Origin of the sequence: Clostridium sp. SM-530-WT-3G, from assembly GCF_012843905.1 — a bacterium.
GTDB lineage: Bacteria > Bacillota > Clostridia > Clostridiales > Clostridiaceae > Clostridium.
The window spans coordinates 1-57,671 of the sequence record NZ_JABAGC010000014.1 but is presented as its reverse complement, the minus strand read 5'-3'; the positions used below and the strand labels follow the sequence as shown (position 1 = coordinate 57,671).

Annotated in this window: 45 protein-coding genes, 2 pseudogenes and 1 other annotated feature; of the genes and pseudogenes, 33 read left to right on the top strand and 14 right to left on the bottom strand. The window is 29.2% G+C overall.

Features of this window, described 5'->3' with window-relative positions; translation table 11 throughout:
• Positions 1–163 precede the first annotated feature (163 nt).
• The 12 genes from xylB to HF850_RS07370 all read left to right on the top strand — a co-directional run bounded on the left by xylB (position 164) and on the right by HF850_RS07370 (position 16,631).
• Positions 164–1,669: a xylulokinase gene (gene xylB / locus HF850_RS07425; protein WP_169104831.1), complete on the top strand. Its 1,506-nt coding sequence runs from the start codon at positions 164–166 to the stop codon at positions 1,667–1,669.
• A gap of 75 nt (positions 1,670–1,744) precedes the next feature.
• Positions 1,745–2,899 (top strand): ROK family transcriptional regulator, encoded by a 1,155-nt coding sequence (locus HF850_RS07420; protein WP_169104830.1) that lies wholly within the window; start codon positions 1,745–1,747, stop codon positions 2,897–2,899.
• 113 nt (positions 2,900–3,012) lie between these two features.
• Positions 3,013–3,663: a fructose-6-phosphate aldolase gene (fsa, locus tag HF850_RS07415; protein ID WP_169104829.1), complete on the top strand. Its 651-nt coding sequence runs from the start codon at positions 3,013–3,015 to the stop codon at positions 3,661–3,663.
• A 20-nt stretch (positions 3,664–3,683) separates the two neighbouring features.
• A complete protein-coding gene (locus HF850_RS07410; protein ID WP_169104828.1) occupies positions 3,684–4,313 on the top strand; it encodes a DUF4867 family protein in 630 nt (209 codons plus the stop codon).
• A 64-nt stretch (positions 4,314–4,377) separates the two neighbouring features.
• Positions 4,378–5,856 carry an L-fucose/L-arabinose isomerase family protein gene (locus HF850_RS07405; RefSeq protein WP_169104827.1) on the top strand — a complete coding sequence of 493 codons (1,479 nt, stop codon included), beginning with the start codon at positions 4,378–4,380 and terminating at the stop codon, positions 5,854–5,856.
• Between the two features lie 86 nt (positions 5,857–5,942).
• Complete coding sequence (locus HF850_RS07400; RefSeq protein ID WP_169104826.1) at positions 5,943–6,740, top strand: polysaccharide deacetylase family protein; 798 nt, start codon at positions 5,943–5,945, stop codon at positions 6,738–6,740.
• Positions 6,741–7,015: 275 nt separating this feature from the next.
• Positions 7,016–8,710, top strand: a complete 1,695-nt coding sequence (locus HF850_RS07395; RefSeq protein WP_169104825.1) for an extracellular solute-binding protein — start codon at positions 7,016–7,018, stop codon at positions 8,708–8,710.
• Positions 8,711–9,182: 472 nt separating this feature from the next.
• Positions 9,183–10,046 (top strand): ABC transporter permease subunit, encoded by an 864-nt coding sequence (locus HF850_RS07390; protein WP_243159435.1) that lies wholly within the window; start codon positions 9,183–9,185, stop codon positions 10,044–10,046.
• Positions 10,047–10,061: 15 nt separating this feature from the next.
• Positions 10,062–10,964, top strand: coding sequence for a carbohydrate ABC transporter permease (locus tag HF850_RS07385; protein WP_169104823.1), 903 nt, complete (start codon positions 10,062–10,064; stop codon positions 10,962–10,964).
• A gap of 43 nt (positions 10,965–11,007) precedes the next feature.
• Positions 11,008–12,135: a glycosyl hydrolase family 8 gene (locus tag HF850_RS07380; RefSeq protein ID WP_169104822.1), complete on the top strand. Its 1,128-nt coding sequence runs from the start codon at positions 11,008–11,010 to the stop codon at positions 12,133–12,135.
• A gap of 19 nt (positions 12,136–12,154) precedes the next feature.
• Positions 12,155–13,699 carry a glycoside hydrolase family 43 protein gene (locus tag HF850_RS07375; protein ID WP_169104839.1) on the top strand — a complete coding sequence of 515 codons (1,545 nt, stop codon included), beginning with the start codon at positions 12,155–12,157 and terminating at the stop codon, positions 13,697–13,699.
• A 154-nt stretch (positions 13,700–13,853) separates the two neighbouring features.
• Complete coding sequence (locus HF850_RS07370; RefSeq protein ID WP_169104821.1) at positions 13,854–16,631, top strand: endo-1,4-beta-xylanase; 2,778 nt, start codon at positions 13,854–13,856, stop codon at positions 16,629–16,631.
• Positions 16,632–16,700: 69 nt separating this feature from the next.
• Here HF850_RS07370 and HF850_RS07365 read toward each other — a convergent pair whose 3' ends face one another.
• Positions 16,701–17,372: a DUF2225 domain-containing protein gene (locus HF850_RS07365; RefSeq protein WP_169104820.1), complete on the bottom strand. Its 672-nt coding sequence runs from the start codon at positions 17,370–17,372 to the stop codon at positions 16,701–16,703.
• Positions 17,373–17,517: 145 nt separating this feature from the next.
• On the opposite strand from HF850_RS07365, the gene HF850_RS07360 reads away from it, so the two are divergent.
• Both HF850_RS07360 and HF850_RS07355 read left to right on the top strand, forming a co-directional pair.
• Positions 17,518–18,309 (top strand): GTP pyrophosphokinase family protein, encoded by a 792-nt coding sequence (locus HF850_RS07360; RefSeq protein WP_169104819.1) that lies wholly within the window; start codon positions 17,518–17,520, stop codon positions 18,307–18,309.
• A 196-nt stretch (positions 18,310–18,505) separates the two neighbouring features.
• Entirely contained in the window at positions 18,506–19,168 is a 663-nt protein-coding gene (locus HF850_RS07355) for a hypothetical protein (RefSeq protein ID WP_169104818.1), read from the top strand.
• Positions 19,169–19,252: 84 nt separating this feature from the next.
• On the opposite strand, the gene HF850_RS07350 is transcribed toward HF850_RS07355, so the two are convergent.
• Positions 19,253–19,582 (bottom strand): HesB-like protein, encoded by a 330-nt coding sequence (locus HF850_RS07350; protein ID WP_169104817.1) that lies wholly within the window; start codon positions 19,580–19,582, stop codon positions 19,253–19,255.
• Between the two features lie 242 nt (positions 19,583–19,824).
• Here HF850_RS07350 and HF850_RS07345 point away from each other — a divergent pair, with 242 nt between their 5' ends.
• From HF850_RS07345 to HF850_RS07335, 3 genes and pseudogenes are all read left to right on the top strand, one after another.
• The gene (locus tag HF850_RS07345; protein ID WP_169104816.1) at positions 19,825–20,571 is read left to right on the top strand and encodes an rRNA adenine N-6-methyltransferase family protein; all 747 of its coding nucleotides are present in this window, start codon (positions 19,825–19,827) and stop codon (positions 20,569–20,571) included.
• A 525-nt stretch (positions 20,572–21,096) separates the two neighbouring features.
• Positions 21,097–21,915 carry an ABC-2 family transporter protein gene (locus HF850_RS07340; RefSeq protein WP_347564414.1) on the top strand — a complete coding sequence of 273 codons (819 nt, stop codon included), beginning with the start codon at positions 21,097–21,099 and terminating at the stop codon, positions 21,913–21,915.
• A 4-nt stretch (positions 21,916–21,919) separates the two neighbouring features.
• Positions 21,920–22,499, top strand: a pseudogene (locus HF850_RS07335) (ABC-2 family transporter protein).
• A gap of 89 nt (positions 22,500–22,588) precedes the next feature.
• On the opposite strand, the gene HF850_RS07330 reads toward HF850_RS07335, so the two are convergent.
• Together HF850_RS07330 and leuS are read right to left on the bottom strand one after the other, a co-directional pair.
• Positions 22,589–23,410, bottom strand: a complete 822-nt coding sequence (locus HF850_RS07330; RefSeq protein ID WP_169104815.1) for a nitroreductase family protein — start codon at positions 23,408–23,410, stop codon at positions 22,589–22,591.
• Positions 23,411–23,563: 153 nt separating this feature from the next.
• Positions 23,564–26,014 (bottom strand): leucine--tRNA ligase, encoded by a 2,451-nt coding sequence (gene leuS, locus HF850_RS07325; protein ID WP_169104814.1) that lies wholly within the window; start codon positions 26,012–26,014, stop codon positions 23,564–23,566.
• Positions 26,015–26,198: 184 nt separating this feature from the next.
• Positions 26,199–26,410, bottom strand: a binding site (T-box leader).
• A gap of 235 nt (positions 26,411–26,645) precedes the next feature.
• Here leuS and cls point away from each other — a divergent pair.
• From cls to manA, 14 genes and pseudogenes are all read left to right on the top strand, one after another.
• On the top strand, positions 26,646–28,082 hold the full coding sequence (cls, locus tag HF850_RS07320) for a cardiolipin synthase (RefSeq protein WP_169104813.1): 1,437 nt from the start codon (positions 26,646–26,648) through the stop codon (positions 28,080–28,082).
• A gap of 583 nt (positions 28,083–28,665) precedes the next feature.
• Entirely contained in the window at positions 28,666–29,679 is a 1,014-nt protein-coding gene (gene aroF / locus HF850_RS07315) for a 3-deoxy-7-phosphoheptulonate synthase (RefSeq protein WP_169104812.1), read from the top strand.
• Positions 29,680–29,726: 47 nt separating this feature from the next.
• Positions 29,727–30,779, top strand: coding sequence for a 3-dehydroquinate synthase (gene aroB / locus HF850_RS07310; RefSeq protein ID WP_169104811.1), 1,053 nt, complete (start codon positions 29,727–29,729; stop codon positions 30,777–30,779).
• An 18-nt stretch (positions 30,780–30,797) separates the two neighbouring features.
• Positions 30,798–32,105 carry a 3-phosphoshikimate 1-carboxyvinyltransferase gene (gene aroA, locus HF850_RS07305; protein ID WP_169104810.1) on the top strand — a complete coding sequence of 436 codons (1,308 nt, stop codon included), beginning with the start codon at positions 30,798–30,800 and terminating at the stop codon, positions 32,103–32,105.
• The gene (gene aroC, locus HF850_RS07300) at positions 32,083–33,156 is read left to right on the top strand and encodes a chorismate synthase (protein WP_169104809.1); all 1,074 of its coding nucleotides are present in this window, start codon (positions 32,083–32,085) and stop codon (positions 33,154–33,156) included. Before aroA ends, aroC begins: the two co-directional genes overlap by 23 nt.
• An 89-nt stretch (positions 33,157–33,245) precedes the next feature.
• Positions 33,246–34,397, top strand: coding sequence for a prephenate dehydratase (gene pheA / locus HF850_RS07295; protein WP_169104808.1), 1,152 nt, complete (start codon positions 33,246–33,248; stop codon positions 34,395–34,397).
• Positions 34,398–34,417: 20 nt separating this feature from the next.
• Positions 34,418–35,230 (top strand): shikimate dehydrogenase, encoded by an 813-nt coding sequence (gene aroE, locus HF850_RS07290; RefSeq protein ID WP_169104807.1) that lies wholly within the window; start codon positions 34,418–34,420, stop codon positions 35,228–35,230.
• 33 nt (positions 35,231–35,263) lie between these two features.
• Positions 35,264–35,788 carry a shikimate kinase gene (locus tag HF850_RS07285; RefSeq protein WP_169104806.1) on the top strand — a complete coding sequence of 175 codons (525 nt, stop codon included), beginning with the start codon at positions 35,264–35,266 and terminating at the stop codon, positions 35,786–35,788.
• Positions 35,773–36,540 (top strand): type I 3-dehydroquinate dehydratase, encoded by a 768-nt coding sequence (gene aroD / locus HF850_RS07280; RefSeq protein ID WP_169104805.1) that lies wholly within the window; start codon positions 35,773–35,775, stop codon positions 36,538–36,540. The genes HF850_RS07285 and aroD overlap by 16 nt, the downstream gene beginning before the upstream one ends.
• A 162-nt stretch (positions 36,541–36,702) precedes the next feature.
• Positions 36,703–37,716 carry a 3-deoxy-7-phosphoheptulonate synthase gene (gene aroF, locus HF850_RS07275; RefSeq protein ID WP_169104804.1) on the top strand — a complete coding sequence of 338 codons (1,014 nt, stop codon included), beginning with the start codon at positions 36,703–36,705 and terminating at the stop codon, positions 37,714–37,716.
• Positions 37,717–37,748: 32 nt separating this feature from the next.
• Entirely contained in the window at positions 37,749–38,582 is an 834-nt protein-coding gene (locus HF850_RS07270) for a prephenate dehydrogenase (RefSeq protein WP_169104803.1), read from the top strand.
• A 251-nt stretch (positions 38,583–38,833) separates the two neighbouring features.
• Entirely contained in the window at positions 38,834–41,032 is a 2,199-nt protein-coding gene (locus HF850_RS07265; protein WP_169104802.1) for an alpha-galactosidase, read from the top strand.
• A gap of 94 nt (positions 41,033–41,126) precedes the next feature.
• Positions 41,127–42,525: pseudogene (locus HF850_RS07260) on the top strand (glycoside hydrolase family 1 protein).
• A 167-nt stretch (positions 42,526–42,692) separates the two neighbouring features.
• Entirely contained in the window at positions 42,693–43,673 is a 981-nt protein-coding gene (gene manA, locus HF850_RS07255; RefSeq protein WP_169104801.1) for a mannose-6-phosphate isomerase, class I, read from the top strand.
• Between the two features lie 234 nt (positions 43,674–43,907).
• Here manA and HF850_RS07250 read toward each other — a convergent pair whose 3' ends face one another.
• Entirely contained in the window at positions 43,908–44,468 is a 561-nt protein-coding gene (locus HF850_RS07250) for a CYTH domain-containing protein (protein ID WP_169104800.1), read from the bottom strand.
• A 209-nt stretch (positions 44,469–44,677) separates the two neighbouring features.
• Between HF850_RS07250 and HF850_RS07245 the strand changes: the two genes are divergently transcribed.
• A complete protein-coding gene (locus HF850_RS07245; protein WP_169104837.1) occupies positions 44,678–45,715 on the top strand; it encodes a nucleoid-associated protein in 1,038 nt (345 codons plus the stop codon).
• A 71-nt stretch (positions 45,716–45,786) separates the two neighbouring features.
• On the opposite strand, the gene argF is transcribed toward HF850_RS07245, so the two are convergent.
• The 9 genes from argF to HF850_RS07200 form a co-directional block, all read right to left on the bottom strand.
• Positions 45,787–46,707: an ornithine carbamoyltransferase gene (argF, locus tag HF850_RS07240; RefSeq protein ID WP_169104799.1), complete on the bottom strand. Its 921-nt coding sequence runs from the start codon at positions 46,705–46,707 to the stop codon at positions 45,787–45,789.
• Between the two features lie 108 nt (positions 46,708–46,815).
• Positions 46,816–48,003, bottom strand: a complete 1,188-nt coding sequence (locus HF850_RS07235; RefSeq protein WP_169104798.1) for an aspartate aminotransferase family protein — start codon at positions 48,001–48,003, stop codon at positions 46,816–46,818.
• Positions 48,004–48,057: 54 nt separating this feature from the next.
• Positions 48,058–48,915, bottom strand: coding sequence for an acetylglutamate kinase (argB, locus tag HF850_RS07230; protein ID WP_347564415.1), 858 nt, complete (start codon positions 48,913–48,915; stop codon positions 48,058–48,060).
• Between the two features lie 158 nt (positions 48,916–49,073).
• Complete coding sequence (argJ, locus tag HF850_RS07225; RefSeq protein WP_169104796.1) at positions 49,074–50,297, bottom strand: bifunctional glutamate N-acetyltransferase/amino-acid acetyltransferase ArgJ; 1,224 nt, start codon at positions 50,295–50,297, stop codon at positions 49,074–49,076.
• Between the two features lie 37 nt (positions 50,298–50,334).
• Complete coding sequence (argC, locus tag HF850_RS07220; RefSeq protein ID WP_169104795.1) at positions 50,335–51,369, bottom strand: N-acetyl-gamma-glutamyl-phosphate reductase; 1,035 nt, start codon at positions 51,367–51,369, stop codon at positions 50,335–50,337.
• A gap of 261 nt (positions 51,370–51,630) precedes the next feature.
• Positions 51,631–53,013, bottom strand: coding sequence for an argininosuccinate lyase (argH, locus tag HF850_RS07215; RefSeq protein WP_169104794.1), 1,383 nt, complete (start codon positions 53,011–53,013; stop codon positions 51,631–51,633).
• 2 nt (positions 53,014–53,015) lie between these two features.
• A complete protein-coding gene (locus HF850_RS07210; RefSeq protein ID WP_169104793.1) occupies positions 53,016–54,239 on the bottom strand; it encodes an argininosuccinate synthase in 1,224 nt (407 codons plus the stop codon).
• 307 nt (positions 54,240–54,546) lie between these two features.
• Positions 54,547–54,954: a DUF4363 family protein gene (locus HF850_RS07205; protein ID WP_169104792.1), complete on the bottom strand. Its 408-nt coding sequence runs from the start codon at positions 54,952–54,954 to the stop codon at positions 54,547–54,549.
• Positions 54,951–55,655, bottom strand: a complete 705-nt coding sequence (locus HF850_RS07200) for a DUF421 domain-containing protein (protein ID WP_169104791.1) — start codon at positions 55,653–55,655, stop codon at positions 54,951–54,953. Before HF850_RS07200 ends, HF850_RS07205 begins: the two co-directional genes overlap by 4 nt.
• A 228-nt stretch (positions 55,656–55,883) precedes the next feature.
• Between HF850_RS07200 and HF850_RS07195 the strand changes: the two genes are divergently transcribed.
• Positions 55,884–57,533 (top strand): nucleoside kinase, encoded by a 1,650-nt coding sequence (locus HF850_RS07195; protein ID WP_169104790.1) that lies wholly within the window; start codon positions 55,884–55,886, stop codon positions 57,531–57,533.
• Positions 57,534–57,671: the final 138 nt, after the last annotated feature.

Sequence of the window (57,671 nt, the reverse complement as noted above, 5' to 3'; positions counted from 1 at the left end):
TGGAGATTTAAAATTTAATTTTGTATATATTCACAATTAAAAATAAATTTGAAAAAGTTTACAAAATAATATTGACTTATTCCATAAAAAGGAATAATATTAGCTTATGAAATAACTTTTAAAAAGTTTATTTAAAAGACATTTTAATAAGAGGAGTGGAATTATGAGATACTTATTAGGTTTAGATATAGGCACTTCGGGTACAAAGACAGCATTATTTGATGAAGATGGTAAAACTATTGCGACTGCAACATTTGGATATGATTTATTTCAACCTAAGGTAGGATATGCTGAACAAAATCCAGATGACTGGTGGGAGGCATGTGTTAAAGGAATAAGAGCAGTAATAGATAAAAGTAATGTACAAGCTATTGATATTAAAGGAATCGGCTTAAGTGGTCAAATGCATGGATTGGTGTTATTAGATAAAGATAATAAAGTAATTAGAAAATCTATAATATGGTGTGACCAAAGAACTGAAAAAGAGTGTGAGTATATTACAGAAAAGATAGGTAAGGAAAGATTAATTAAAATAACAGGTAATCCAGCAATGACAGGATTTACTCTTTCTAAATTACTATGGGTTAGAAATAATGAACCTGAAAATTATAAAAAGATCAATAAAATTCTATTGCCTAAAGATTATATAAGATTTAAATTAACAAATGTATTTGCTACAGAAGTTTCTGATGCAAGTGGAATGCAGATGATTGATATAAATACGAGAAGTTGGAGTGATGAACTTCTTAATGATTTAGAGATAGATAAGAATATACTAGCTGATGTATATGAATCAGTTGTTGTAAGTGGAAAAGTAAGCAGTGAAGCAGCTCAATTAACTAATTTATCAGAGGGAACACCAGTAGTTGGAGGAGCAGGAGATCAGGCCGCAGGGGCTATTGGAAGTGGAATAGTAAAAGAAGGCGTTATATCTACAGTAATAGGAACTTCAGGAGTTGTATTTGCCTCAACTGATACGCCTAAGTTTGATAAAGATGGACGAGTTCATACACTATGTCATGCAATTCCAGGAAAGTGGCATGTAATGGGAGTAACTCAAGGTGCTGGACTTTCATTGAACTGGTTTAAGAAAACATTCTGTGCAAAAGAAATTGAAGATAGTAAAAAGCAGAATGTTGATGTATATGACTTACTGACACAAGAAGCTGCACAATCAAAACCAGGATCAAATGGAGTTACTTATTTACCATATTTAATGGGTGAAAGAACACCACATCTTGATCCAAATGTAAAGGGTGGATTTTTTGGAGTTTCATTGATAAATAATCATAATGATTTTGTAAGAAGTGTGCTTGAAGGAGTAAGTTTCAGCTTAAAAAATTGCTTAGATATTATAGAAGATATGAATGTAAAAGTTGAAGACGTCAGAGTAAGTGGTGGTGGAGCAGAGAGTGATGTATGGAGGCAGATTTTAGCTGACATATTCCAATATCCATTAAATACAGTAAAGGCTTCAGAAGGCGGAGCTTTAGGAGTTGCAATACTTGCTGGAGTTGGAGCAGGAATATATCCATCAGTGGAAGAAGCATGTGAAAGGATTATAGAAAAAGCAGATAATAAAGTAACACCTAATACTGAGTTAAAGGAAACATATGAAAAGGTATATGCTGTCTATAACTCACTTTACGAAAGAATAAAGGATATTTAACTAGGAACATAATAATGATATTATATTACTAAATATAATATTACTGTTAAGGCCTAGAGAGGAGTAATTTTTAAATTGATAGAAGTTAATCACAGCAAAATAAAAGAGACTAATAGGAATAAGATAATCAAATTATTATTAGAAAAGAATGAAATAACTAAATTAGACATATCAAGAAGCTTAGATATAAGCATAACTACAGTATCTACTAATATTGCAGAATTGAAAAAATTAGGAATAGTAGAAGATGTAAGGTCTTTAGAATCTACAGGTGGAAGAAAAGCAATGGCAATAAAATTGAATGAAAATTGTAAATATTCAATAGGGGTTGCATTAACACCTAAACACATAAAAATATCTCTTATAAATCTAAAAAGCCAGGAAATTGGTAGATTAAAAGTTAAGCATGAGAATAAAAATATAAGTGAAATAATTGAAATAGTTAAAGATAGTATTGTAGAAATTCTTAATAGTAATAATATTGATTATAAAACTCAGCTTTTAGGAGTAGGAATTTCGATTCCAGGAACTGTAGATTCAGAAGCTGGAATAATTAAAAATTGTTATCTGTTAAATATTAAAGAAGAACTTAATTTAAAAAATGAATTTGAACATTTAGGTGTTCCTATTTATGTTGATAATGAAGCAAATTTATCCGCATATTATGAATATTTAAATAAAAAGGATATGATAAGCAATTTATTATATGTTTCTATAACAGATGGTTTCGGGGCAGGAATAATCATTAATGGTGAAATATATAGAGGTAGCAATAATTCAGCTGGTGAAATAGGCCATACTAAAATAAATATAGGTGGGAAGAAGTGTAAATGTGGTGGGGATGGATGCCTTGAAGCATATGCATCTACAGATGCATTAATAAAACAGTATAATTCGAAATATTCTAAAGATATTAATGATATAGAAGAATTCGAAGAATTATGTGAAAAGAAAGATGGTCAAGCATTAGAAGTATTAAATGAATACTTATTCATATTAGGAACAGGAATTTCGAATCTTATGCTTATACTTGATCCTAATACTATTGTTATTGGAGGAGATATTAAAAGTCTATTAGATGAAAATATAGAATCATTAAGAGAAAATATATATAACAATAATTTATTTGCAGACAGGAAAAAATGTAAGATTGAAATAACTAAATTTAAAGAATCTTATCTACTTGGAGCAGCTAGAATGGTCATAGAAGAGTTTCTTACAATAAAGTAAACAATAATCTGTAATATCTAAATTAATTTAGATATTACAGTGGAATATAACAACTTAATAAAATAGTTTTTAAAAGTATATTAATATATATAAAATGAAAAGGGGAATATAAAATGAGATTTTTTTTAGATACAGCAAATGTTGAATATATCAGGGAAGCAAACGAAATGGGAGTTATTTCAGGGGTAACAACTAACCCATCTCTAGTAGCTAAAGAAGGCAGAGATTTTAATGAAGTAATTAAGGAAATTACAGAAATAGTAGATGGACCAATAAGTGGAGAAGTAGTAAGTGAAAAAGCTGAAGGAATGATAGAAGAAGGAAGAAAAATTTCTAAAATTCATCCTAATATGATAGTAAAAATTCCTATGACAGTAGAAGGGTTAAAAGCAGTAAAAGTTCTTTCAAAAGAAGGCATAAAAACAAATGTAACTTTAATATTCTCAGCAAATCAAGCATTACTTGCAGCCAATGCAGGGGCAACATATGTAAGCCCATTCTTAGGAAGAGTTGATGATATATCAATGATAGGAATGGATTTAGTAAGGGATATAGCAGAAATCTTTAGTGTACATGGTATAGAAACAGAAATTATAGCTGCAAGCGTAAGAAATCCAATACACGTAATTGAAGCAGCCAAAGCAGGAGCAGATATAGCAACAGTACCATATAACTTAGTAATGCAGATGGTTAAACATCCATTAACAGATGCTGGACTTGAAAAATTTAAAGCAGACTGGGAAGCTGCATTTGGCAATAAGTAATATTTTGAAGAGGTGATATTATGCAAGTAAAAAACGTTTGCAATCCGGATTTTAAGAAGTATGGAAGAGTATTAAAAAATTATGATTGTAAAGAAATAATTGAAAAGATGGGAGATACACCACTTCCAAGTGATGTTGTTTATGAACCATCAGTAAAAATGCTTGAAGCTTTAGATATTTTTAATGAATTACAAAATAGAGAATTTGGAGGTCTTCCTATTGAAATAGGATACTGTAATGGAAATAATAATTTACTTAATGCAGTTGAATATCATAGAACTTCAGAAATAAATATAGCAGCTACAGATTTGATTTTATTATTAGGATCTCTTCAGGATGTAGAAGATGATTTTTCATATGATACATCAAAAATTGAAGCATTCTTAGTTCCAAAGGGAACAGCAATTGAAGTATATGCTACAACACTTCATTATGCACCATGTAATGCAGATGACAATGGGTTTAGATGTGTAGTAGTTTTACCAAAGAATACAAATCTACCATTAGAAAAGGATATCAACAAATCAGATGAAGACGTATTATTATTTGCAAAAAATAAATGGCTTATTGGTCATAAAGATACAGACTTAGGTGAACAAGGAGCATTTATTGGATTAAAGGGAGAAAATATTTATCTTAAGAATTATTAATTTATATAAAAAATGATTTATAGAGAATAAAAAATTGAGTTTTGATTAGTTTGGAGGAATTAATATGAAAAATATACCAGAAATTAAATTAGGAATAGTTGCAGTAAGTAGAGATTGCTTCCCTATGGAATTATCAGAAAGACGTAGAGCAGCAGTTGTAGAAGCTTATGAAGGAGATATCTTTGAATGTAAGACTACTATAGAAAATGAAAAAGATATGAGACAAGCCTTGAAAGAAGTTAATGAAGCAGGTGTAAATGCATTAGTTATTTATCTTGGAAACTTTGGACCAGAAACTGCTGAAACATTACTTGCAAAAGAATTTGATGGACCAGTTATGTTTGTAGCAGCAGCAGAAGAAACACAAAATAATCTTCAAGATGGAAGAGGAGATGCTTACTGTGGAATGCTTAATGCAAGTTATAATTTAGCATTAAGAAATATTAAAGCATATATTCCTGAATATCCAGTAGGAACTGCAAGCGATATAGCAGGAATGATTAAAGAATTCATTCCAGTAGCAAAAGCTGTAATTGGGCTTAACAAATTAAAGATTATTTCATTTGGTCCAAGACCACAAGATTTTTTAGCATGTAATGCACCAATCAAGCAATTATATAATTTAGGTGTTGAAATTGAAGAAAATTCAGAATTAGATTTATTTGCATCATTTAATGAACATAAAGAAGACCCAAGAATTCCTGAAGTTGTTGCCGATATGGAACAAGAATTAGGTGAAGGAAATAAGATGGCAGGTATTTTACCTAGACTTGCTCAATATGAACTTACTTTATTAGATTGGATGGAAGCTCATAAAGGTTCTAGAGAATATGTTATTTTTGCAAATAAGTGCTGGCCTGCATTCCAAACACAATTTGGACTAGTTCCATGCTATGTAAACAGTAGATTAACTGCAAGAGGAATTCCAGTATCATGTGAAGTTGATATTTATGGAGCATTAAGTGAATATATAGGAACTTGTATAAGTGAAGATGTTGTTACATTACTTGATATCAACAACTCAGTTCCAGCTGATATGTATGATGCTGAAATTAAAGGTAAACATGGTGACTATACATTAAAAGACACATTTATGGGGTTCCACTGTGGTAATACAGCTACTTGTAAATTACAAAATCCAACTATGAAATATCAAAAAATTATGCATAGATCTCTTGAACCAAATAAGGAACCAGATATAACAAGAGGAACAATTGAAGGAGATATAATACCAGGAGATATCACATTCTTCAGATTACAAAGTACTGCAGATGCTAAACTTAGAGCATATGTAGCAGAAGGTGAAGTATTGCCAGTTGCAACACGTTCATTTGGATCAATTGGAGTATTTGCTATTCCTGAAATGGGAAGATTCTATAGACACGTATTAGTTGAAAAGAATTATCCACATCACGGTGCTGTTGCATTTGGACATTTTGGAAAGAGTTTATTCAACTTATTTAGATATTTAGGTGTAGAAGATATTGGGTTCAATCAACCAAAAGGAATGTTATATAAGACTGAAAATCCATTTGAAAAATAATTTTATTATAAGGACTCCCATATCATAATGGGAGTTTTTGTATGATAAAATATTCTTGCAATGTAAATTGGAAAGGAAGGAAATATATGAGCTATAGGTTTACGTTTCCAGAAGGAAAGGATAAAGCACTTACATTTAGTTATGATGATGGGAATATAGCGGATAAAAGATTAGTTAGTATTTTCAATAATTATGGATTAAAGGCTACTTTTCATTTAAATTCAGGAATGCTTGATGGAAAAGGATTTATTAAAAAGAAAGAAATAAAGGACTTATATAAGGGACATGAAATAGCTGGACATGGAGTGCATCATGAATTTATGAATGATCTTCATAATGAGGCTGTAGTACGCGAAATAATTGAAGATAGGAGAGTGTTAGAAAATTATAATGATAGTATAGTTGTAGGATATTCTTATCCATATGGACAATACAATAAATCATTAATTGATAAGCTAAAAGTTTTAGGAATTCAATATTCAAGAACTGTAAATTCAACAAGAAATTTCTTTATTCCAGGAGATTTTATGCAATGGAATCCAACATGTCATCATAATGATGTAACTGATGAAATGATTGAGGATTTCTTTAATCCACCATCATATAGGGAGTTATCTTTATTTTATATATGGGGGCATAGTTTTGAATTTGATAGGGAGAATACATGGGATAGATTTGAGCAGATATGTGATAAGCTTCATGGAAAAAATGATGTTTGGTATACTACAAACTTTGAATTTAAAGAATATTTTTCTGCAATTAGAAGTGTAGTAACTAATGTTGATGATAATAAAGTTTATAACCCAACAGGCCAGGTTATTTGGTTGATTAATAATAATAAACTTATGAGATTATTACCAGGTCAGATTATGTTAGTAAAATAAAATATAATATTTAATTTTTAAAGAGGATTTATAAGGATCAAGTATTGTTCAATTAAAACAATTGATACTTTAAATTCTCTTTTTTGATGAGCGTAGCCCTAAATGAAACTATATAAATGTAAACTTATACATAATATATAATTTGTGGTATTTTTTATATAATTTATATGGTTGTTAGAAGATATAAAAATGATAAAATTATTATTGTAAACAAAAATTAACAAAAAAACAAAATATAACTTTTGTAAACGAAAACATTTGTAGGGGGAGTTTTTATGAATAAAAGAAAGTTACTATCATTATTTCTTTCTGGAATGTTAGCAACAACTTGCTTAGTTGGATGTGGAAGTACTGCAGGAAGTGGTGGAAGTTCAGCATCAAGTGGATCAAAAGATTCTGATGGGTACAAGCATTTTACAGCATTTTTTGCAACTGCTGGTAAGGAAATACCTGATAATAACAGGGTAAAGAATTTAATTGCTGAAAAAACAGGAGTTAAAGTTGATGAAACATGGCTTACAGGACAAACTCCAAAAGAAAGAATAGGTGTAATGGTAGCTGGTGGTGAATATCCAGATTTCATTGATGGTGGAGATGGTACTCAATCACTTGTTGATGCAGGAGCTCTTATACCATTAGATGAGTATATAGAAAGTGGAAAATATCCTAATATAACAAATTATCTTACTAAAGGAGAATGGAATCGTTGTAGACAAGCAGATGGAAAGATTTATTACATTCCTCAATTTAGTAAAGTTCAAGGAAAAGTAACTGATACAACTCAAGGTGGAGAAGCATTCTGGATACAAAAAGCTGTACTTGAATGGGCTAACTATCCTAAGATTACAACATTAGACGAATACTTTGATTTAATTGAAAGATATAAAGAAGCACATCCAACAATCGATGGAAAACCAACAATTGGTTTCGAAATATTAAGTTACGATACTAAATATTTCTGTTTAGAAAATCCACCTCAATTCTTAGCTGGATATCCTAACGACGGTAAAGCTGTAATTGATAAAACTACTCATGAAGCAAAACTTTATGAAACATTACCAGAAGCAAAACAATATTATAAGAAACTTGGAGAAGAATACAAAAAAGGTATAATCGATCCAGAAACATTTACAGCAAACTACGACCAATATATTTCTAAGTTATCAACTGGAGCTGTGCTTGGTATGGTAGACCAAAAATGGCAATTTGATAATGCTACTAATGCATTATTACAAGAAGGCAAAGATGAAAGAACTTGGGTTCCACTACCAATTGTTTTAGATGCAAATGTTAAACCTCATTATAGAACTAAGCCAGATTTTAATGGTGGTGCTGGACTTGCTATAACTACAAGCTGTAAAGATGTAGAAGGTGCATTACAGTTCATAAATGATTTATTAAGTCCAGAAGTAGTTGCTTTAAGAGCATGGGGAGAAAAAGATGTAGACTATAAAGTAGATGAAAATGGTTTATTTTATAGAACAGAAGAACAAAGAAATAATGCTAAAGACCAAGAATGGGCTCGACAAAATCTATGTGCATATTCATATTTCCCTAATTTTAAAGGAATGCAGGCAGATGGTAAGAATGCTATATCACCAGCAGAACAACCAGGAGAATTCCGTGCAACATTAACTGATACAGATAAGAAAATTTTAGATGCTTATGGATATCAGACATTTGCAGATTTTATGAATGATCCTTCAGATGAAGAAAATGAACCATGGTATCCAATCTGGTCATATGTTAACAACTTAAATGCAGATTCACCTGCTAAAATAGCATATACAAAGATGGATGATATCAAGAAACAATGGCTTCCAAAAGTTATAATGACAGATCCATCAAATTTTGAAGAAACTTGGGACGAATATACAAAAACATTAACTACTCAAGCAGATACTGGAGCATACTTAGATGCTCTAACAAAAGAAGTTGAAAGAAGAATTAAAGAATTTTCAGATAAGTAATTAATAATATATTAATAAAAGAATTAAAAAACTGGCTTTACTATATATGAGAGCCAGTTTTTTGTATATTATGCCTTTATATATTAGCTGTATAGAAGACGAATACATCATGATGAAATGAGTATTGAAATGATAATATAATTTATGGTATTTTTTATATAATTTGTATGGTTGTTGACAAAAAATCATGATGATAAAATTATATTGTAAGGGGGACATTGGGAATTATGCATTGATTATATACATAATCACCCATTAAATGTAAACGAAAACAGTACGAGGGGGTTAAATTAAATATTAAAAATTTAATGTATTTATTGGGTTTTAAAATATAATATAAGAATTTAAAATTAGAAAGGGAGTTATTAGTATGGAGGGAAACTTACAAACAAAAGTAACAAATTTAAATGTAAATGTAAATCAAAAGAAAAGTTTTCTTGAAAGAGCCAAAAAACAAAAGAGTCTAATATTTATGTCTATCCCATTTGTAATTTATGTAATAGTATTTTGCTACACTCCATTAGTTGGATGGTTAATGGCATTTCAAAAATTTAATCCAGCTAAGAGCTTGTTTGATCAAACATGGGTTGGATTATATCAATTCAAATTTTTATTTTCTGATGACAACTTTTTAAAAATCTTAAGAAATACATTATGTATGAGTATAATTAATTTAACTTTAAGTTTTGTGTGTTCAATATTATTTGCGTTATTATTAAATGAAGTTAAAAATGTATTATTTAAAAAATTTACTCAAACAGTATCGTATTTACCACATTTTCTTTCTTGGATTATTGTAACTGGAATAGTTTCAGAAGTTCTTTCACCTTCAACAGGTATTATTAATGAATTATTACTTAAGTTTCATTTTATAAGCCAGCCAATTAATTTCTTTGCTCAACCTAAGTATTTCTGGGGAATTGTAGGTCTTACAAATGTATGGAAAGAAGTAGGATGGGGAAGTATTATATACCTAGCTTCTATAACAGCAATAAATCCAGATTTATATGAAGCAGCAGAAATTGATGGTGCAGGAAGAATTCAAAAAATACTTCATGTAACATTACCAGGAATCAAATCTACAATATGCATTTTATTAATTATGAATGTAGGTAATATATTAAATGCTGGATTTGAAATTCAATATTTATTAGGAAATGGATTAGTACAAGAGGTATCTCAAACAATTGATATTTTTGTATTGAAATATGGTATAGGATTAAATAACTATTCATTAGCAACAGCAGCAGGTATATTTAAGAGTATAGTAAGTGTAGCGCTTATATTTATAGCTAATAAGATAGCAAAAGCTGCAGGTGAAGAAAGATTATTCTAGGGGAGGGAATATTGTATGAGTAATAAGAAGTTTTTAAAGAGAACAAGGGAAGATATTATAGTAGATACATGTATAACAATATTTATGATACTATTCTTAATAGTTACTATGTATCCAATTTTAAATACAATTGCAGTTTCATTTAATGATGGTATGGACTCAGTAAAAGGTGGAATCCATTTATGGCCAAGATCCTTTACAATGAAGAATTATATGACTGTTTTCCAAAACCAAAATTTAAAACAAGCTGCTATAGTTTCTGTAGGTAGAACAGTAATAGCAACATTTTTACAATTATTTTTAACAGCAATGCTTTCTTATGTACTTAGTAGAAAAAACTATATTTTCAATAAACAATTATCCTTTATGTTTGTGTTAACAATGTATGTAAGTGGAGGTATGATTCCAGGATATATTTTAATTAAAGAATTACACTTATTAAATAATTTCTGGGTTTATATTTTACCAGGATTAGTAAGCGCATTTAATATGATTGTTATAAGAACTTATATAAATGGTCTTCCAGATAGTTTAATTGAATCTGCCAAGATTGATGGTGCAGGAGAATTTAGAATATTTGTTCAGATAGTATTACCATTATGTAAACCAGTACTTGCAACTGTAGCATTATTTATAGCAGTAGGACAATGGAATGCATGGTTTGATTCAATGCTTTATTGTTCAGCTAATAAGAATTTAACTACTCTTCAATACGAACTTATGAAATTGTTATCATCAACAACAACTCAAGGTACAAGTGCTGAAGTAATGAAGAATTCAGCTAATGCAGCTATGGTAACACCAACATCAATCCGTGCAGCAATTACAATAGTTACAGCTTTACCTATAGTTTGTCTTTACCCATTCTTACAAAGATACTTTGTTACAGGTCTTACAATTGGTGGAGTTAAAGAATGATATATTAATATAAAAAGTATGTTATAGAATAGGAGCTGGAGCTATGAATGCATTTGAAACATCAAAGTATTCTAATGTATTTAAAGAATATGGATATACAGAGTATGAAATAGAAAATAAATTAAAGCTGATATATGATACTTTGTTTTATGGAACAAAAGATGAGTGTATATATCACATATTAGATGATGAAACAGCATGTATAGTAGATACTGGAAATAACGATGCTAGAACTGAAGGTATGTCATATGGAATGATGATGTGTGTACAGAATAATATGAAAAAAGAATTTGATTCTCTTTGGAATTTTGCAAAAAAATATATGTATTTAGAAGAGGGAATTAATAAAGGTTATTTTGCGTGGTCAGTACAGTTAGATGGAACTAAAAATGCAGATGGACCTGCGCCAGATGGAGAAGAATATTTTGCTTTAGCTCTGTTCTTTGCATCTCATAGATGGGGAGATGGAGAAGGAATATATAATTATTCAAAAGAAGCTAGAGAGTTGCTATCTACCTGCATTCATAAGGGAGAGAAAGAGAATGGACAACCTATGTGGAATAAAGAAAATAAGCTTATAAAATTTGTTCCAGGTCTTGAAATGACAGATCCATCATATCATTTACCGCATTTTTATCAATTGTTTGCTTTGTGGTGTAATGAAGAAGATAAAGAATTTTGGAAAGAGGCAGCTGAAAATAGTAAAGAATACTTAAAAAAAGCCTGCCATAGCCAAACTGGGTTAGCACCAGAATATTCTTTCTATGATGGAAGTCCATTTAAATATGACAACAGAGAAAGATATTATAGTGATTCGTATAGAGTGGCTGCTAATTTAGGCTTATCTTATGAATGGTTTGGAAATGATAACTTTGAAACCGATATAGTAGATAAGATTCAGAAATTCTTCTGTAAAACAGTTAAAGATAAAGATGATTTAGTATATGAAATAGATGGAACTATAATTAATGAAAAGGCCATGCATCCAATTGCTATAATAGCAACAAATGCAATGGCATCACTTGCAGCAAGCAAGGGGAATAATAGAGAAGAGTGTGTAAGAAAGCTCTGGAATACTCCATTAAGAACAGGAAATAGGAGATATTATGATAATTGTCTTTACTTATTTGCTTTTCTTGCATTAAGTGGGAAATATAAGATTTGGAAATAGTATTATACGAGGTGAAAATATGGCTGAATTCAAAAATCCAATACTAAGAGGATTTTATCCAGATCCGTCCATATGTGCGGTAGGAGATGATTTCTATTTAGTAAATTCAACTTTTGCTTATTTTCCTGGTGTACCTATTTTTCATAGTAAAGATTTAGCTAATTGGGAACAGATAGGGAACGTTTTCTCTAGATGTTCTCAATTAAATTTAGATAAAATAGGACATTCAGCAGGAGTATATGCGCCTACATTAAGATATAATAATGGAACATATTATTTAATAACAACTAATATACCTCACTACGGTAACTTTATAGTTACAGCTAAAGATCCTAAAGGACCATGGTCAGATCCATATATCTTAGAAGGGGCTCAAGGTATCGATCCAAGTCTATTTTTCGATGATGATGGAAAAGCATATTATGTAGGGACACGTGATCGAAGTGAAGGACCTAAATATTATGGAGATAATGAAATATGGGTTCAAGAACTTGATTTAGAAAAAATGCAGTTAGTTGGAGAAAGCTATGCTATATGGAATGGAGCATTAAGAGATTCTGTATGGGCAGAGGGACCACATTTATATAAAAAGGATGGCTATTATTATTTAATGATAGCAGAAGGTGGAACTGCTTATGAACATAGCGTTATGATAGCAAGAAGTAAAACTCTCTTTGATAGATTCGAAGGATGTAAAGCAAATCCAATATTAACTCATAGACATTTAGGAAATAAATATCCAATACAATATATAGGCCATGCAGATTTAGTAGAAGCTAAAGATGGTGAATGGTATATGGTTATGCTTGGAGTTAGAAAGTGTCAGGATCATTGCAATACTGGAAGAGAAACTTTCTTAGCTAAGGTAACATGGCAGGATGGTTGGCCTGTTGTTAACGAAGGCATAGGAAAAATAGAACTTGAAGGAAATACTACATTAGAAGAATATAAGTTTGAAGAAAGAGGTACATCATTTCATTTTTACGGAAATAAACTAGATGATAGATTTTTAAGATTACGTAATCCAGATGAAAGTATGTATTCATTAGAGGCAAGAGAAGGCTTCTTAAGACTTAATCTATCAAAGGATACAATAAAAGATTTATGTAGCCCAAGTTATATTGGAATAAGGCAAGATAGCTATGAATATGTGCTAACAACAATGATGGAGTTTGAACCTAAATTTAATGGTGAAAGCGCTGGTTTAGCAATAATTCAAAATAACCAGTATAATCTGAGATATGAATATACTAAAAATCTAGATAAAAATATATTGAGATTAGTAACAACTAAGGATTCAAATGATGAAGTTATATCTAAAATTGATATAATTTCAAAACGATTATTTTTGAAAATCATAGGAAGAAATCAAAAGCTAGATTTCTATTATAGCTTAGACGGAGAAGAGTATAAGGAATTAGTTAAAGGTGTTGACAGCAGATTTTTAAGTACAGAAACTGCAGGTGGATTTGTAGGATGTACTTTAGGAATGTTTGCATCTAGCAATGGAAATGAAAGCAGTAATTATGCTGATTTTCTATATTTAAATTATTCAAGATTATAATCGTAACAATATAAGTACTATTAGTTAAAGGATATATGCAATAAAATTCATAATTACTGATATTCTATTTTAATTAAACTATTAATGAGTCAAATAAAGTTAAAGTATTAATTAATATCTTTAACTATAATTTATTATAAAAGGAGTAATAGGAATGATTAGAAACAGAAAACATCTTAAACTTTTAAGTATTATGGCAGCAGTAATTATAGCAAGTAGTACAATAACTACTCAGGGGAAGGTTTTAGCAGCAACTGATAATAGTAAGGATTCAAGTGTTGAAACAAAAGATAATTCAAAGGCTGTTTATTTCCAGTCTTTTGAAAACGATTTAGATAACTGGACAGGAAGAAACGCAGATATAGTAGTTGATTCATCAAAATATAAAGATGGAACAAAATCATTAAAGATAACTAATAGAGAAGAAACATGGCATGGGCCAATGATAGATTTTACTGATATTCTTGAAAAAGGGCAAGCTTATCATTTTACTGCATATGTAATGTATGATGATCCAAAAGGATTAGATAAACAAACTTTTAACTTACAATTCCAAAATGAAGTCAATGAAAGTACTAAATATGTAACAATAGGAAGTGTTACAGCTGAAAAAGGAAAATGGGCTAAGATTGAAGGTGATTATAGAATTCCTAAGAGAGATATTGTTACTAAATATGCAATGGATATAGAAATGGCTTATAAACCAAAAGATCAAACAGAAGATAGTGATAAAGTTGATTTCTATATAGATGGTGTTACTGTAGAAAAGTGTGATATGCCAGAAAAGGACTTTCAAAGAAACTTAAAATCAATAAGTGATCAATATAAAGATTACTTTCCAATAGGAGCAGCAATATATCCAGATCTATTATATGATGATATACATCCAGAATTTATTGCACATCAGTATAATGCAATAGTTGGTGGAAACTGCATGAAAGTAGATGCTCTTCAGCCAACAGAAGGAAATTTTTATTGGAATGATGCAGACATCCTTCGTGATTATGCTAAAGAAAATAATATGATTTTTAGGGGCCACACTTTACTTTGGCACAGTCAAGTTCCAGACTGGTTCTTCCAAGATAAAAATAATCCAGAAAAACCAGCATCAAGAGAATTATTAATGGAAAGAATGAAAACACATATTAGTACAGTAGTAAACCATTATAAAGATGATGTTGATTATTGGGATGTTGTAAATGAAGTTTTATCTGATAAGGAAGGATTAAGGCGTAATGATGAAAACTCAAAATGGGCATCTATTATAGGGGATGTAGATGGTGATGGATATGATGATGATTTCATTGAATTAGCATTTAGATATGCTAAAGAAGCTAATCCAAAAGGTAAATTAATAATTAATGATTATGGATTAGAATCAAGCAAGAGAAAGACAGACGAAATGTACAACCTTGTAAAGAGATTATTACAAAAAGGAGTACCTATTGATGGAATAGGATTACAAATGCATGTATCTATGTATAGTCCTGATGCACAAGTAGTGAAGGAAAATATGGATAAGCTAGCAAGCTTAAAGGAATTTAAGAAGGATGGAGACTTTGTGCTTCAAGTAACTGAAATGGATATGTCTATGTACAGCGGTTCTGGAGAACAAATGAAAGAACCAACAAAAGAAATTTTAGCTCAACAAGCAGCACAATATAAGAGATTATTTGACGTATTTAAAGAAGAGAAAAAACAAGGTAACTTAGATTTAGTTATGTTATGGGGGAACTCTGATGATGATACATGGTTAGATAACTTCCCAGTTCATAATAGATTAGATGCACCTATGCTTTTTGATAGAGATTTAAATGCAAAACCTGCTTATTATGCTTTAGTAGATCCATCTAAAGTAGATATATATAAACAATCAGTAAAAGCTATAAATGATACTCCTAAAATAGCTGAAAATGCCGATAGTAAATGGTCTATGGTTAAGGCTTTTGATGTTAATACATTTATAGAAAATACTGATGGTGCTACAGCTAAAGTTAAGACTATGTGGGATAAAGATAACTTATACGTTTTAGCAAATGTTAAAGATAAAACTGTAAGTGATAAAGATTCAGTTACTTTCTATGTTGATAATGGAAATGGCGGAGCAATAAAATATAATGTAGGTAGAAATGATGGTTCTAATTCTGAATCTGCTAAATGTAAATCTGATAATGATGGATATGAAGTTCAATGGAAACTTCCTTTAAAAGAAATTAAGGATTTTAATCCTGAAATAGGCGGTAAAATAGGCTTTGATATTAAGGTAGAAGACCAAGATAGCAATGGTTTAAATTCTACTGTAGTATGGAATGATTATTCAGGTATTGCTCCAGAAGTAAAGAACTTTGGCCAAATTCAATTAGATGGTAAAGTAAAATATGTTGAAGCTAAAAAAGGAACTCCAAATATGGATGGAGAAATAGATGAAGTTTGGAATACAGCTAACTCATTTAATACAGATTTAAAAGTAGAAGGTTCTGATGCAGCTAAAGCTAAAGTAAGAACTTTATGGGATGAAAATTATCTATATGCATTATTAGAAGTAAAAGATAGTAATTTAAATAAAGATAGTGATAAGGATCATGAACAAGATTCAGTTGAAGTATTTATTGATGAAAATAATGCCAGAACACCTTCATATGATGGAGATGATGCTCAGTACAGAGTTAATTTTGAAAATAAACAAAGTGGTGGAGGAAATAGAAACATGGATAAATTCAAATCAGCAACTAAAGTTACTGGTGATGGATATATTGTAGAAGTTGCTATTCCTTTACAAAATAAAGCTGCTGTAAATCAATTCTTAGGATTTGATGCTCAAGTTAATAATGCTGAAGATGGAAAGAGAATTGGGGTTACTATGTGGTCAGATCCAACAGGAATGACATGGTCAACAGTGAGCAATGTTGGTAATATTAAATTAGTTGATTAATAGTTAAGAATAAAAAGAGAGCTTGGAAAACTCTCTTTTTATTCTGTATATTAAGTTAGTTTCTGATAATTATTTATTGATTAAATCTTTACCAGTTCTAGCTAATTCCTTTATTCTAGAAGAAGCATTAGTATTTACTATAGTTTTTGAGAACCAAAGTAGAGCCTTATCATTATGACCAAGTCGTCTATTTAGTTCACCAAGTAGATACATTAAAGAATCTCTTTGTAGACCACAAATAGGAAAGATTTCTTTTGAGTAGGCAGCTGTAAAACCTTCAAGTGCCTGTCCTAAAAATATATTTTCTTGAGAAGTATCTTCAAGAAGTCTAAACATCCATGCTATTTTTAATGAAAGCATAGCTTTTGTGCTATCTGGAGAATCAGTTAACATAGCATTTAACAGAGCAATTTTGTATCTTTCAATAGCAAGTTTCTCATCTAGTATTATAGGATATTCTCTTGCTTTCCATTTAGGTGTAATATTACTAAAAACAAGTTCTTTTCTATAATTTTTAATTGTGTCAAAATCAGATTTTTGGGCGGAATAACCGCATGAATTACAAATCCAAATATCATAAAAATAAGGATTTACTTTTGAAGAGTAGCGGATAAAAAAATCCGAATCCCTGGATTCGATTCTTGGAGATTTTGATTTTACTACTTTAGTTGTAAATTGTGAATCACATACAGGGCATGTTACAGTTTTAGTAAACAAGTAGTTAATCACGTCATTATTCATATTAAATTACCTCAATAATGTTATGTAAATATATATTTAAATTATATCACATATGGATATATAAGATTATTATATTTTATTATTATACATAGATTAAAGTTTTTGGTATAATAAATAGAGAATGATTTAATAAAGGGTGGTATCTATGGCAATTAATGATTGGAAGAATTTTTTGATGCCTTATGAACAAGCGGTTGATGAGCTGAAAGTTAAATTAAGGTCAATCAGAAAAGAGTATAGAAGAAAAAATGAATATTCTCCAATTGAGTTCGTGACAGGAAGAGTTAAAGAAGTTTCAAGTATGCTTGAAAAAGCCAATAAATTTGAAATACCTTTAGAAAGAGTGAGGTATGAACTTGAAGATATCGCTGGAATAAGAATAATGTGTCAGTTTGTTGATGATATAGACACTGTTGTAGAGCTTCTTAGAGGAAGAAAAGATATGCAGATTCTTTATGAAAAGGATTATGTAAGAAATGTAAAAGAAAGTGGCTATAGAAGTTATCATATGATAATTAAATATCCTGTTAATATGGCTGAAGGCCCTGTAGAAATTTTAGCTGAGTTCCAAATAAGAACACTGGCAATGAATTTCTGGGCAACTATAGAACATTCGCTAAATTATAAATATAAGCAACATATACCAGAAAAGTTAAAAGAAAAACTTAAGCTTTCTGCAGATGCAGCATTTAGACTTGATGAAGAAATGTTAGAAATAAAGGACGAAATCAAGGATGCTCAAAAGTTATTTGAAGTAAAATCACATCTGATTTCGAATATAATGAATTCTTTATTAACGTTAATATCATTAGGTAAAGAAGCAGAAGCTGCAAGATATCAAAAAACATTAAACAAGTTAATAGAAGAAGGAGAAGTATGGGAGCTTAATAGTCTTCTATTTTCAGTTAAAAGAGAAATTGAAAAATATCAGGATTAATTATAAAACTATGTTTAGGTTATACTTAAACATAGATTTTTTATTTAGATAAAGAAGATTAATATAGAAGGCAGTATAAATATAATTCTATTAAGTATTTATATGTATAATCGCAAAAGTAAGTTTATTGTAAAATAAAATATGCAAAGATAATTGGTTATGATAAAATATATGAGACAAAAGGGGGAGTTACTATTTGTGGAAAAAACTAAAGAAATCTGATATCATTACTGGACTAATATGTATATTAATTGTGAGTATAGTAGGCAATATATATAGTATATATAAGATTGAAAATTATAAATATAGAATTGGACAGGAATCATATATTAAAATTCAAGATATTAAACAAAGAAACGAAAGTAATATGGAGATATTAAATAAAAGTATCGATAGTAAAAATATAAGAAATGAAGAAATATTAAAATTATATAAGAATTACGATGTAATGTCTTCTGATATTATTGAATTATGGCAGCAATATAGTGAGTATAAAGATAATTCCATTACTTTATTATCAAAAAAAATTGATACAAATAAAATAATTCAAAATGATATTAATGGAAAGATAAAAGAGTATATGTATTCAACATTAACAAAAGAAATGAAGAATGAAAAAAGTAAACTCATATTAAAAGATGATAATTTAATGTGTTTTGAGGCTATGGATGAAATGTCTAAAAAGATATATGATTATTTTAATGAGTTTGATGCTGAAAAGTTAAAAGGATGTTCGGATAAAGATAAGGAAAAGAAAATAATTAAAAATAATTATTGGATTGATATGTTGAATGGAATATATTGCATAAGTGATGATTATGCAGACATACAATGGAATATTGAATCTGCAGAAAATTAGAAGAATAAAAAAAGCTGCTGAATAAATTGATATACAGCAGTTTTTTTATGAATAAATTATATTATTTAACGATTAGTTGTAGTATTAGTGGCATCCACTACAAGAACCACCACAGCCACCTTCTGGAGCTATTACTGGTTTTAAGCTTAATCCATTACCTTCATTTTCTTCAGAAGATAATATGATAAATCCACCAAACTGATCTATTAATGATTCTTCTATAATAAAGTTTATGTCATTAACAGTTTCAATAACATCATCATCAGTTCCTTCTGAAATAGATATGTTAAATATTGGACCGCTACATGCATAACCAGCGAAATTTATTCTAATATTAAAATCAGTTATTTTATTTTCTTCTAAAAAAGCTTTAAATTCATTATAAGCTTCTTCACTTATAGTAATTTTTTTCATAAAAACACCTACTTTATATAAATTCAATGACAATGTCACTTATTTTAGTATATCATATGATTTTAAAAATATCAAAGTGTTTTAGTCGGATTTAATCGATAGTCAAAAAATGTCTTAGATATATATGAATAAAGTATAAATTATTAGAAAAATTACACAGAATATATATGTATGTTATAATTGATAATTAGGGAATATAGAAATTGTAAGCATAAGAAAGATTAATAAAGGAGCAATTATTTATGAAACCGTATAATAAGGACTTCTTATTTAAAGAAATAGATAAGTATAGAGATATAATATGTGAAAGAAGTTGTGGAAATTATAAAATTGTAAAAAGTAGCATACCAAAAGCAAAATTTAAAGGGTATATGTATAGTGAAAAAGAAAATTATGATATGGATGTTGTTGAACTTCAACAAAATGACAAATGTATAATGAAATTAGATCTTAGAGAAATTCAAGGAGACTATGAAGCTATAAACTTTGCAAAAGGTAAAGTTGGAATCGTAGGACTTGGATTAGGATATACTGCACAGGAAATTGCAAGTAAAAGTAATGTTGAAGAAGTAGTAGTTTATGAAATAAGCAGCGAAATAATACAAATGTATAATGAAAATTTTGAGAAGAATGATAAAATTAAAATTATTCAAGGTGATGCATTTAAAGCAGAAAGAGAAACATTTGATTTTTTCTTTGTTGACATATACAACTATAAGTTAACTTCTAAGGTTGTTGAAGATTATAAAAAATTTAATGAAATACATAATATTGAAGAATATTCATTTTGGGGAATGGAACACTTTTTGTTAAGCTGTAGTTATGAGGAATTATTGTGGGTATTTATACCTGAAAACTGGGTTGAAATGTGCAAAAATTTATATGAAAAGCTAGAGTCATCTGGGTATATTGAATATTATAAACCGCTAGGAGAAAAGAAGGTAAGCAGAATACTTGCAAAATTTAAAGAAGTATTAAATGCAGATTAAAAGTTTTAGGGTACATATAAAATTTTAGAGATAATATAAAGAAACTAATACAGGAAGATTTTTTCTTGTATTAGTTTTTTTATTTAGAATAAATTACGAAAAGCATATAATCATATTGATTTATACAAAAAATGGAAGTGATATAAGCTTATTGTATATGATTACTTATACTAAATACATTTTTAAATGGGGGAGGAGAAGCTTTGATTAGAGTAGAGAATTTGACCAAGGAATTTAAAATGAATAAAAAGTATCCAGGCTTCAGTGGGGCAATAAAATCATTCAAATAAAACAAAATGGAGTAACATCTCGTAAAGATATAAATGAATACTTTAATTTAAGTATAGAAGATATAAATACACAATTTGAAGAGGGAAAAATAGTTGTTAATTTTAATAAGAATAAAATATCTGCAACAGATATTATTCAATTTTATATTAATAAATATAAAATTATTGACTTTTCATTAAAGGACACAAGTATTGACGATATAATTAAAAAAATTTATAGAAAAGAGGTATAAATGTGAATAGAAAGACAAGTATGAAATCATATTTTACCTTTACAAAAAATATGTTACAAAGGCAATTTGCCTATAAGGCAAACACTATAATGTTTATTTTAGGCGATGCAATGATGATTGCAGTAACCTATTATCTATGGAAAGCAATTTATAGAAGTTCGTCTAATAGCACATTAAATGGATTTTATTATGAGGATATGATTATATATGTCCTGTTATCTTTTTTAACACAACTAGTGATTAGTACAGAAGTGAGCAATACAGTTTCAAGAGAGGTTAGAAATGGGTCTATTGCATCAAATTTAATAAAGCCTATAAGTTACGAAAAAAGAATGTTTTTTGAAGGATTAGGAAGTGCTATATATGGTTTTGTTTTAATATTTATTTGGGGATTTATAGGAATTTTAATATTATCAATTAAGTATGGGAAATATCCAGGAATTTTAAATATAATATTATATTTTATTAGCTTAGTATTATCATACATTATTAATTTTTACTATAATTACTCAATGGGATTGTTGACTTTTAAGGTGATTAATATGTGGGGAGTATGTCAAATAATGGAGGCGGTTACAGCTCTGTTTTCAGGAATGCTTATACCTCTTGTGTTCTTTCCACAACTAATTCAAAAAATATTTGACTTTTTTCCATTTAAGTCAATAATATTTACTCCATGTATGATATTTTTAGGAAAACTTAATGGAACAGAATTATATCTAGCGTTAGTAAAACAGGTAGTATGGGTTGTTATAATGATAGTTATTGGGAAAAAGATGTATAAAGCATTAATAAAAAATTTAACTATATTAGGAGGCTGATAAAATGATGAAATATATTAAACTATATAAAAAATTTTTTCAGCAGTATGTAAAAGTACTTATTGAATATAGAGCAAGTTTTGTGTTGGGACTTATAGGATTTTTACTTGTGCAATGTACTGGAATAATATTTATTGAACTTATTTTTAAGGCAATTCCTAAGCTTGATGGATGGTCTTTTTATGAAATATTATTTATATATGGCATGGCACAGATACCTAGGGGAATAGATCATGTGTTTACAGATTATTTATGGATTTTTTCATGGAAAACAATAGTAGAAGGAGAGTTTGATAGATATCTTTTAAGACCTATAAATCCACTTTTTCAAGTAATATCAGAGAGTGTACAGCCAGATGGGTTAGGGGAAATAATAATTGGAGTAATACTTACGATATATTCTTCTACTAAAATTGGAATAGAATTTAATATTTACAGGATACTATCCAGCAGCATATTTTTTAGGGAGAGAGTCGTTTGAAATAGGAATTTTACTTACAATAGGAGTTGCAATAGTTTCAATATGTATAGCTTATAAGATATGGATAATGGGAATGAAATCTTATGAAAGTGCAGGAAGCTAATAAAATTATCTTATAGAATAAAATCTGTTATTAAACAATCATAGTATATAGTTTAGTAACAGATTTTTTATCTTATGTAATCTATTTTACTATAGCCATGTTATTTCAGCTTTTTTTCTTGGTACAGTTCGTTTATAAACTACATTAGGGTATCCTATTACCATGCATGTAACTAGCTTTCTTTCATCTTTTATATTTAAGAAATCCATAATTTCTTTATTATCTTTAGCAGCTACTTGGAAGAATCCATTGAAGAAAGTTCCAAGACCTAATGTATCAACCATAAGTTCCATATTTGAGGAAGCTAAAGCACCATTTAATTCATCCTTAGCTGTTACTAGTATAACAACAGGGGCATTAAAGAATAACCTGTCATGCTTTTTTGGATCATCTTTATGTGCAAAATACATTTTAGTCCATAAGTTAGCATATCTTTCTAAAGGCTTTAGCTCAGGAGACATATTATCTAAAATATGTTGCCCTTTTTTATTTAATATTTCATAAGTCATTTCTTTAAGTTCATCTAACTTATCAGAAATAACTATATATTTAACATCTTGACTATTAGTTCCAGTTTGAGTAAATCTACCGGCTTCAATGATTTTTTCAATCTTTTCTTTTTCTACAGGTTTATCTTTAAAGCGTCTTACACTTCTTCTAAATTTTATATAATTTAAAAGTCTTTCAGCTGATATTTCAAAAGTTTCTTTATCAAATTCAATTACTTCATCCATGTCATAGTCATCAGTAGCTACAGCTTTAACAGGACATATAGCTACACAATGTCCACATTTTATACAGGCTTCATTTTTTACATGTGCTTTTCCATCCTTTAAATATATATCGTCAGTAGGACAGTCTTTTATACATTGCATACAAGCAATACACTTATCTCTATCTACAAAAAACATTAATATCATCTCCTTGATTATTTTACATAGTTTAGTATGCACAATAATTAATAAAATTATTAATAATAAGTAAAGGGAAATTATATAGAACTATACTGAGAATTGCTTTAAGATAAATAAATACGGATACTGAGATTTCAGTATCCGTTTCTCTTATTTAACAACTATATTAACAAGTCTTCCTTTAATAACAATAACTTTTACGATATTCTTACCAGCAGTAGCTTCTTTAATATTATCATTTTCAAGAGCAGCAGCTTTGATTCCTTCTTCATCTAAGTTTGATGGAATCATGATTTTTGATTTGATTTTTCCATTAACTTGGATAGCTATTTCAACTTCATCTTTAACTAAAGCAGATGGGTCAAATTTAGGTAATCTTTCATTGAATACACTTGTAGTATTTCCAAGTAAGCTCCATTCTTCTTCAGCAAAGTGAGGTGCAAATGGTGCTAATAATTTAATAAAGTCAGTTATAGTTTCCTTTAAGAATACTGGATTCTTAACACCTTCTTGAAGATATTTATTAAGAGCATTAGTAAGCTCCATAAGTCTTGCTATGGCTGTGTTAAATTGCATTTTATCTGTATCTTCAGTAACACCTTTAATTGCAGTGTGTTTCCAGAAGTTTAATTCTTTTTCAGCTGCATCTATAGTTGCTTTTGTATTTTCAGTAGAATTTATAACATCTCTTGAAGTTTCAAAAAGTCTCTCTATTCTGTCAACAAATTTAGATACAGACTTAATTCCGTCATCACTCCAAGCTCCACCTTCAGTGTATGCAAATCCAAACATTAAGTACATTCTGAATACGTCAGCGCCGTATTGTTTAATGTAGTCATCTGGAGAGATAGTGTTTCCTTTTGATTTACTCATTTTAAGTCCATCTGGTCCAAGAATTAATCCTTGGTGAGTTAAACTCTTAAATGGTTCATCAAAGTTTAAGTATCCCATATCTCTTAATGCTTTAGTGATGAATCTTGCATATAATAAGTGCATACATGCATGTTCTGGACCACCAACATATTTATCAACAGGAAGAATCTTATTAATTAGTTCTGGGTTAAATGCTTCTTTATCATTTTTATTGTCTGGATATCTTAAATAGTACCATGAAGAGCATACAAAAGTATCTAATGTATCAACTTCTCTCTTTGCAGGTTTACCACAGCAAGGGCAAGTTGTATTAACGAATTCTTCACATTTTGCTAATGGAGATTTTCCGTCTGGAGTAAATTCTACATTGTATGGTAATTTAACAGGAAGATCCTTTTCTGGAACTGGAACTATTCCGCAATCATCACAGTAGATTACTGGAATTGGAGCTCCCCAATATCTTTGTCTAGATACAAGCCAGTCTCTTAATCTGAAGTTAACCTTCATAGCACCAAGTTTATCTTTTTCTAATTCTTCTACGATAGCCTTTTTAGCTTCATCAGTAGTTAATCCATCAAATTTTCCTGAGTTAACTAAGATACCATGTTCACAGAATGGTAATTCAGGTTCATTTCCAACTTTATCAGTTATAACTCTTTGAATTGGTAATTCGAATTTAGTTGCGAAAGCAAAGTCTCTTTCATCATGGGCAGGAACAGCCATAACGCATCCTGTACCATATGTAGCTAATACATAATCAGCAATCCATATTGGAACTACTTTACCGTTAATAGGGTTTATTGCATATGAACCAGTGAATACACCAGTCTTTTCTTTAGAAGAAGATTGTCTTTCAATATCAGTTTGCTTAGCAGCTTCTTCTTTGTATTTTTCAACAGCTTCTTTATATTCAGGAAGTGTTAATTCATCTACTAATTTATTTTCTGGAGCTAAAACAACATAGCTTACACCATTTAAAGTATCAACTCTTGTTGTAAATACATCAAATGATAAATCTGAATCTTTAACCTTGAATGTAACTTGAGCACCATAAGATCTTCCGATCCAGTGTTTTTGCATTGCTTTAGTTTTTTCAGGCCAATCTAAGCCATCAATCATATCTAATAATTCATCAGCATAATCAGTAATTTTGAAGAACCATTGAGTTAAGTCCTTTTTAGTAACAACAGTTCCACATCTTTCACATTCACCATCAACAACTTGTTCGTTAGCTAAAACTGTGTTACAAGATGGACACCAATTTACTGGAGCTTTCTTTCTATAAGCTAATCCTTTTTCATATAATTTTAAGAATAACCATTGAGTCCATTTGTAGTAATCAGGAAGACAAGTGATTATTTCATTTTCCCAGTTAAACATTGCACCCATAGATTTTAATTGTTTTTCCATTGTTTCAATGTTCTTTAATGTTGAGTCTTGTGGATGAATGCCAGTCTTTATTGCATAATTTTCTGCTGGTAAGCCAAATGCATCGAATCCCATTGGTTGGAATACGTTGTATCCTTGCATTCTTTTAAATCTAGCCCATGAATCTGTTGGACCATAGTTAAACCAGTGGCCAGCATGTAATTGAGCTCCTGATGGATAAGAGAACATTTCAAGAGTATAAAGCTTCTTATCTAAGTTTGTAGGGTCAAATTTGTAAGTTTCATTTTCTTCCCAAATCTTTTGCCATTTTTCATCGATTTTAGTACTGTAATTTCCCATTTTAAACCTCCAAATATTTCAGTTAATAGTTAGCAAATAAAAGTTAACAATTAATATAAAATTGGTCAACAATATATGAATTTTTAATTTTATAAATAGAAATTCTATTTTATTGAAGCATTTTTTCACTTATTGCAAATTGTTAACTGAGCTTATTTTTGTATAAAAAAAGCCCTCATCTCTATTAAGAGACGAAAGCATAGTTTCCGTGGTACCACTCTTATTAAAAGAATTATAACAAATTCTTTTCACTTAATACTTTAACGGGTTTACCGTATCTGTTTCTTAGGCAGATAAGCTCCTAGACAAGTTCATAATAATATAACGTTATTTCACACCAGCCAATAACTCTCTTAAGATATAAATATTACTACTACTTCTATTCAATGCTTTTATACAATTTTAGAACTATTATATATTAAAATTGTTAATAAATCAAGAATTCAAGTAGTATAAAACTACAAATTATAATAGAAGATATAAGGGCTATATTATGTTTAGAAAATGTTAAAATTTATTTTAAACATAATATGATAAAATGAGAATTATATGATATATTAAAGAATATTAATATATACGAGTATAAGAGGAATATTAGGATTTATAAATTACTAACAAAGGAAGTGATGGGATGGATTTGCTATTAGCTTTAGGTCTGATAGTTTTAATATTAAATGTATTCTTTTCTTTCTCGCTTATTTTTATTGAAAGAAAAGATCCAACTACAACATGGGCATGGTTACTTATACTAATTGTGCTGCCAGGGATAGGATTTATAATTTACTTATTGTTCGGTCAGAATTTAAGCAGACAGAAAATATTCAAAGAAAAAACAATAAGTGATGCTAAAAAGAGAAAAATATTAAATGATATGATGCATGAATCTAGTATATCTTCTCATGATGGGGGAGAAAAGTTTTCTGATCTTAGAAAAATGAATTTTAATGATTCAGGATCAAAATATAGGATAAATAATGATATTGACGTATATGTAAACGGTGAAGATAAATTTAAGCAACTTTTAGAAGATATAAGAAATGCTAAAAAATATATACACATTGAATACTATATTTTCAAGAAAGATATATTAGGACAACAAATAATTGAGGAATTAACTAAGAAGGCACAAGAAGGGTTAGAAGTAAGACTTCTTGCAGATGCAATGGGCTCAAGGAAATTAACTAAAAAAACATTGAAAGAATATATTTCTGCAGGCGGAAAATTTGCTGTGTTTTTTCCAGGAATAATCCCTCATTTAAATACTCGTGTCAACTATAGAAATCATAGAAAAATAGTTGTTATTGATGGTAAATATGGTTATGTAGGTGGATTTAATGTAGGAAAAGAATATATAAATAGGGATAAAAAGATAGGCTTTTGGAGAGATACTCATGTAAGAATTAATGGTGAATCAGTAGATGATTTAAATGCAAGATTTCTGATGGACTGGTGTTATGCTTCTGGAGAAGTAATAGAAAGTTATCGAAAGTATATGATAAGGGAAAAAGAAAAAGTAGGAGATATTGGTATACAGATTGTTACAAGTGGGCCAGACCATGAGGAACCATACATAAGAAATGCTTACATTAAAATAATTAATAATGCAAAGAAAAATGTATATTTAGAAACACCTTATTTTGTGCCAGATTCACCAGTGCTTGAAGCTTTAAAAATATCTGCTTTATCTGGAACAGACGTAAGAATAATGATTCCAGGTAAGCCAGACCATTTCTTTATGGGATGGGCAGCAAGCTCATATATTGGAGAGTTATTAGAAGCAGGCGTAAAGGTATATGCTTACACTAAAGGTTTTATACATGCTAAAACAATGGTAGCAGATAGTCTTGTTATGAGTATTGGAACTGCTAATATGGACATAAGAAGTTTTAAATTAAACTTTGAGGTCAATGCATTTATTTATGATGATAGAGTTGCTAAAAATGGTGAAGAGCAATTTATGAAAGACATGGAAGATTGTTATGAAATAACTAAAGAAATGCACGAAAGTAGAAGTGGTATTTTAAAAATCAAGGAATCAATCATAAGGTTATTATCACCTATTTTATAGAAAAATATTTAAATAACCAGAAATAAAAAATATATATTATAAAAGTAAGGTTATGTTATAGGAATTATAAATTTTTATAATTAACACTTTATTATTTATTAATGAATTATTTGTGGTGATTTTAATAAAAAGCTAAAATATTGATAAATGATTAAAAAATATAAAATTTTGATATTAAATTGTTAATGAATATTGACAATTTATTTCGATTTGTTATAATGATTAAAACAATTATTTTTACAAAGAATGGAGAAAAAACATGAAAAAGGATATTAGTAAATCAGCAATGCAAAATTTTTATAGCTTTTTTAGTTTTATATTCTGGGGCTTTTATTTTAGCGCTGGCTATTTGTTTTGCAAAAAAATGAATAATAATAACCTTTTAATGAGTGTTTAAAGTTTTAATAATTTATAGTAAAAATCTTAAGTGATAGTGTATAAGATAGAGCTCATTAATGTAAGGGCTCTATTTTTTATAGGTAGAAACTGATAAAACATATAATTAGAAAAAAAGAATAATGACTACTACTTATACCTATTAATTATGTATTTTCTTTGTAGATAAGTTAAGGGGGCTTTATAAATGATCGTAATATTAAAACAAAATGTAAAACAAGAAGAAATTAATAAATTAACTAAACAAATTGAATCTAAGGGGCTTATAGTAAATCCAGTAATAGGTACTGAAAAGAGTATTTTAGGATTAGTTGGAGATACAACACAAATAGATCCTTCAATTATAGAAGCAAGTGAAATTGTAGAAAATGTGATGCATGTTCAAGAACCATTTAAAAAAGCTAATAGAATGTTTCATCCGGATCCAACAATTGTTGATGTTAATGGGGTAAAAATAGGTGGAAAGAAAATTGCAATGATAGCTGGTCCATGTTCAGTAGAAAGTGAAGAACAAATAGTACAGATAGCAGAAGAGGTTAAGGAAATAGGAGCTAATTTCTTAAGAGGTGGTGCTTTTAAGCCAAGAACATCACCATATGCATTTCAAGGATTAAAATATGAAGGATTAGAATTATTAAAGAAAGCTAAAGAAAAAACAGGTCTTCCAATAGTTACAGAATTAATGTCACCTTATGATATTGAAACCTTTGTAGAAAATGTTGATGTAATTCAGGTTGGAGCTAGAAATATGCAGAATTTTGAACTTCTAAAGGAACTAGGAAAGATTAATAAACCAATTTTATTAAAGAGAGGATTATCTGCAACTATAGAAGAATGGTTAATGTCTGCTGAATATATTATGGCTGGTGGAAATGAAAATGTAATTCTATGTGAAAGAGGAATAAGAACCTTTGAAACTTATACAAGAAACACTTTGGACTTAAGTGCTATACCAGCAGTTAAAAAATTAAGTCATTTACCTGTTATAGTAGATCCAAGTCATGCTGCAGGCAAGTACTGGATGGTTGAACCTCTTGCAAAAGCAGCTATTGCTGTAGGTGCCGATGGGCTTATAATAGAAGTGCACAATGATCCAGCTAATGCATTATGTGATGGTCCACAATCTATAAAACCTAAAAATTATGCTAAATTAGTTGAAGAGCTAAAAGTTATTGCTAATGCAGTAGGAAGAGAGCTTTAATTTTATGAGTAGTAATTATTTTATATATAAAAGTCAGGAGGATACCAATGGAAAAATTGTTAGTTGATTTAGGAGAGAGAAGTTATCCTATAATAATAGAAAAAGGTTTATTAGATAAGATAGATATTGAAATAGGAAAAGTGTTTAAGGGGAGAAAGATTTTTGTTTTAAGTGATAAAAATGTTGCATTACATTATGGAGAAAGAGTTGTAAATTGCTTGGAGAAAGCTGGATATGAAGTTAAACTTATGGCTCTTGAACCAGGAGAAGAAACAAAATCAATAAATACACTTCCTTCAATTTATAATGAACTTCTAGATTTTAAACTTACAAGAAGTGATTTGATTATAACTTTAGGTGGGGGAGTTATTGGAGATATAGGAGGATTTACTGCTTCCACTTTCCTTAGAGGAGTATCTTTTGTACAGATTCCTACATCTATTCTTGCACAGGTTGACAGCAGTGTTGGAGGAAAGGTTGCTGTAGATTTAGATAGAGGTAAGAATTTAGTAGGAAGCTTTTATCATCCTAAATTAGTACTTATAGATCCAGAAGTGCTTCATACTCTAGATGATAGATTTTATAGAGATGGAATGGCGGAAGTAATAAAATACGGATGTATAAAGGATAAAGAGTTTTTCTATTTCTTAAAGAGTTTAAAATCTAAAGATGAAGTTATGAACAACATAGAAAAAATTATACACAACTGTTGCTATATTAAGAAGTGTGTTGTGGAAAAAGATGAAAGAGATACTGGAGAAAGAATGCTTTTAAATTTTGGACACACATTAGGTCATGCTATAGAAGCATATTATGATTTTAAGAAGTTTAGTCATGGTGAAGCTGTATCAATAGGAATGTATGAAATAAGTAAAATTTCAGAGAAAAAAGGAATCACAGAAACAGGTACAGCTGATACTATTAAAGAAATTTTAATTCAGTATGGATTACCTTATGAAGTAGAAATTAATGAAAAATCCGTTATATTAGATACTATATCTTTAGACAAAAAGAATATTGATAATGTACTTAAAGTGGTACTTCTTAAATCAATAGGTGATTCTTTCTTAGAAAAAACAAGTGTAGACTTTTTTAAATAATGTTATGGAGGTGTGAAAATGGGGGATTATAAAGTTTATCCAGCTAAATTAAATGGTGATATAAAGATACCACCTTCAAAAAGTATGGCACACAGAGCTGTAATATGTGCTTCATTAAGTGGTGGAATAAGCAGACTTACTAATATTGATTATTCAGATGATATAATAGCTACAATAAAGGCAATGGAGTCACTTGGGGCGGTCATAGTAAAGAAGGAAGATTATCTTGAAGTAACAGGAATAAACAGTAAGGATAATAAAGTAAAGAGCAATATAGAAAGAGAAAGACTTATAGACTGCAATGAATCTGGATCTACATTGAGATTTTTAGTACCTATTGCAGCGTTATTTGATGGAATTAATAGATTTATTGGAAGAGGAAACTTAGGAAAAAGACCATTAGATACTTATTACAATATTTTTGATGAGCAAGGAATAAAGTATAGTTATAAAGAAGGAATATTAGATTTAAGAACAGAAGGAAAACTTAAATCTGGTGAATTTAAAGTTAAAGGTAATATAAGTTCACAATTCATAACAGGGCTATTATTTACACTTCCTTTATTAGATGGGGATTCAAAAATAATAATAACAACTGAAATGGAGTCTAAGGGATATATTGATTTAACTTTAAGTGCTATAAAGGATTTTGGTGTTGAAATAATCAACAATAATTACAAAGAATTTATTGTTAAAGGAAATCAAAATTACAAGAGTAGAGATTATAGAGTAGAAGGAGATTACTCTCAAGCAGCATTTTTCTTATGTGCAGATGCATTAGGTAATGAAATTACTGCAAATGATTTGAAACTTGACTCTCTTCAAGGAGATAAAGAAGTAATAGATATATTAGAAAGAATAGGCGTAAAATTTGAAAGTAAAAATTCAAGTCTTATAGGGAAATCTAATGGACAATTAAAAGCTACAATAATAGATGGTTCACAATGCCCTGATATTATACCAGTAGTAACGCTTGTTGCTTCTATATGTGAAGGTACTACTGAAATAATAAATGCAGAGAGACTTAGGATAAAAGAATGTGATAGATTAGCAGCTGTTACAAGTGAATTAAATAAACTTGGTGCAGATATTAAAGAAAAACAAGATGGTTTAATAATAAATGGTGTAAAAAAACTTAAGGGTGGAGCTGAAGTGTGGAGTCATAAGGATCATAGAATAGCAATGACACTTGCAATAGCTTCAACTGTATGTGAAGAACCTATAATTATTAAAGATTATGAGTGTGTTTCAAAATCTTATCCACAATTTTGGGATGATTACAAAAGCTTAGGAGGTAAGTTTGATGAGTGGAATGTGGGGAAATAAATTTAAAGTATCTATATTTGGTGAATCTCATGGTGTAGGAATTGGAATTACAATTGACGGACTTCCATCTGGATTTGAAATAAATATGGAAGAAGTATTAAAGGAAATGGCTAGGCGTGCTCCAGGAAAAAGTAAATTATCTACTGCAAGAAAAGAAACAGATATGCCTGAAATTTTAAGTGGATTTTTTGAAGGCAAAACAACTGGTACTCCTCTTTGTGCAATTATAAGAAATAGTGATCAGCATTCTAGGGATTATGGAAAGCTTAAAGACTTAATGAGACCAGGCCATGCTGATTATCCTGGATTTATTAAGTATAAGGGATTTAATGATTACAGAGGAGGTGGTCATTTTTCAGGAAGAATAACTGCACCTTTAGTATTTGCAGGGGCAGTATGTAAGCAAATACTAGAATCTAAAGGGATAAAAATAGGAGCTCATGTAAGTAGTATAGGAAAAGTAAAAGATAAGAGCTTTTTTGATGTGGAATTAACTAATGAACTTTTAGATACAATAAAAGTTAATGAATTGCCATTATTGGCAACGGAAAAGGAAGAAGAAATGAGAAATACTATTCTTGAAGCAAGAAAAGAGCAGGATTCAGTAGGTGGAACTATTGAATGTGCTGTACTTGGAATTGATGCAGGAATTGGTGATCCATTCTTTGATTCAGTTGAATCAACATTAGCTCATTTAATGTTTTCGGTGCCAGCTGTAAAAGGAATTGAGTTTGGCAAAGGATTTTCTATGAGTGAACATAGAGGATCAGAGTGTAACGATGAATACTATTATGATGGTGATAAAGTAAAGACATATACAAATAATAATGGAGGTATAACAGGAGGAATAACAAATGGAATGCCTATATTATTTAAGGTGGCAATAAAACCTACTCCATCAATATCAAAGAATCAAAAAACGATAGATGTAAATGAACATAAGGATGCAGAACTTGTTATTGAGGGAAGACATGATCCATGTATAGTTCAAAGAGCAGTACCAGTAATTGAAGCAGTAACAGCTATTGGACTTATGGAATTAATTAAATAATTTAATTATTGAAAAGATATACACCTTATAAGGGAGCATTAATTAAGAAAAGAACACTTAATTGCTAGAACAGAAGGGAGAACATTAGAATGTCAGAACTTGATGGTTATAGAATGAAGATAGATGAAATAGATAGAGAAATTACAAGATTGTTCGAAGAAAGAATGGATACAGTTATAAAGGTTGGAGAATATAAAAAGAAGAATAATCTGCCAGTGCTTAATAAAGATAGAGAAAAACAAGTTATTGAAAAGAATGTTGGTTATCTAAATAATAAGGAATATTCAGAAGAGTTAACAGCATTTTATAATAATTTAATGAATATCGCTAAAGACCTTGAACATAAGAAAATGAAAAGTGAATCGTCTGAAGATAATATATTTGATTTAAATAAAATAAAGAGCCACAGAATAGATAAGTGTAAAGTAGGATTTTTTGGAGAACCTGGATCATATACAGAAGAAGCTATGATAAATCACTTTGGAAAGAATGCTGATTCTAAGTCATATGATGAATTTGAAGATGTTTTTATGGCTATAAATAATAATGAAATTGATTATGGTGTTGTACCTATAGAAAATTCTTCAACTGGAGCTATTTCAAAAGTATATGATTTATTATATAAATATAATTTTTACATTGTAGGTGAAGAGTGTGTAAAAATTGAAGAACATTTATTAGGTGTAGAAGGAGCTGTTTTAGATGATATAAAAGAAGTTTATTCTCATGAACAGCCATTTAAGCAAAGTACAGAATTTTTAAAACAATATGATCATTGGAAGCTGATTCCTTTCCATAGTACATCAGTAAGTGCAAAACTTGTTAGTGATTTAAAGGATAAGAGTAAAGCAGCTATAGCAAGCAGAAGGTCAGCAGAGCTTTATGATCTTAATATTATAGAAGAAAACATAAATAATAGAATTGAAAATACTACAAGATTTATAGTAATTTCTAAGACATTTGAATCAGATGAGGATTGCAACAAGATAAGTGTTGTATTTTCAATGGAACATAAAGCAGGTGCTCTTTATGACTTAGTTAGACATCTTGCAGAAAATCAAATTAACATGATGAAAATAGAATCAAGACCTATGCAGAGTGGATTATGGAAGTATTTCTTGTATGTGGACTTTGAAGGAAATATTTCAGATGAAAAAGTAAAGAAAGCGTTAAATAAATTACAGGAAAGCAGTTCATATTTTAAACTTCTTGGAGGATATAAAGGAGTGCAAGACAATTAATGTAGTGGGAGAGTGGTAAAGTGGAATTTTACGGAGTTTTAGGTGAAAAACTACCTCATACTATTTCACCAGAAATACATGAACAAGTATTTTCACTATTAAATATAAAAGGTGCATATAAAAAATTTGAAGTAGAAAAAGATGATTTATGTAAGGTGGCAGAGTCTCTTAGAGTATTAAAAATAAAGGGAACTAATGTTACTATACCTTATAAGCAGGATATAATGAAATATCTAGATGAAATATCAGAAGAAGCTAAGAATATAGGTGCAATTAATACAATAAACTTCAAAGATAACAAACTATATGGATATAATACAGATTATTATGGATTTGGAACAATAATTGATAAAAATAATCTTAATGTAAATAATAAAATTGTTATGGTATTAGGAACTGGAGGAGCTTCAAAGGCTGTAGTTACTTATTTATTGGATAAGGGAGTTACAAAAGTATATTTAATTTCTAGGTCAGAAAGAAAAGAATCAGGGTATGAGGATTCAAGAGTTGAGTGCAGAACTTATGAAGCTATTAAAGATTTAAAGGGATATGCCATAGTAAATACAACTCCTGTTGGAATGTATCCTCATATTGATGTAAGTCCAGTAGAAGAGGATGTAATACAAAATTTTGATGTATTAATTGATATCATTTATAACCCTAGAAAAACAAAGTTTTTAGATATTGGTGAAAAATTAAATAAAAAGATATGTGGAGGGCTTGAAATGCTTGTAGGTCAGGCTATAAAGTCTGAAGAAATATGGCAAGAAATGAAAATCAGTAATGAGATTTTTGATAAAGTTTATTCGCATATAAACAAGAATTTTAAATAATCAATTAAATGTTAACTGAATTTGGGGTGTGTTATGAAAGATAAGATAGTTATTATAGGAATGCCTGGATGTGGGAAAACAACTATTAGTAAAATACTAGGTGAAGAATTAAACTTAATGGTTTATGATGTGGATGATTATATTCAAAAAAAGACTTCAAAAACCATAGCAGAGCTTTTTGAAAAAGGTGAAGATCATTTTAGAAATGTAGAAACTGAATGTTGCATAGAGCTTTCTAAAAAGAAGAATATACTTATTGCTACAGGTGGTGGAGCAGTAAAAAAAGAAGAAAATATGAAATGTTTTAAGGAGGAATCTATAATAATATTTATAGACAGGCCCCTAGAAAAGATATTAGATGATGTAGATGTATCTAAACGTCCACTTCTTAAGGATGGTAAGGAAAAAGTTATTAAATTATACAATGAAAGATATGAACTTTATAAAAAATATGCAGATAAAATAGTTGTTAATGATTCAGATTTGAAAGATGTAGTTGATGAAATAAAAGAAATAATACATGAACACGTGGGGATGAGAATATGTCAAAAGCAGTAGTTGTGAGAAATGTAAGAATAGGTGATGATATTCCAAAAATTGCAGTATCGCTTATGGGAATTGATGAGAGTGAATTAGCTGGTGAAATAGAAAAACTAAACAATATTAATTTTGACATAGTAGAGTGGCGTGTAGATTTTTATAAAGATGTTGAAAATATAGATAAAGTAAAAGAAACATTATCATATATTAGAAAATTATTAAAAGATATCCCTATTATATTTACCTTTAGAACTAAAAATGAAGGTGGCAATAGAGAGATATCAAAAGAATATTATATTGAACTTTTAAAAGAAATAGTAAAGACAAAAGAAATTGATTTAGTAGATATTGAACTTTTTACAGGTTATGAAGAGGTTATAAATATAATTAATATATCACATGAAAATAAAGTAAAAGTTATAATTTCAAATCATGATTTTGAGAAGACACCTTCTAAAAAAGAAATTACGGAAAGACTTAAAAAGATGATTGATTTAGGAGCAGACATTCCTAAGATAGCAGTAATGCCTAAATGCAGAAATGATGTGCTTACTCTGTTAAGTGCTACAAGTGATATTTATGAACAATATTCAGACACACCTATAATAACAATGTCTATGGGAAGTATAGGTATGGTGAGTAGAATAGCAGGAGAATTTTTTGGGTCAGCATTAACTTTCGGAGCAGCTGAAAAAACATCTGCACCAGGTCAGATTAATGCTGATGATTTAAGTACTATTTTAAGTCTTATTCACAAAAGCAAAAGCTAAGCAAATTTGAAAGAGTATAATAAATAGTTTATATTATAAATTGTACATATATAAGAACGATTATGTGAAAATTATAGTTAATAGTACTTTATATAATTATAAATTTTTATTTGGTACAAAAAGAAGCTTAGAAATCTGAGCAGTACAGGAGAACGATGACAAATGATTATTATTATGAATACTAAAGCTGATAACAGTGATGTAGAAAAGTTAAAAAATGTACTTGAATCTAAAGGACTTCAAACAAATATCTCTAAAGGAAATGAGGGGTATATTATTGGAGTTATTGGTGATACTTCAGCTGTAGATAATGATAGAATACTTGCACTAGAATGTGTAGATAAAATTATGAAGGTTAAAGAGCCTTATAAAAAAGCAAATAGATTATTTAAACCATATGATACTGTTGTTAAAGTAGAAGATTCAGCAGTAGGAGGAGGAAGACTTGGAATTATGGCAGGTCCATGTTCTGTAGAGTCTGAAGAACAGATTGTTGAAATTGCAAAAAGAGTAAAAAAAGCTGGTGCAAACTTCTTAAGAGGTGGAGCATTCAAACCAAGAACATCTCCATATAGTTTCCAAGGATTAGAGCTCGAAGGATTAAAGCTTTTAAAAACAGCTAAGGCTGAAACAGGGCTTCCAATAGTAACAGAACTTATGTCTACAGATTATATTGATGATTTTGTAGAAAATGTTGATGTGATACAAATTGGAGCTAGAAATATGCAGAACTTCGATTTATTAAAACAGGTTGGAAAAACAAGAAAGCCAGTTTTATTAAAAAGAGGATTAAGTGCTACTATTGAAGAATGGCTTATGTCAGCTGAATACATAATGGCTGGTGGTAATGAAAATGTGATTTTATGTGAAAGAGGTATAAGAACATTTGAAACTAGCACAAGAAATACACTGGATTTGCAAGCTGTTCCTGTAATAAAAAAATTATCACATCTTCCTATAATAATTGATCCAAGTCATGCTGGAGGATATTCATATTTAGTAGAACCAATGGCAAAAGCAGCAATTGTATCAGGAGCAGATGGACTTATGATAGAAGTGCATGATAATCCAGCAGAAGCACTAAGTGATGGGCAGCAATCACTTACACCAAATCAATTTGATTCATTAATGGATAAAGTAAAAAAACTTGCGGAAATAGAAGATAAGCAAATATAAGAAAAAAGATAAATAAAACGGGGGTTATAAAAATGAATATTGTAGTTGTAGGGCTTGGAGTAATTGGGGGCTCATTTACTATGGCATTAAAAAATGCAGGCTTTAAAGATGTATATGGCATAGATATAAACGAGCAATCTTTAAGAAAAGCAGAAGATTTAGGTCTTATAAAAGATGGATTTACAAATGGAGAGAAGATTTTAAAAAATGCAGATTTAATAATAATATCTTTATATCCTAGATTAGTAAAAAAATTTATAGAAGATAATAAAAATAACTTCAAGGATGGGGCAGTAATAACTGATGCAACAGGAATAAAGAAGATGTTTATAGAGGATGTATTAAAAATACTTCCACATAACATAGATTTTGTTTTTGGACATCCTATGGCAGGAAGAGAAAAGAAAGGAATAGATTTTGCAAGTGCAGAAGTATTTCAAGGAGCAAATTATATATTAACTCCTGTAGATAGAAATCATCCAGAAAACTTAGAGATGATAGAAAATCTTGTGAAGAAATTAGGATTTAAGAGAGTAAGAAGAATTACACCTGAATTTCATGATGAAATGATAGGATACACAAGCCAGCTTCCACATACTATTGCAGTAGCACTTATGAATAGTGATATTGAAGGGCGTGAAACAGGAAGTTTTATAGGGGATAGCTATAGGGATTTAACAAGAATAGCAAATATAAATGAAGATTTATGGAGTGAGCTATTTCTAGGAAATAAAGAAAACTTACTTAAATCAATAAAGAATTTTGAAAACGAACTTGATAAGATAAAAAATGCTATCAACAATGATGATAAAGACACATTAAAAAAGTTATTTATTAAATCTACAAAAAGAAGAGAAAATCTATAATATTGTATTTATTTATTAAAAAAGTAGTTCAATTATCACAGCTTACAATTACTTATATATAAAATAGTATAATTTTAAAAGGACAATAGACAGCAAAATTTCTATTGTTTTTTTTTATAATTTTTTAGATAAAAATATATGAGAAAAGACAAATTTACATATTTTACAATAAACATCTTGATTAATTAAATTCATAGCAATAACATTGAGGTAAAGGTTTACTTTTGTTTATATAATTAGGAGAGTGAGTTATGAGTATAAAATATTTTGAACAAGATAGGATTTTTAAATTAGATGCTAATAATACCACATATATGATTGCTGTTATAGATGAAGAAAAATTTTTGGGACATGTGTATTACGGAAAAAAGGTAATAGATAAAAATTTAAATTATTTATTGAGGACAGATAAATATCCTTTTACTCCATCTAAAAATAATAGGGAAAGAGTAGGATTTTATGATGGCTTTTTCTTTGAATATTCTACTCATGGCATAGGAGACTTCAGACAGACTGCCCTAGAGGTTAAAGATTGTAATGGAAATACAGCATGTAAACTTCAATATGTATCACATGAAATTTATAAAGGAAAAAAGAAGTTAAAAGGCTTACCTTGTACATTTGGAGATGAAAATGAATGTACAACTCTTGAGATAAATTGCATTGATAAAGATTTAAATTTAGAAGTAGTTTTAATATATACTGTTTTTGAGAATTTAGATGTAATAACTAGAAGTGTTAAAGCTAAAAATTTAAATAGTGAAAAGATTAAACTTACTAAAATTTTATCAATGAGCCTTGATTTTGAAGGTATTGATTATGACATGATTTCATTAAATGGGTCATGGGCAAGGGAAAGATACATTAATAGAAGAAAAGTAACTTATGGAACTCAATCAATAGGTTCTGTTCGTGGAGAATCTAGTTCTCAAGATTCACCATTTATAGCACTTTTGGATTCAGGTGCGAATGATGAGTATGGAGAAGTATATGGATTTAATTTTGTTTACTCTGGAAACTTTATAAGTATGGTACAAGGATGTCAGGGAAATACAACAAGAGTATTAATGGGCATTAATCCTAGTGATTTTGAATGGGTTTTAGAAACTGGAGATGAATTTGTAGCACCAGAAGTTGTTATGGTTCATTCAAGCAAGGGAATAGGAGAAATGACAAGAACATTCCATGATTTATATAGAAATCATTTATTAAGAGGAAAATATAAAGATAAAAAGCGTCCTATATTAATTAATAACTGGGAAGCAACATATTTTGATTTTGATACAAATAAATTACTTGATATTGCAAGGGAAGCTGCCAAGTGTGGAATAGAAATGCTTGTAATGGATGATGGATGGTTTGGAAAAAGAAACTCAGACAATTGTTCATTAGGTGACTGGATTGTAAATGAAGATAAACTAAAGGGTGGATTAAAGTATTTAGTAGATGAAGTAAATAAACTAGGATTAGAATTTGGTATATGGATGGAACCTGAAATGGTATCTCTTGACTCAGATTTATATAGAAATCATCCAGATTGGTGTATTCATATTGAAGGAAGAACACCAGCCTTAGCTCGCAATCAATATGTATTAGATTTAACTAGAAAAGAAGTTGCTAATTATGTTTATGAAAGCATAAAAAAAGTTCTTAATAGTGCTAATATAACTTATGTAAAATGGGATATGAATAGGAATATTACTGACTTAGGAAGCTGTTATTTAAATGGAGAACATCATGGTGAGATATTCTACAGATATGTTTTGGCTGTATATGAAATCATGGATAAATTAACAACAGATTTTCCTAATCTTCTATTAGAAAACTGTTCAAGTGGAGGAGCTAGATTTGATCCTGGGATGCTTTATTACAGTCCACAAATCTGGTGTTCAGATGATACTGATGCAATAGAAAGATTAAAAATACAAGAAGGAACAGCTCTTGTTTATCCATTATCTACAATAGGGGCACATGTTAGTGACTGTCCTAATCACATTGTAGGGAGAAATACTCCATTTGAAACAAGAGGATATACAGCACTTTCAGGAACATTTGGATATGAACTTGATATAACTAAAATAAGTGAAGAAGATAGAAATATGATACCTAAACAGGTGGAAATGTATCATAAGTATAATGACCTTGTGAGAACTGGAGATTATTACAGAATAGAAAATTATTCAGATAATAATGAATTTGATTCATGGGAAATTGTATCTAAGGATAAAAGTGAAGCGTTAGTAACTTGTATTCAGATTTTAGGAAAGCCTAATTACCGTGGTAGAAAAATAAAACTTAAAGGGCTAGAAGAAGAATCATTATATAAGGATGAAGAAACTGGACAAGTTTATTCTGGTGGGGCATTGATGAATGCAGGAATTATTGTAGATGACTTACATGGAGATTTTGCAGGAAAAATAATTCATTATATTAAAATAGATGAGAATTAATGGGGACATTTTGATAATAAAAAGTTTTAATTTTATAACTTTGAACTGATCAAAGGATGTTAATATTAATGTAATATTGAGGAGATGGTAAATTATGAGTATAAAATACAAATTTCCAAAAGATTTCTGGTGGGGATCGGCAACATCAGGCCCACAAAGTGAAGGAAGGTTTAATAAAAAACATGATAATGTATTTGACTATTGGTTTGATATAGAGCCAGAAGCTTTTTTTGATAAAATAGGGCCTAACATAGCTTCAAATTTTTATAATTCTTATAAAGATGATATTAAAATGATTAAGGAAATTGGGTTAAATAGTCTTAGAACATCAATTCAATGGACAAGAATTATAAAAAATTTTGAAACTGCTGAAATAGATGAAGATGGAGTGAAATTTTACAACAATGTAATTAATGAGCTCTTAGAAAATAATATTACTCCAGTAATGAATCTGCATCATTTTGATTTACCAGTAGAGCTTTATGATAAATATGGTGGATGGGAATCAAAAAAAGTGGTTGATTTATATGTGAGATTTACTGAAAAAGCATTTGAGTTGTTTGGTGACAGAGTAAAACATTGGACGACATTTAATGAACCAATGGTAGTTGTTGAAGGAGAATATTTATATGAATTTCATTATCCTAAAATTGTTGATGGTAAAAAAGCAGTACAGGTTATGTATAATTTGAATTTAGCTTCAGCAAAAGCTATTCAAGCCTTTAGAAAAACAGAATGTTATAAAACAGGAGGAAAAATAGGGATTGTACTTAATTTAACACCAGCATATCCAAGATCACAAGATAAAGAAGATATTAAGGCAGCTAAATTTGTTGAGGATTTTGTAAATAATTCATTTTTAGATCCTGCAATCAATGGAAAGTTTCCTGAAAATTTAGTAGAAATACTTAAGAATGATAATGTATTATGGGACTCAGAGCCTAATGAATTAGAAATTATAAAAAATAATACAGTAGATTTTCTAGGAGTAAATTATTATCAACCAAGACGAGTGAGGGCTAAAGAAACCGTATTTGATGAATCCTAATGGATGGAAGCCTGATAAATATTTTGATAACTATGAGATGCCAGGAAGAAGAATGAATCCATATAGGGGTTGGGAGATGTATCCTCAATGTATGTATGATATAGCTATAAATATAAGAGATAATTACAGAAATATTCCTTGGTATATTTCAGAAAATGGAATGGGTGTAGAAGGAGAAGAAAAATATATAAATAAAGATGGAGTAATTGAAGATGATTATAGAATAGATTTTTATAAAGAGCATTTAGAGTATCTTCATAAGGGAATTGAAGATGGATCAAACTGTTTTGGATATCATACTTGGACTCCAATTGACTGCTGGTCATGGACAAATGCTTATAAAAATAGATATGGTTTTATAGCACTTGATTTAAATACAATGAAAAAGACTATAAAGAAATCTGGAAGATGGATTAGGAATGTTGTAGAGAATAATGGGTTTTAAACTCATATAATAGGGTAACGGATGATTTAAGTATGACAAACATATTTATTAATTCTCTTCAAAGAAATAATTTGTAAAATAGTGTATAATTATAATGTGATAAAATTTAGTATAAAAGAACAGAATAATTGTTTTACTAAAATATAGAGTATATTTAGGAGGAAAAAATGTATCCATTAAAATTTGAAAACCTATATTATGAAAGAATATGGGGAGGAAAAGCACTAGAAAAATTCAGAAATAATGTACCTAAGGAGTTAGTTATAGGTGAAAGCTGGGATATAGCATGTCATAAGAATGGTGTAGGCAAAGTATCTAATGGTGTTTTAAAGGGAAGAGGATTTGATGAAATAATAAAAGAATATGGACATAAACTTTTAGGTAATTCTATAGAATTGGACAATTTTCCTTTATTAATTAAATTAATTACTTCAGCAGATAAATTATCTGTGCAAGTTCATCCTGATGATGAATATGCAGAAAGAGTGGAAAAAGATTCAGGAAAAACTGAAGCTTGGTATGTTATTGATGCAGAAGAAGATGCATGTTTAATAGTAGGAACTAAGGACTGTGATAAAGAAAAATTTAAAAAAGCCATAGATGATGGTGATTTAAGTCCATATTTAAATAAGATTCCAGTAAAGAAGGGTGACTTTTTCTATATTCAAAGTGGGTTAGTACATGCTATATGTGAAGGGATATTAATTGCAGAAATACAACAAAGCAGTGATACAACTTATAGAGTATATGATTATAACAGAGGAAGAGAAATTCATGTACAAAAAGCATTAGATGTTATTGATTTTTCTCTTAAGGGTGAGAATTCACAAGGAATTACAATAAAAAAGGATGGATATGAAAAAACATATTTATGTTTAAGTAAGTACTTTACAATACAAAAGTATGATATTAAAGCAAGTGTTAAAGAATCAAGTGATGAAGATAGATTTTTCTTATTTACTTGTGTAGATGGAAATGGAACTATAAAGTATAAAGATGGAGAAGAAAAAATAGCAATGGGAGACAGTATATTTATACCTGCAACTCTTGGGGAATATGAATTACAAGGCGATTTTACATTACTTAAGAGTTATGTTCCAAATCAAGAAAAAGAAGAAAATGAAATTTTAGATATAATAAGAAAATAGTTTTTATATAACTACTATGATTAAAAAAATCACCTTGTGTCAATATTTTAAGTAATATTAGAAATATTGACATGAGGTGATTTTTACGTATAAGTATATAAGAAAATATATAATACTTATTTTTGTAGTGTTAGGAATTACACTCATAATGCTTCAGTAAAAATAATAAAAGACTATATGTATGGGTATTTATAATTTACTGATAATCATTATTTGAGTTCGTATGTGATTAAATTATAGGCCTTTTGGATTATTATTAAGAAGTCCTCTTTTTTCAAGAATTTCATATATTGTTTCGGATGTAGTATCATTTAGAGTATATCCTAAAAGTTTTACTACAGATTCAAGCTTTTCTTCAGAGGTAGTTTCTATTTCTAAATAAGGGAAAGGACAGAAATTTTTATCATTAATATCTATTTCTATTAAGCAGTCATTTATCTTATAACTTTCTCTATATTTTTTATTGGATTCTTTCAAAATAAGTCCAAGGGATTTAAATATACCTTCGCCCATTTTTTTATTATCTATTATAGTTTCATTTTCCTCCATAACTTTGAATCTATCTTGAGAAAGCATTTTTTTTGTAGTCATGAAATATACTATTTTATTATTAAGCTTATCATTTACAGTTCTGATTCTTGCATATCCCTTTTGAGCTAAAAGTCTTCCATCTTCAAAATCATATATATCATTTATTTGATCTTCACTTTTAACTTTTTCAGCACCATTTTTTAATAATATTGATCTAATTTCATCTACATTTATATCCATTATTCTTGTTTCTAATTCTTGCATTTACATCACTACTTTCTTTGTATTTATATAATAGATTTTGCTTTATTATTTTATATGTATATTTTACATTAATTTGATTATATATTAAAAAGATATTTTATAAAAATTCTTGCATTAAATAAGTTATTTTATGCTAATACTCAGGGTTTTATTTATCTTTAATTGCTATTATAATATCTACTGTGACTAAAGAGACGGATGGTGAAATAATGGAGTATATAAATGATATAAACATAAATGAAGCTGTTATACATATTTTAGATAGTAATGCAGAAGAGCCTATTTTAAATGAATATAAGTTAGAATTGAATGAGGATATATATACATTCTTATATAAGCATATAGAAAAGTGTTTTAAGGATGAAGATCTTAAGTATGGAAAATTTAATCTAGAAAGAAATATAGTAAAAGAAGTTTCTCAGGATTATTTAAATGGTGTAAATAATGATTTGGTTGGTATTTCAAAAGAGCTTGCAAGACAGCTGTTTATAATTATGAAAGGAAATGAGAATATTCCAGCTGGAGATTTAATAGTTGTATCAATAGTAACAGATCAAGGACCTATGGTTGGAATTTTGAAATTAGATTATGTAGAAAATTATACTCATGAAGTGCAATTTTTAGATAACAAAATAGATATAGGAATAGTTCCACAAGCAGCTGGCCTTCCAGGAAGTAGTCAAAAGATTCAAAAAGCTGCATTTATAAAACCAATAGGAGAAGAAGAAAGATATAATCTTATGGTACTTGATAAGCAAAAGGGAAGCAAAGATGATGAGTATGGGGCAAATTATTTTATAAAGAGCTTTTTAGGAGCAAACCTTATCGTTAATGAAAGAGATATGACAAAAACATTTGTTAAAGCTGCTGAAAACTGGACAAGAAAAAATATAACAGAAGATGCAGGAAAGGCAGAAGAAATAAGAACTGCAATTAAAACTAAATTGAGAGAAGAAGATAAGATAAATATTGATGAATTTTCAAATGAATTATTTAGTGATGATAATCAAAGTAAAGAAGAATTCAGTAATTATATTAAACAACAAGGATTGAATGAAGATGTTGCAGTAGACAAGACTTGGGTTGAAAAGAAGTTAAAGAGAGTTAGATTAAATATAGATAAGCAGATAGATTTATATATAAATCAAGAAACATACCATGATCCTAATAAATTTGAAATTATAAGAAATGGTGATGGAAGTATCAATTTGGTAGTTAAAAATGTTATTAATTATATAGAGAAATAGCTTGAAGTGAAGTATATAGATTTATATAAAAGCGAATCTATATACTTCTTTTATTAAATTCATATCTTTTATTATTTCATTAATTTAACTAAAATAGCCTTTTGCGCATGTAGCCTATTTTCAGATTCATTAAAAATTTCATCAGCATGTGCTTCTAGAACTTCAGCGGTTATTTCTTCATTTCTGTGACATGGAAGGCAATGAAGAACCATTACATCATCATGTGCATTTTTTAAAAGTTCATCATTGACTTGAAAACCTTGAAAATGTTCAATCCTATCTTCAGTTTCTTCTTCATGTCCCATACTAGTCCATACATCTGTAATTACTACATCAGCATTTTTAACAGCTTCAAGAGGTGAAGCAGTAATTGTTAGGCGTACATTCTCAGCTTCAGCAATTTCTTTTGCTCTTGATAAATATTTTTCAGAGATTGAATATTTTTCAGGAGAAGCTATAGAGAAGTTCATTCCAACTTTAAGACCGCCTATTATAAGTGAATTAGCCATATTGTTTCCGTCACCTATAAATGCAACATTTAAGCCTTCAAGTATATTCTTATTTTCTCTTATTGTCATCAAATCAGCTAATACTTGACAAGGATGCTCCTGATCAGTAAGACCATTTATAATTGGTATTGATGAGTATTTAGCTAAAGTTTCAGCTTCTTCTTGAGAAAATGTTCTAATCATAATTCCCTGAAGAAATCTTGAAAGTACTCTAGCTGTATCTTCTACAGGTTCACCACGTCCAATTTGTAGTTCTTTATCACTTAAAAATAAAGCATTACCTCCAAGCTGATACATACCAACTTCAAAAGAAACACGAGTTCTTGTAGAAGCTTTTTCAAATATCATTCCAAGGCTTTTTCCTTTAAGATGATGATGTTCAATATCATGTTTTTGCTCATATTTTAACTGATCTGCTAAATTTAATATATCTAAAATTTCTTCTTTCGATAAATCATCCATTTTTAATAAATCTTTTTTCATTAAAAAACCTCCAATTGATTCAGTTAACAGTTATCAGTTAACAATTAACAGTTAATGAAGAAATCCTTGAAAGATTTCTTCATAGATTATTTATTTAAATATTCTGTTTTATTGTTCAGATATGTTGTTTAAGGCATCTAAGATTATATCTATACCAGATTTCAATTCTTCTTTACTTATTATAAGAGGTGGTAGTAATCTTACTACATCTTTACCAGCAGTTAATACGAATAACCCTTTTTTCATACATTCTTTTTGAACTAGAGCTGGGCTGCATTTTACTTTTATACCAAGCATTAATCCCATTCCTCGTACATCTACTACCTGTGGGTTATTTGCTTTATCTACTAATTCTTTTACATAAGCACCTTTTTCAGAAATTGTATTATAAGATTGTTGATTACATAACTCATCAAGCACAACTAGAGAACCTGCACATACAACAGGGTTTGCCCCAAATGTTGAGCCATGGTCACCAGGTTTAAATACATCTTCAAGTTTTTCATTACATAGGAATCCTCCTATAGGAAGTCCAGCACCTAACCCCTTTGCAACTGTTACTATATCAGGAGTGATGTCAAAGTTTTGGTAACCAAAAAGTTTACCAGTTCTGGCTATGCCACATTGAACTTCATCAAATATTACAATAATATCTTTTTCATTACAGATTCTTACTACTTCTTGAATAAAATCCTTATCTAATGGAATAACCCCGCCTTCACCTTGAATGGCTTCCATCATTATTGCACATACATCTGAAGTAAGTTTTTCTTTAAAATCTTCTATATCATTAGCCTTTACATAATTAAAACCTTCAGTAAAAGGGTAGAAGAATTGATGAAATTTATCTTGCCCAGTTGCTTTTAATGTGGTAATTGTTCTTCCATGAAATGACTGTACCAATGTAAGTATAGTACTTCTGTCTTTACCATATTTATCAAAGCTATATTTTCTAGCTAATTTTATTGCCCCTTCATTGGCTTCAGCACCTGAATTACCAAAGAAAATTTTCTTCATACCAGCTTTTTCTGTTAATTCCTTAGCTAATTTCACACTTGGTTCATTAAAAAATATATTTGATGAATGAGCAAGAGTAGAAAGTTGAGTAGAAGTAGCTTCAATCCACTTGTTATTACCGTATCCTAAAGAACTTACTCCTATACCGCTAGTAAAATCTAAATATTTATTGTTATCCTGATCATATAAATAAACACCTTCACCTTTTGTGATTACAGGGTCCAAACGGTTATAGCTGTTCATTAAATGTTGCTTTGCTTCATTAAAATTATAATTCATATAAAAACCCCCAATTTATTCGGTTAACTGTTACTTGTTAACTGCTAACTAGTTTTAGTGTATCATTGTTCCAGCGCCTTCTGGCGTGAATAATTCAAGAAGAATTGAGTGAGGAATACGTCCATCAAGTATTATTGATCTTTCTACACCCATTCTTACAGCTTCAACACAGCAATCTATTTTTGGAATCATGCCACCTTTTATCACACCTTCTAGGCATAATTTTGGAACTTGGTGTAGTCTAAGACTTGAAATAAGAGAAGATGGATCACTAGGATCTTTCATAACACCTGGTACATCAGTAAGGAGAATTAATTCTTCAGCTTTTAATGCAGAAGCTATCTTTGAGGCACATGTATCAGCATTAATATTATAAGGTTTATCACTATCTTCGCCTAAAGCAACACTTCCTACAACAGGAATGTATCCAGAATTCATAGCTGTTTTTAATATATCAGTATTTATTTTAGTTATTTCACCAACATATCCTAAGTCATTGTTGCTTTTTAATTTCTTGGCTTTGATAAGAGAACCATCCATTCCACATAAACCAAGAGCTTTACCACCAAATTTTTCTATTAGAGAAACAAGGTCTTTGTTAACTTTGCCACCAAGTACCATTTGAACAACATCAATTGTTACATCATCTGTATATCTGAGTCCATTTATAAATTGACTTTTATGATCAAGTTTTTTTAGTAAACTAGAAATAGCAGGGCCACCACCATGAACAACAACAGGTTGTATACCTACGCATTTCATAAGAATAATATCATTTATTACAGTTTCTTTAAGTTCATCACTAATCATTGCATTTCCACCATATTTAATAACAATGATTTTTCCACGATATTTTTGGATATATGGAAGGGCATGAACTAATATTTCCGCTCTTTCTGAGTGTGTCAAAATAAATCCCCCCTTAATTTTCAGTTGGCAGTTATCAGTTAACAGGGAACAGTTATGGATGAAATTCCGAGGGAATTTCTTTAAAAAAATATCTTATAAAAAAGCTGAAAGTTTTTTTCCATATAACTGTTAACTGTTAATTGTTACTTGTTAACTGAACTCTAGCTTCTATAATCTCCATTTATTTTTACATATTCGTAACTTAAATCGCAGCCCCATACATAGGCGCTAGATTTACCTTCAGATAAGTCTACTTTAATTATGATTTCATTTTGGCTTAATATTTCTTTAGCTTTGTCTTCATCGAATCCAACAGAGCTTCCATTTTTGCATACTAAAATTTCACCTTTACAACTTTCAAAAGATACATCAACTTTTTCAGGGTTAAATTTTGAGTTTGCATACCCAAGAGCACAGAGAATACGTCCCCAGTTAGCATCACTACCAAACATAGCAGTTTTGACTAAGCTTGAATTTATAACACTTTTTCCAAAGATTACAGCATCCTTTTCAGTAGCAGCACCTGAAATCTGACATTCTAATAATTTTGTAGCACCTTCTCCATCTTTAGCAATATTTTTTGCCATTGCAGTGTTTATAGTTTTTAGAACTTCAACAAAGGTGTCGTAATCTTTATTTTTTTCAGTTATAGTAGGATTATTTGCTTGTCCATTAGCTAAAATAAAAATTGAATCATTAGTACTTGTATCACCATCAACACTTACTCTGTTATAAGTTACATTTACTGTAGTTTTTAATGCTTCATCTAGTAATTCTGGTGAAATAGATAAATCAGTAGTTATAAATGAAAGCATTGTACCCATATTTGGTTCAATCATTCCTGAACCTTTAGCCATTGTCCCAATAGTTATTTTTGTATCTCCGATATAAAATTCGGCAGCCAATTCTTTCATGAAAGTATCAGTAGTCATAATAGCAGAGGCTGCATCTTTATTTCCTTTTTTTGAAAGTTTTTCAGTAAGTAATGGAATACCATCTTTTATTGCATCTATATTTAAAGGAACACCAATTACTCCAGTAGAAGCTACTAAAACATCATCTGCTTTTAAATTTAATGCTCTTGCTTGAAGTGAGGCCATTTTCTTTGCCTTACTTAATCCGTCATCGCCATTACAAGTGTTAGCATTACCACTATTTATTATTATTGCTTGAGCTTTTTTATTACTTAAGTGATTCTTACATACATAAATTGGAGCACCTTTTACTTTATTTTTTGTAAACATTCCAGAAGCTGTAGCAGGAACTTCTGAGTAAATTAAAGCAAGATCTTTTTTTAGACTTCCTTTTTTAATTCCACAATAAATACCAGAAGCTAAAAATCCATTTGGAGCAGTAACTCCACCTTCTATATACTTAAAATTCATGATTATAACCCCCTTTTTTCAATTAACAGTTAACTGCCTAAAATGCAGGTGCAATTAAATTTAGTCCTTCAGTTTCATCAAAACCTAATATAATATTCATATTCTGAATAGCCTGTCCGGCAGCACCTTTAATCATATTATCTATTGTGCTGACTACTATAATTTGATCTTTTCTATAGCTTGTATGAAGTGATACATAACAGTCGTTTGATAATCTTACATTTTTTATTGAAGCTGTTTGTCCAAGTGGAAGTACATGAACAAATGGCATGTTTTTATAACATTCTTCATAAAGTTTATGTATTTCTTCAAGATTTACTTTATTTTTTGGAGTACAGTATATTGTAGATAAGATTCCTCTATTTATAGGTAATAGGTGAGGAGTAAATGTAACTTTTACTTTTTCATTAGCCATTGTAGATAAGATTTCTTCTATTTCTGGTGTGTGTCTATGAGCACCTACTTTATAAGGAGCAAATGTTTCATTTTCATCAGGAAAATGAGTTGTTTGTGATAATTTTCTACCAGATCCAGTAGTACCTGATTTTGAATCACATATTATATTCTCTAATTTAATTAATGAATTTTTTATAAGTGGCATTAAACCTAAATTTATTGTGGTTGGGTAGCAGCCAGGATTAGCTATTAGTTTGCTATTTTTAATTCTTTCTTTATTTAATTCTGGAAGTCCATAAACACAGTTTTTATGTAATTCTGGCTGTGAGAATTTTTTACCATACCATTCTTCATATTCAGCTTCGCTAGATAATCTAAAATCAGCCCCCATATCAATGCAGATTTTATTGTTATCAATAGCTTTTTTGGCAATATCTTCACTTAATCCATGAGGAAGGGCAGTGAAAATAACATCACTTTTTTCAACTACATCATCTGCTGTTTCACATATTAAATTTGTTTTATTTAAAAATGTTGAATATATATTGCTTATTTCTTGTCCTTCAAATGAAACAGAGCTTAATGCCGCTACTTCAACTTTAGGATGTGATAATAATAATCTTAATAATTCAGCACCAACATATCCTGTGGCACCTATGATTCCTACTTTAATCATTTAAAAACCCCCAAATGTCAGTTAATAAGTTAAATTATTTTTATATAGTGTAAGCTTATAACCTGAGATACAGATTATAAGCATATACTAAAATATGAATTTACTCATTTAAAATAAAATTTCTAGATATAAGGTAAAAACTAAAATTTTTATCATAAATCTTATAATAAGATTCAGATTTATTAGAAACTTTACTAATTGAGTTTATTATATAAATTTTAATTGTGTAGTTAAGAAATATTTTATTAATATGATTAATTTTTATTTATCATGTTTACTTATAAAATCAGAAAGTGCTTGTAATTGTAGATTTACTGATTCTCTTGAAGGCCCACCTAAAACCTTTCTTTCTTCAACACAAGTTACAAGGTCGATGGCATGATATACATCTTCTTCAAATAAGTCAGAGAAAGTTTTTAATTCTGGTAGTGAAAGTTCTTCAATCATTTTATTTTGCTTAATACATTCAAGAACTATTTCGCCAACAACACCATGTGCATTTCTAAATGGCATACCTTTTTTAACAAGGTAATCAGCTAAATCTGTTGCATTAGTAAATCCAAGTCCTGCACCTTTTCTCATATTTTCTTTTCTAACTTTCATTGTTTTTATCATTCCTGCAAATGTCTTAAGTGCAAGTGCTGCAGTATCTATACCATCAAATACAGCTTCTTTATCTTCCTGCATATCCTTATTATAGGCAAGAGGAATGCCTTTCATTACAGTTAGAAGAGTCATAAGGTCACCATATACTCGTCCAGTTTTACCTCTTACAAGTTCAGCTACATCAGGATTTTTTTTCTGTGGCATTATACTGCTTCCAGTACTATAACCATCATCTAATTCTATAAATTTAAATTCGTTAGTACACCAAAGAATAATTTCTTCAGAAAATCTTGATAAATGCATCATTATCATTGAAAGACATGATAATGTTTCTATAGCATAATCTCTGTCAGATACAGAATCAAGACTGTTTAATGTTACTCTTGCAAATCCAAGATCGCGAGCTACAGCTTCTCTATCTAAAGGATAGGTAGAAGTGGCCAAAGCACCAGAACCAAGTGGCATTTCATCCATCCTAGCTAAACAGTCTGAGAGCCTGCTATAATCTCTCTTTAGCATTTCAGCATAAGCTAATAAGTGGTGTGCAAAAGTGATTGGCTGGGCCTTTTGCATATGTGTATAACCAGGCATTATAGTATCTATATTTTCAGATGCTTTTTCAAATAAAACTTTTTCTAATGTAATAATATCCTTTTGTATCTCAGGAAGAGTATTTTTTAAATATAATCTAAAATCAAGAGTAACCTGGTCATTTCTACTTCTTCCTGTGTGAAGCATTTTACCATATTCACCTATGTAATAAGTAAGTGTACCTTCAATAAAACTATGGATATCTTCAGAAGTTTCATCTATTGAAATAACTCCATTGTCAATTCGTTTTAGTATTTCTAGAAGGCCAGAAGTGATTCTATCACTGGCCTCCTTAGGAATAATGTTTTGCTTGCCTAGCATTGAAGCATGAGCAAGGCTCCCTTGTATATCTTCCTTATACATTCTAGAGTCGACGTTAATAGAAGAATTAAAGTCGTTAACTAATTTGTCAGTGCCTTTTTTAAATCGTCCGCCCCAAAGCTTCATAATTATTTATCCTCTTTCATTACTTTTGCTTGCATTTTTGCTCTTACTACTGTTGGAAGACCATAAAGATTTATAAATCCAGCAGAGTCTTTTTGATCATATACTCCATCTTCTCCAAAAGTAGCATATTCTTCGCTGTATAATGAATATGGACTAGTCATTCCGGCATTGACAATGTTTCCTTTATATAGTTTTAATTTGATTTCTCCAGTTACAGTTTCTTGAGTCTTAGTAACAAATTCTGATAATGCTTCCCTTAATGGTGTGAACCATTGGCCATTATAAACTAAATCAGCAAATTTTAAAGCAATTTGTTGTTTGTAGTGAGAAGTTTCTTTATCTAAGCATATTTCTTCTAAATCTTTATGTGCAGCGTAAAGAATAGTTCCACCTGGAGTTTCATAAACACCTCTTGATTTCATACCAACAAGTCTGTTTTCAACCATGTCAGTAATACCGATAGCATTTTCACCACCAACTTTATTTAAAGCATCTAATAATTCAACGCTGTTCATTTTCTTTCCGTTTAAAGCAACAGCAATACCTTTTTCAAATGTTAATGTTATATAAGTTGGTTCGTCTGGTGCAGCTTCAAGTGTTTTTGAAAGTTCTAAAATTTTATCATATTTAGGTTCATTTTCTGGAAATTCTAAATCTAAACCTTCATGACTTAAATGCCAAATATTTTTATCTTTACTATAGTTTGTTTCACGATTAATTTTTAAAGGAATATTTTTTGATTCAGCATAATCAATTTCTTCTTCTCTTGATTTAATATCCCATACTCTCCAAGGAGCTATGATTGGCATTTCAGGTGCAAATGCCTTAACAGCCATTTCAAATCTTACTTGGTCATTACCTTTACCAGTACATCCATGACAAATAGCATCTGCGCCCTCAGCTTTTGCTATTTCAACTAATCTTTTTCCTATTAAAGGTCTTGCAAAAGAAGTACCTAATAAATATTTTCCTTCATAAACAGCTCCAGCTTGGATAGTAGGGAAGATATAATCATCAACAAATTCTTGTGTTAAATCTTCAATATATAATTTTGATGCCCCAGTTTTTATTGCTTTTTCTTCTAATCCATCAAGCTCATCTTTTTGTCCAACATTACCACATACCGCTATTACTTCACAACCATATGTTTCTTTAAGCCATGGAATAATTATTGATGTATCTAATCCCCCTGAATAAGCTAAAACAACTTTATTATATTTTTTCATATTAAAAGCCCCCTTAAACATATTGATAAATATTAATAAAATATACATTATTTTCTATGTGTTTGTTATAATTATACATTTAAATGTATAATTAATCAATATGAAAACAAGAAAAATAATAAATAATCATAAAAAAATCTAAATGATTATTTATTATTTATGTAAAGTAGTATATTTATAACATAATATTAAAAAATATACTAAGAGTATTAATAATTATGCAATGAAATAATCTGTATATGCATAAACTTATTTTGGTACATAAATTATATGATTTAAAGGAAATTAATTCATAATTAATCATATCTTATTTAAATATAGATTTTGAAGTAAATGTTAGTATATTTTCTAAAGTAGGAGTCTGAAGTTCTTTCATATCTTGAGTCATATTTTTTATGCAATGTAATGTTGCATTTGAATCAACTGCATCATTGTACTGTATATATACAGATAATTTTACAGATTCATCAACTAAGGAGTCGAAGCATTCATGGGTTACATAAATAGAAGATACAAAATCTTTTTCTTTTAAAAGATTTACTAATTCCATAGATTGATCAAAAGCCGTTTCAAAATCATTGTCCAAGATCGTTTGTTCTATAATATCTGTTCTTTGTTGAATTTCATTACATAAATTTATTAGGGACCTATCTAAAAAGAATATTACAATTATTGTACATAAAAATAATCCGAGTGATATTAATGAATTTTTCATTTTTCACACGACCTTTCATATTCATCAAAAAGTTGATATTTAAATTGTCCTTTAGTATCATAAAGAGCAATTAATACTTGTTTTGGGTCTGTAATATTATGATTTTTTAATGTAGACATTATCCAATCCTCAGATTTATTCATGCTGCTGAGGGAGTGCTTATTTATCTTTCCATCAGCAATTAATATTTTTGGAAGTTGCACTTCAGGTTGTTTTGAGGTATTATCGGAAGATGAATTTTTTAGACAATTAGAATTATAATTAACAGGAAGAATTGATAACTGCCCATTATTTTCTAATATGGCATATTGAATTTCATCGAGATTAAAGCAATTTGCTAGTCGTAGCTGTTCAAATAATTCATCTAAATCTATTTGTTGTTCTTTCAACATAGTATAGTTTATTTTCCCTTTACAAATTAATATACAAGGCTCTCCATCTATAAATTTTCTTGTACATTGAAATTTTAAAGATATTAAGTTTAAGAGAGTCTTTAAAAATAAAAGGGTTAAAATGGGTATTATTCCTAAAAATAAAGGAAGTCTCTGATCTTGCATTGGGAGTGATGCTAAATCTGAAATCATTATGGCAATTACAAGTTCATAAGGTTGGAGTTCAGCAACCTGTCTTTTTCCCATTAATCTCATTGTAATTACAACTAAAAGATAAAGAATAGCAGTTCTTATTAGTACAACAAACAAAAAAATCACCTCCTAAACTTAATATCTTCATAAATACAATAAATATACAAATGAGAAAATTATTTTATCAATTTTGATAAGTTTGTATATAATATAAGTGGGGATAAATGGATAAAACATAAATAAATAGTGTTATTGAGGTTATATAGTTGCAAAATAGTAGATAAATCAAAGTTAAACGAGTATTTTGAAGATGTACTCTATGATCAAGGGAAGGGGAGAGAGTTAATGTTAAAAGAAAGGGTTAATATTGATAATATTAAAGCTGTAAAAGGAATGAAATTTTATGATCTTATACTAAAAGAATATAAGGATATTATTGATAAAGTAGCTATATGTAAGTTAAATGGAAAGTATCATGAACTGAGTGAGATTATAGATGAAGATGGAGAAATAAAACCAATAGGATTTGATAATGATTTTGGTATTAAGATTTATTCTAGAACATTACAGTTTATATTTATAAAAGCAGCCTTAGAAATATTTCCTGATTCTAAAATAACTATAGAACAATCTATAAGTAAAGCAATATATGGAGAAATTCATAAAGATGCTCCACTTACAGAATTAGAAATAGTTAAAATAAAGAATAGGATGCAGGAAGTGATTGATAAAGATATACTTATAAAAAGAGAAAAAGTATCTAAAGAGAGAGCACTAGAGATTTTTTCTAAATATAATATGAAAGATAAGATAAAACTTATAGAAAATTGTGATCTTAAAGAATTAACACTTTGTGAGTTAGATGGATTATATGATTACTTTTATGAATGTATGGGATATTCAACAGGAATAATAAAAGTATTTGATTTACAGAAGTATGAAGATGGATTTATATTAAGAAGACCATCACCAGAGGATATGACATGTCTTTCAGAATTTATAGAACAAAAGAGTTTATATAAAGTTTTTTTGGAAACAGAGCGATGGTTAAGAATATTGGATGTTGGGGAAGTTGGTACATTAAATGAAAAAGTAAAAGGAAGTGAACTTCAAAATGTAATAATGGTATCAGAGGCACTCCATGAAAAGAAAATGGCTAATATTGCAGATGAAGTTTTGAAGAGAAAAAACGTAAAAATAGTTCTTATAGCAGGTCCATCATCATCTGGTAAAACTACTTTTGCTAATAGATTAAGCATACAGTTAAGAGTAAATGGATTGATTCCAATTCCGTTATCTTTAGATAATTATTTTGTAAATCGTAATAATACTCCTAAGGATGAAAATGGCGAATATGATTATGAATCTATAGATGCATTGGATTTAGAATTATTAAATAAAAATTTATCTAGTATTATGCAAGGAAATGAAGTAGAAATACCAGCTTATAATTTTAAAACAGGAGAAAGAGAGTGGATAGGTGATAAAGTTAAATTACCTGAGAATGGTGTTTTGGTAATTGAAGGGATACATGGTTTGAATCCTAGATTAATATCAAATAAATTAAGTGGAAATATATATAAAGTATATATTTCAGCATTAACTCAGCTTAATATAGATGATCATAATAGAATTTCAACAACTGACTCTAGAAAAGTTAGGAGAATAGTGAGAGATTCACTTTCAAGAGGATATGGTGCGGAGGAAACTCTTAAAATGTGGCCATCTGTAAAAAGAGGAGAAAAGAGAAATATATTTGTTTATCAGGAAGAAGCGGACTCAATATTTAATTCTACATTAGTATATGAACTTGGTGTTCTTAAACCATTTGCGTTAAGAGAACTTGAAAAAATATCAAATGAAAGTCCAGTTTATGCAGAAGCATTAAGGCTTAAAGCATTTTTAAATTTCTTTAAAGAGATTGATATAAATGAAGTTCCTAAAAATTCAATCTTACGAGAATTTATTGGTGGATCATGTTTCTATGGATATTAAAAAGTGAAAAAAATTTTTTATAGGATGAGTATTATTTTTTACTCATTCTTTTTATTATATTACTTGACTTGTGCATTAATTTGAGAAAATTTACCATTGGTTTTTAATTCATGTTTTACCATTATAATTTTTTTATAA

Bases quoted from the DNA above. Each gene is read 5' to 3' on its own strand.
- argF (WP_169104799.1), bottom strand. From the start codon at position 46,707: ATGAAAAAAGATTTATTAAAAATGGATGATTTATCGAAAGAAGAAATT.
- HF850_RS07410 (WP_169104828.1), top strand. From the start codon at position 3,684: ATGCAAGTAAAAAACGTTTGCAATCCGGATTTTAAGAAGTATGGAAGA.
- aroD (WP_169104805.1), top strand. From the start codon at position 35,773: ATGTCAAAAGCAGTAGTTGTGAGAAATGTAAGAATAGGTGATGATATT.
- HF850_RS07385 (WP_169104823.1), top strand. From the start codon at position 10,062: ATGAGTAATAAGAAGTTTTTAAAGAGAACAAGGGAAGATATTATAGTA.
- cls (WP_169104813.1), top strand. From the start codon at position 26,646: ATGGATTTGCTATTAGCTTTAGGTCTGATAGTTTTAATATTAAATGTA.
- HF850_RS07390 (WP_243159435.1), top strand. From the start codon at position 9,183: ATGTCTATCCCATTTGTAATTTATGTAATAGTATTTTGCTACACTCCA.
- manA (WP_169104801.1), top strand. From the start codon at position 42,693: ATGTATCCATTAAAATTTGAAAACCTATATTATGAAAGAATATGGGGA.
- HF850_RS07405 (WP_169104827.1), top strand. From the start codon at position 4,378: ATGAAAAATATACCAGAAATTAAATTAGGAATAGTTGCAGTAAGTAGA.
- HF850_RS07205 (WP_169104792.1), bottom strand. From the start codon at position 54,954: ATGAAAAATTCATTAATATCACTCGGATTATTTTTATGTACAATAATT.
- argJ (WP_169104796.1), bottom strand. From the start codon at position 50,297: ATGAATTTTAAGTATATAGAAGGTGGAGTTACTGCTCCAAATGGATTT.
- HF850_RS07350 (WP_169104817.1), bottom strand. From the start codon at position 19,582: ATGAAAAAAATTACTATAAGTGAAGAAGCTTATAATGAATTTAAAGCT.
- leuS (WP_169104814.1), bottom strand. From the start codon at position 26,014: ATGGGAAATTACAGTACTAAAATCGATGAAAAATGGCAAAAGATTTGG.
- HF850_RS07345 (WP_169104816.1), top strand. From the start codon at position 19,825: ATGAAACCGTATAATAAGGACTTCTTATTTAAAGAAATAGATAAGTAT.
- argH (WP_169104794.1), bottom strand. From the start codon at position 53,013: ATGAAGCTTTGGGGCGGACGATTTAAAAAAGGCACTGACAAATTAGTT.
- HF850_RS07245 (WP_169104837.1), top strand. From the start codon at position 44,678: ATGGAGTATATAAATGATATAAACATAAATGAAGCTGTTATACATATT.
- HF850_RS07370 (WP_169104821.1), top strand. From the start codon at position 13,854: ATGATTAGAAACAGAAAACATCTTAAACTTTTAAGTATTATGGCAGCA.
- HF850_RS07400 (WP_169104826.1), top strand. From the start codon at position 5,943: ATGAGCTATAGGTTTACGTTTCCAGAAGGAAAGGATAAAGCACTTACA.
- pheA (WP_169104808.1), top strand. From the start codon at position 33,246: ATGTCAGAACTTGATGGTTATAGAATGAAGATAGATGAAATAGATAGA.
- fsa (WP_169104829.1), top strand. From the start codon at position 3,013: ATGAGATTTTTTTTAGATACAGCAAATGTTGAATATATCAGGGAAGCA.
- HF850_RS07235 (WP_169104798.1), bottom strand. From the start codon at position 48,003: ATGAATTATAATTTTAATGAAGCAAAGCAACATTTAATGAACAGCTAT.
- aroA (WP_169104810.1), top strand. From the start codon at position 30,798: ATGGGGGATTATAAAGTTTATCCAGCTAAATTAAATGGTGATATAAAG.
- HF850_RS07270 (WP_169104803.1), top strand. From the start codon at position 37,749: ATGAATATTGTAGTTGTAGGGCTTGGAGTAATTGGGGGCTCATTTACT.
- HF850_RS07395 (WP_169104825.1), top strand. From the start codon at position 7,016: ATGAATAAAAGAAAGTTACTATCATTATTTCTTTCTGGAATGTTAGCA.
- HF850_RS07365 (WP_169104820.1), bottom strand. From the start codon at position 17,372: ATGAATAATGACGTGATTAACTACTTGTTTACTAAAACTGTAACATGC.
- aroF (WP_169104812.1), top strand. From the start codon at position 28,666: ATGATCGTAATATTAAAACAAAATGTAAAACAAGAAGAAATTAATAAA.
- HF850_RS07360 (WP_169104819.1), top strand. From the start codon at position 17,518: ATGGCAATTAATGATTGGAAGAATTTTTTGATGCCTTATGAACAAGCG.
- HF850_RS07285 (WP_169104806.1), top strand. From the start codon at position 35,264: ATGAAAGATAAGATAGTTATTATAGGAATGCCTGGATGTGGGAAAACA.
- aroF (WP_169104804.1), top strand. From the start codon at position 36,703: ATGATTATTATTATGAATACTAAAGCTGATAACAGTGATGTAGAAAAG.
- HF850_RS07195 (WP_169104790.1), top strand. From the start codon at position 55,884: ATGTTAAAAGAAAGGGTTAATATTGATAATATTAAAGCTGTAAAAGGA.
- xylB (WP_169104831.1), top strand. From the start codon at position 164: ATGAGATACTTATTAGGTTTAGATATAGGCACTTCGGGTACAAAGACA.
- argC (WP_169104795.1), bottom strand. From the start codon at position 51,369: ATGATTAAAGTAGGAATCATAGGTGCCACAGGATATGTTGGTGCTGAA.
- HF850_RS07380 (WP_169104822.1), top strand. From the start codon at position 11,008: ATGAATGCATTTGAAACATCAAAGTATTCTAATGTATTTAAAGAATAT.
- HF850_RS07265 (WP_169104802.1), top strand. From the start codon at position 38,834: ATGAGTATAAAATATTTTGAACAAGATAGGATTTTTAAATTAGATGCT.
- aroB (WP_169104811.1), top strand. From the start codon at position 29,727: ATGGAAAAATTGTTAGTTGATTTAGGAGAGAGAAGTTATCCTATAATA.
- HF850_RS07330 (WP_169104815.1), bottom strand. From the start codon at position 23,410: ATGTTTTTTGTAGATAGAGATAAGTGTATTGCTTGTATGCAATGTATA.
- HF850_RS07210 (WP_169104793.1), bottom strand. From the start codon at position 54,239: ATGAAAAAATATAATAAAGTTGTTTTAGCTTATTCAGGGGGATTAGAT.
- HF850_RS07375 (WP_169104839.1), top strand. From the start codon at position 12,155: ATGGCTGAATTCAAAAATCCAATACTAAGAGGATTTTATCCAGATCCG.
- aroC (WP_169104809.1), top strand. From the start codon at position 32,083: ATGAGTGGAATGTGGGGAAATAAATTTAAAGTATCTATATTTGGTGAA.
- HF850_RS07250 (WP_169104800.1), bottom strand. From the start codon at position 44,468: ATGCAAGAATTAGAAACAAGAATAATGGATATAAATGTAGATGAAATT.